Below are 54,675 nucleotides of genomic sequence, written 5' to 3'. Positions count from 1 at the left end.
CGCTCAGCGGGAGCCCGGCGCGTCCTTCCGGCGCAGCAGCACCAGCACCCCGCCGCCGATCACCACCAGGCCGATGGCCGTTCCCGCGATCAGCGGCGTCACGGTGGAGCCGCCGGTCGCCGCGAGGTTCGTGCCGCCCGCCGTGCCGCCGACCGACGCGGGGCCGGGCTCGCTGAGGGTCCGGACGGCGTTGCCCGTCTCGGCGGACCGGGTGCGGCAGTCCAGGACGCCGGTGAAGCGCTGCTGGAAGCCGTTCGGGCCGGTGATCGTGAAGTCGTAGGCCTGGTCCTCCTGGAGGGGGACCGTCACCGTGCGGGAGGCGGCCGCGGGGATGGCGTACGGGGTCTCCATCAGCTCGAAGGCGAACGGCTTGTCCCCGGTGTTGGCACCGGTGATCTCCAGGCTGCCCTTGGCGCAGTTCTCGGCGGCCGACAGTGCCGGTATCGCCCCCTTGCCCGCCCAGCCGGCGCTCGCGGTGGCGGAGACCGTCGACTCGCTGGAGCCGGCCAGTATCTGGGTCTGGCTGCGGCTGTCGGAGGTGAAGGCGCGGCCGACCGGGACGGTGGTCGACGCCTGGACGGTCAGTTCGGCCGACCCTCCCCCACCGATGAACGCGTGCTCGACGCCGCCGGCGGCCTTTTCGGGGACGTCGAAGAACAGACGGCTGCCGTCGGAGGCCGAGGTCACCGGCTTGCCGGTGCCGTCCACGATGCGGACGCCGGTGATCGCCGCGTCCGCCGGCGGTGTCACCGTGACGCTGCGTGCGTTGGTGTGCACGGTCACCGGTCCGAGCAGTCCGCCGGGGCGGCCGGAGACCGCGGGCGGGTCGAGGGTGAGGGAGGCCTCGGGTTCCACCTGCGAGCGGGCGCTCTTCTGCAGATAGTCGGCCAGCTTCTCGGCCTGCGGGTCGACGGCGTCGACGTCGGCGCCGTCGGAGTAGCGCCAGATGGCGACCTGCGTGCCGGCCGCGGCGTCCTGCTCGGTGAGACCGCGGACGCCGGCCCGGTGCGCGAGCGCCGCGAGGTCGTTGACCTGGGGGTAAGAGTTCTGCAGGATCCAGCGGATCCGGCCGGCGTCCTTGTTGGCGCCGAGCGAGGTCCCGCTCCAGGCGGTCTCCTGGTACTTGGCGTCCTTCTGCGTGGGGTTGTGCAGATCGACACAGTACGTCTGCAGCGCGCCGCCGCCCTCGACCGACATCTCGAACAGGCCCGCGGACACCCGCTGGTCTCCACCGCCCTCGTGGATCACGGCCTCGCCGTACGTCTTCAGGCCGCCTATGGTGGCCGTCGCCCCGGCCTGCTGCTGGGGTGTTCCCTCCGCGGCGGCCAGACCGGCCCCGGAGAGCAGCCCGGCGGCCACCAGGCCGGTGACCAGGGCCGCGGCGGCGACACGGGCGGGCCCGCGTCCGCGCGTGGACCGCGCGGACGCCGTGACGAACCCCGAGAGCCCGGAGAACCCAGAGAACACAGAAAGCACCAAATTCCCCTTCGAGCAGGACCCGTCGACGTGGGGGGCACGGTCCCACCAGCAGAATCAGCAGCCCCGAGAGCTACGCCCGGCATCTTATGGATCAAGCGCACCGCGCTCGGCGGTCATTTCGTCGGATCACCGATCCGACTCGGAATCGTTATCGCCGCTGTGGCTGACGTCACGTCACCGCCACTGGGTCCGGCGCTCGTTGAGCGGCCGTGTCGGCTGTGGCCGCGGCTGCGGCGTCTACGGGCGGGGTCTCCCAGCTGGGTTCCGGTCGTCGCGGGGGTGCCGCCTCCTGTTTGGGCGTGCGCAGGAACGCCGAGGTGCCGCGCGCCAAGTCGTGTCCGATCGCCACCGCGTCGATGTCCGCGGAGATCCATTTCTGCCCGTCGCGCGTCTCCTCGCGCACTTTCAACCTGCCGTGGACGACGACGGGATCGCCCAGGTTCAGCGAGGCCGTCGCGTTGCCGGCGAGCTGACGGTTGGCCCACACGGTGAAGTAGTTCGTGCTGCCGTCCGTCCAGGTGTTCCTCTCGCGGTCCCAGTAGCGTGGCGTCGCCGCCAGCCGGAACCGCGCCGACGGCCCCGAGGCCAGATCGCGGTACGCCGGCTTCGTCGCGACGTTGCCCACCACGCACACCATCGTCTCGTTCATCGTGGATGTCCCTCCCTCGCCCGGCGGCTCCCGCCGGACGGATACGCGTACGGGCCCGTCCCGTACGGCTGCGTCCGATGCCAGACTGCCGCCGTCGGGCCGGGCCCGCTGAGCGCTGTGGACCATCGGCCGGCTGTGGAGAACTCCGTCACCCGGACGAGTGGTTCACGTTTCTTCCATCGCGGTCAGAGCACTGTGGTCCCCGTCCTCGTGACCCGCCCGTACTGCTCCCGCACCTCCTGGTATCGCAGCAGCTCCGCGGCCACCGGATCGAGCACCCGGGCCCGGCCGCAGCCCGCGGCCGCCTCCCGCAACCGGCGTTCCGCCTCCAGCCCGTACCGCCGCGCCGGGCCGCGTGCCGCCATCCGGCAGCCCCACTCGACGATCGGCCCGCCGATGATGCCGCACACCATCAGCAGCACCGGCACGCCCAGGTTGGGCGCCATGACGCCGACGATCTGTCCCAGCAGCCACAGCCCGCCCACGATCTGCAGGACGGTCATGGCCGCCTGGACCATCACGGCCACCGGCCACCAGCCCGGCCGCGGTGGGCGCCCGGGCGGCAACCCGGCCCGCGCCGCCAGCTCGTCCAGTGCCTCCGGCAGCCCCTGCGAGCCGCGTACGGCCGCCTCGCGCACCGCCTGCGCCCAGGGCGCGGGCAGCCCCTCCGAGGCCCGGTCGGACACCGTACGCACCGCCTGCTCGACCCGCTGGCGTGCCGTGGCCTCCTCCTCTGCCTGCGGGGCCGCCTGGAGTCGTCCGGTCGTGGGTTCGCGCCGGCCCTGGCACCACCGCCACAGCCGCAGCCAGGGCGTGCCGCAGGCGCGGTTGGCATTGCGCAGCCAGGCGCGTTCGGCGGCCTCCCCGGCGGCGGTGGCACCCACGGCGTCCGCAAGCCGGGCGGCGAACTCCTCACGTGCCTCCTCGCTCAGTCCGACACGCCGCCCGGTGGCGTACACGGGCTGCAGCCGGGCCGCGGCGGCGTCCACGTCGGCCGCGACCCGGCGGGCCGCCGCCCCGCGCTCGGCCACGAACTCCCCGAGCGCCTCGCGCAGATCGCCGACGCCGTCCCCGGTGAGCGCGGACAGCGCGAGCACGACCGCGCCGGGTTCGCCGTACTCCCCGAGGGCGACACCGTCCTCGTCGAGCAGCCGCCGCAGGTCGTCCAGGACCTGGTCGGCGGCCTCGCCGGGTAGCCGGTCGACCTGGTTGAGGACGACGAACATGACCTCCGCGTGGCCCGCCAGGGGCCGCAGATAGCGCTCGTGCAGCACCGCGTCGGCGTACTTCTCGGGGTCGACGACCCAGATGACGGCGTCGACGAGCCGCAGGATGCGGTCCACCTGCTCGCGGTGCTCCACGGCCGCCGAGTCGTGGTCGGGCAGGTCGACCAGGACCAGTCCGCGCAGTTGGCCCTCGTTCTCCGGGCTGTTCACCGGGCGGCGGCGCAGCCGCCCGGGGATGCCCAGCCGGTCGATGAGGGTCGCGGCGCCGTCACTCCAGCTGCACGCGATGGGCGAGGCGGTGGTCGGCCGTCGTACACCGGTCTCCGAGATGGCCACCCCGGCCAGCGCGTTGAACAGTGTGGACTTGCCGCTGCCGGTGGCGCCGGCGATGGCGACGACGGTGTGCTGGCCGGAGAGCTTGCGGCGCGCCACCGCCTCGTCGAGGACCTGGCCCGCCTCCGCGAGCGTCCGGCTGTCGAGGCGGGTGCGGGAGAGGCCGACGAGTTCGCGCAGGGCATCCAGGCGTGAGCGCAGCGCGCCGTCATAGGCCAGGGGGGTCACCGGCTGCGCGGCGGGCTTCCGGGGCTCGAGACCGGAGGCCTGGCCGGGAGGAGCGCCGGCACCGGCCTCGGTCACCCGCCGGGCGATGAGGCCGTCGTCCCAGACGTCCGTGGCATCGGGGGCCGGTTCCGATGCGGAGGGGCCGTCGTCCCGCACGTGTGTCTGCTTCCCGTTTTTCACCCGCTCGGCCTCGCCCTGGCCGGACGGCGCACCGGTGACCTCGGCGGCGGCCGCGTCCGTGACTTCCTTGGCAGCATTGTCGGACGCCTGCTGTTGAGGGGGCGTGGGGGCAGGAGGTGTTGCTGTAGGTGCTTGAGTTGCCGATGGCGCTCGAGTTACTGACGGTGTCGATGGTGCTGAGGGGGCGACCGGAGGCGCAGGGTCCCGGGAGGCCGCTTCACCGGCGGCCCCGGTCTGCCGCTGCTGCTGGTCGATGTTGCTGAGCTGGCTCAACTGACCCAGCTGACCGAGTTGCCCGAGACGGTCGAGACGGTCGACGCGGTCGATCTCCGCGTCTTCGTCGCGGTGCTCGCGCTCGGGGCGGTGGTCGGCGCTGTCACCCGTCTCCCGCACGTCCCGCGTTTCCCGCTCCGAAGGGTGATCGATGTGGTCCATGTGGTCCATGTGACCTGTGGTCTCCATGTGGCCGGTGTGGTCCTGGTCAGTGACGGCGGTCACCGGTCATCTCTCCTTCTGCAGTACGGACAGCGCGGCGATGAGTTCTGCCTGCGGGTCGGGGTGGACCTCGAGCGCGTCGAGCGGGGCGAGGCGACGTTCACGTTCGCCGTGCATGATCCGGTCGACGTAGTCGGCGAGCAGCCGGCCGGCGCGGTCGCGCAGCCGCAGCGCGCCGTGGGCGCCGATCCGCTCGGCGAGTCCTTCACCGGCGGAGCGCGCTCGGCGGCCGCCGAGCAGCGCGGTGGCCACCAGGGCGGCGACGACCTCCGGGTCCGGGGCGACGCTGCGGTCCAGCTCGCGCAGTTCGTCCTCGGCGTACTCCTCCAACTCCCGCCGCCACCGCCGTACCGCGAGACCGATGCGGTGCTCGGTGCTCTCCAGGGACGGATCCCGGTCCGCGAGCTCCGGGGCGCCCGCCGCGGGCTCGCGCCGCCAGGCGTCGTCGGCGCGCTCGTCGGCGGCGGTGACGGCGCACAGCAGCAACGCGGCCAGGCTCTCCGCCAGGGTGTCGAGGAGTTCCCCGGCGGTGCAGTCCAGCGGGAAGGCACGCCAGCGCTTGAGGGCGTCCCCGGCGAGTACGGCCCCGGCCTGCAGCCGTCCCCGGACGCGTGCGTGCTCGCTGTCGTACGCCGCGTCGACGGCGGCAGTGAGCCGCAGCGCGGCCGCGTACTGGGCGGCGACGGCCCCGGCCAGCTCGGGCAGGCGAGACTTGAGCGAGTCGAGGAGGCCGTACACGGTGCGCGCCATGACCTGCTGCCGGTGGCCGCCGTCCTGCGCCTGCTGGACGAGCCAGGCCCGCAGCGCCGCCACGGCGGTGGCCGGCAGCAGACCCCCGCCCCAGGCCGACTCGGGCAGCTCGGGCACGGTGAACCGGGGTACGTCCCCGAGCCCGGCCTTGGCGAGCAGCGCCCCGTACTGCCGGGAGACCTCGGAGACCACCTGGTGGGGCACTCGGTCGAGGACGGTCACCAGGGTGACGTCGTACTCCTTGGCGGTCCGCAGCAGGTGCCAGGGCACCGCGTCGGCGTACCGGGCGGCCGTCGTCACCATCACCCAGATGTCGGCCGCGCAGATGAGTTCGGCGGCCAGGGTCCGGTTGTCGGCGACGAGGGAGTCGATGTCGGGCGCGTCGAGCAGGGCGATTCCGCGCGGAAGGCTGTCGGCGGTCTCGATCCGCAGCACGCGGGCGGGATCGTCGCGGAGGATGGCAAGGTCGTCCCCCGCGTCCTGCTTCGGCGTCCACGCGCGCGTGAGATCCGGCAGCACCCGCATACCGCTGAACCAGTGATGGTCCTCCGGGTTGCAGACCAGCACCGGGGTCCGGGTCGTCGGCCGCAGCACGCCCGCCTCGCTGACCCGACTCCCTACGAGGGAGTTGACCAGCGTCGACTTGCCCGCCCCGGTCGAACCGCCCACCACTGCCAGCAACGGCGCGTCGGGCTCCCGCAAGCGGGGCACCAAGTAGTCGTCGAGCTGCGCGAGTAGTTCGTCCCGGTTGGCACGCGCGCGTGGAGCCCCCGCCAGGGGCAGCGGGAAGCGTGCGGCGGCGACACGGTCGCGCAGGGCGGAGAGTGCGTCGAGTAGCTGAGGCCGTACGTCCAAGGTCACCACATGCGAAGAATGCCCAATTTCGGGGTAATTCTGAAGCATATAGATATGTCTGCGCGCCGAGGGGACAGAACGGACGCAAGGGATGACTGGGACGGAGGCACAGGCCAGGCATAACGAGTGCACAACACCAGGCGCCGTCGGACGCCAAAATCGGTGCACGATTCGTACCTGCCTGCGATTATCAGGACCGCTTCACCGAACCTCCACATCGAGCCACGGAGGCGAAGCAACCGGGACAAGGATCCGGGAGCCCTATCCTTGTCCCCGGCCCCCGTAGCTCAGTGGATAGAGCAGGCGCCTTCTAAGCGCTTGGCCGCAGGTTCGAGTCCTGCCGGGGGCGCCCCTGCACCGCCCTCCTTCGGGAGGGCGTTTTTGCTGGTCAGGACGGGTAGCACGGGCTACGACGAAACCCCGGACGCCCTCCTGATGATCAAGGGCAGACTCCGGGGCTGTACGGCTGTCACCGGGTTTTCGCGGGTGGCCGTGTCGAATACGTGTCGAAGTTCTCGACCGGTCGAAGATCAGCCAACGTCCGGCACGTCTGGCTCCGGGAGATCGCCCGCGGCCTCCAGTCGCCGTTTAAGGTCCGGAAGCTGCCCGTCGATACATCGGGCGTAGGTGGCCAGGAGGACGGCGACGCTGTTCCCGGCCCACTCGGCCACCTGGGCGGGCGGGATGCCGTCGTTGAGCCACTTCGTCAGGCGCGTGTTCCGGTTGTCGTACACGCGCCGCCCAGTGGGCGACTCGAAGACGTGCGGGGGCAGCACGGCCTTACGCGCGCTGCGCCACGCCCGGCGGATGACTGATCCGGCGAGGATGCCGCCGGTCTCCCCTTGGAAGAGCAGATCACCCGGCTGGAGCTGTTCGTCGGCGATGTGCTGCCGCAGGATGCGTGTCAGGGCCGGATGTCCCGGGACCGTGCGTGTCTCGCCTTCAGCACGGCCCTTCAGGTCGCGCTGCTCGTGGATCTCCCCCGTGTCGGTCCACTGCTTTCCGACCTCCGGGGTCGCCGTGTGGATCAGCAGCTCGCACCACTGGTCGTCGGCATCGGGCTCGGGCAGGGTCACGTCCTCCACGCGCATGGCTACGGATTCCTCGGGGCGTGGACCGCAGTAGTACAGCGTGGCGAAGAAGGCGTGGAGCCGCTTCCCGCCGCGCGGCCGGCGCCGGATCCAGTCGAGGATCACCGCCGCCTGCTCGGGGTTCAGCAAGGAGCGCTTGTCCACGGCGTTCGTGGTCTTCGTGGCGGCCGTCGACTCCTTGCCCTTAGGCAGGGGGTTGGTCCGCAGGATGCGCCGCCGGATCGCGTACTTCATGGCGACGTTGAGGATCCGACGGTTGCGCTTCCGGGACCAGGCCGCCGCTTGCTTGCCGTCGAGGCGGGTGTCGATTGCTTGGAGGATCTGGTCGACCTTCTCCGGGTCCTCCCAGGCCGAGACGGGCAGGGAGTTCCGCTCGACCCACTTGAGGATGGCCACCACGTCCCGAGGCGCGTCCGGTCGCCGGTTGGTGTTGAACGCCCACTCACGCAGAGCGGTACGTACGGACGCAGGTGCGAACTGGGTGGGCTTGGCCCGCAACAGCGCGATGGTGGTCGCGGTCAGGGTCTTGGCGATGTTCTTGCGGCTGTTGCCGCCGAGCTGAGGCCAACGGGCATCCACGTACTCGACGGCGAACTTGTACCAGCTCATGGCAGCCGACTTGGAACGGTGGGACACCGGAAGACCGGTGGCGACGACAAAGGCCTCGCCCTTGCCTGTAGCTCGGATGAGTTCGGAGCGGAAGCCTTCGGCGAGCGCCACCGTGTTGAAGGGCTCACGCCAGCGCTTGCCCGCGACCACCCAACGCACGGTGTAAGTGGTCTTACGGGCGCCCTTGTAGGCGAGGATCTTGTAGATCTTCACGTCATACGTCGTCTCCATCAGGCGGCGTCCTCGCGGTCGTCGAGCCAGTGATCGAGGTCGCTCCGCCGGATCCGGAGGTCGCCGTTCGGGAGCTTGATGCAGCGCGGCGCACGGCGCTTGGCCCGCCAGTCGTAGAAGGTCGAGCGCGAGATGGCCAGTTCCTCGCAGACCTCCGCGAGGGTGAGCATGGTGCGTCGTGAGCCGATGGCCGTGGTCATTCCGTGCTCCCTTCGTTCCGGAGGGCGTCACGGGCGGTCTCGCGGTTGGTCTGGAGGTCGCGGGCGATGGTCGCGGCGAGGGCGGCTTCACCCGGTGTGTGGCCGTGGCCGGCGTACTGCCAGTCCGCCAGGACGAGGACGGTGTCCGGCTCGCGGTCGTCGAGGCCGAGGGCGGAGGCTTCCTGGGATGCGCGGTAGTCGGCGCGTTCCTTGCGGAGGGCGCCGAGGGTCGTGGAGTAGGTGCGCGACTTGGACGAGAAGTGTCCGCGGAAGCCGAGCATGTGTGCCCAGGCCCAGAGGCGCCGGTCCGGGTAAAGGCTGTCCAGGTCGCGGCACGCGGTGATGAGTCGGCGGGTGTGGTCGGGGACCTGGTGGCGGTCGAGTTCGGCGAGTTCGCCGATGCGGCGGTCCAGGGTGCCGGTGTTCTCGGCGGCCTTGGTGGCGTATTTGGCCACGTACGAGGCGACGGCCTGTTCGGTGATGTCGGAGCCGTCACCGAAGGCCTTCACAGGCCGGACGTCGAGTTGGGTGCCCCAGCGGAAGGTACGGGCGGGTTGGCCCTCGGCGGCCGGCACCGACACCGAGGTGTAGGAGTGCGCAGCGGCGGCGTCTATCGCGTCCGTGAGGAGGTCGACCGTGGCCCAGGCGGGCGGGGGCGTCCCGGGTCCCTCCGGGCCGTCGAGGCGTACGACGGCGTGGAAGTGCAGTGCGCCGCGCTTCTGGAATTCGGCGACCTTGCCGTACGAGACGCGAAGGTGGTCGGCGAGTTCCCGGCGGGGCAGGCCGGCGCGGGCGGCGAGTTCGCGGCGGAGTCGGGTGGTGAAGCGTTGCCAGAGTTGTCCGGCGTGGTTGTTGAACAGCACGGCGCCCGCGTAGTCGTAGGTGTTCGGGTCGAGGGCGGTGCCCAGCTCCGGGGCGTCGGGCGCGTGCGGGGTGCCGCAGCGGCAGGAGCCATGGTCGGGGCGGTTGTGGACCGGGCCGAAGGAGGGCGCGGTGAGGGTGGCGAAGACACGGGGGTGCTCGCGGACGGTGGCGGGGATGTCGCGGCGATGGTCACCGGCCAGGCCCGCGCGGATGAGGTGGTAGGTGTCGCCCGCGTACGTCCAGGCGCAGGACGGGCAGCGGGAGGCGCGGCGGTTGCCGCAGGCGAGGCGGAGGCGCCCGCCCGGCTCGTTCTCGGTGGAGTAGTGGTGCAGGGTCTCGCCGCTGGTCTTGTCCTTGTGGAGGACCCAGCCGGTGAGGTGGATCGGGTCGGAGCAGCCACCGGTGCGGCGGATCTGGTCCTCCCAGCGGGCGTAGTCGGAGGCCGAAGCCACCCGGAGCACGTCCCCGAGGGTGATCGGGTCAAGCAATGTGTCGGGCATGGGCGCACTCGGTGTTGCGGGTGAGGCGCGGTGGGCCATGCTGGGTGTTCCTTCCGGTTGCGAGATCGGACAGGGACGGCGCCCGGGCGGCGGATGCTTGGCGGTATCGAGGCCGCCCGGGGGCCGGTCAGCGGCGCTTGGCGTCGGAGGTGAGCAGAGAGCGCAGGACGACCGCGCAGACGGCGACCGAGACGCCGGTGATGGCGACCGCCAGGAGCAGCGAGACCAGCACGGCGCCGAGGACCAGGACGACGGCCGTGCCGCCCCCGACGAGGGCGAGCGTGGTGCCGGGGGTGAGCTGGACCGTGGGCCGGGACGGCGTCGGAGTCGTCGGGGCGGCCGACGGGGTCTCCACGTGTGGGATGACGGTGGTCGGCTCGACGACGGCGGACGGAGCACTGAGGCCCGTCGGCGTGGGCATGGTGGGGATCTTCGGGCGGAACATCGTTGGTCTCCTCTCGCGGGCGGGCTACTTGACGAGGGCGTTGATGGCCGGCGCAAGGACGCTGTCGGCGAGGAGAAAGCCGCCGAGCAGCAGTACGGCGATGAGCCAGGCGGGCGGGCGGATGAGCTTGACTCCGAGGTATCCGACGAGGAGCAGCGCCAGCCAGAGCGGCACCTGCATGGGGGTGGCCTCCTAACGGATGCGGCAGCGATGAGTACGGGCAGCGAGCTGGGCGGCGGACTGACTGGAGTAGTCGGAGGACCAACCGCAGCCCTCAGAGGTGCACACGGCGGCGTGCTTGGTCTGGCCGTTACGGTCGCGGTGCGTGCCGATCTGCACAGGGCCGATCCGGAGGACGGAGTGGAAGTTGTCGCGAGCGGGCATCGCGGGTGTCTCCTTCCTGATCAGGTGAGGTGGGCGGCGATGGCGTCGGCGAGGTGGGGCGGGACGCCGAGGCGGGAGCGCAAGGTGTCGGTGTCGATCGGGGCACCGGTGCGGGTGCGGTACTCGTCGGCGACCTTGCGGGCGTGGTCGACCAGTACGGCGGGGACCGGAGGGGCAGGTTCCTGGGCGGGAGCCTGGTCCGGAGAGGCGGGGGGCTCGCCAGGCTCGGTCACGGCTTCCGTGACTGAAGCGCGTTCGGCGACCGGGACCCGTTGCTCGGCCGGAGGCACGGCCTCCTCCGCGTCCGCGACAGGTGCCGACGGGACTGGCCCCGGCTCCGTAGCCGACGAGTGCGCGAGGAGCGTGCCGCCGAGGAAGGCGAGTGCCGGCCAGCCAGCGATGCCGAGGCGGAGGAGAGCGGGCGGGTCGGCCAGGTCGAGGAACCCTGCAGTGGCGACGTTGGCGCCGAGCGAGGCGAACAGCGCGACGACGAACCAGCACCAGGCCAGCCGTGACGGACCCTCACTCCGCAAGCGCCGCCAGGCGGCGACCAGGAGCAGGTCGACACTGACCGGGTAGGCCCACGCCTTCCAGCCGTCCTGTCCGGCAGCAGCGGCCAAGTCGTGCAGGTGAGCGAAGGACAGGGCCCCGGCGATGACGGCCTGAACCAGCACCGCGTCGACACGGAGGCCGTGACGGGAACCCATCAGGAGTCACCGGGGTAGGCCGGGCCGCCGTCGGGGTCGTAGCCTTCCGGGAACATGCCGGACGGCGGCTCGGGCAGCGAGACGGCAAGGGACGGGCTGACGGCTTCCACGAAGTCGAGGTCAGCGCCGGCCATGTCGGCGTACAGGGCGAGTTGACCGAGCAGGAGCACGGTCCGGGCGAAGTCCTCGCAGTTCGGGCACATGACGGGTTCTCCCTTCTTTGGGCATGGCAGGGGTAGGGACTTGACGCGAGGACGGTCGCGCCGACCGGGGGATGCAAGAGATCAGGCGGTGGCTGGGGAAGGCTGGGCCGACGGCAAGGCGGCATCGGCGGGACCAGAGAGGGCGGGCCGGAACGGAGCCAGCTCGGGCAGGTCCGGCGTCCGGTCAGCGTGCCGGTTGCAGATGTTCACGGCCTGTCGCAGCGAAGTGTGCGGAGCGCGGATGCGGTGCCACCCTCCGGAGGAGTCGCCCGCGATGGCGAGCCCCCGCATCTCGGCCGGGATCTGGATGGCGGCGAGGACGGCGTCCGGGGCGATGTCGCCGAACGCCATGTTGGCGGATGTCTCGTCGTTGACGCGGTGGGCGGTACGGCCGGTGAGCTGGGCACGGAGCATGGTGATGCCCTTGCCGAGTTCGGAGCCGAAGCGCTGCCCGCAGATTTCGAGGTAGATGCCGGCCGCACGGCCGAGCTGGGCGAGGCGGACCAGGGCGGTGATGATGCGGTCCCGGCGTTTCTCCTCCTCCTTGTTGGCGTACAGGGCGAGTTCGGCGACCTCGTCGACCAGGACCACGACCGGAGTCGGGCGCAGATCGGCCGGGAGGTCCCAGATGTCGGCGGCGATCTCCGCGTCCGGCACGTCGGCGGCGATCCGCTGCTGAGCCCGGATGAGCTGATAGTTGCGCTCCATCCGGACCACGAGTGCATCGAGCACTTCGGCGGCGGTGTCGGGATCGTCGGCCAGCGCGGAGAACCGGCGGGCCATCGGGAAGAGTTCAACTCCCTGCTTGCAGTCGATGCCGACGAGGGCGACGTCCATCGGCGCGAGCCCAGCGAACAGGTTGCGCTGGTAGACGGACTTGCCGGACTCCGTGGCCCCGAGGGTGAGGGCGTGGGGTATCGCCCGGTAGTCGCGGTAGTGCACCGAGCCGTCCTGCCGCAGGGCGACCGGCACCCGCATCGGCCGGGTGTCGGTCTCGGCCGGCATCTGCACGCGCTTGAGCACGTCGTAGCCGGTCATGCGCACCTCTACGACACCGGAGCGCAGCTCCCGCGAGGTCACGCCGTACATCGAGAACGAGTGCCGCAGCCGGTCCGAGGCGGCGGCGATGTCGAAGGCGTCCTGTCCGGGGCGGAGCTTGAGCCGCAGGACCAGGCCAGTACGGGTCGGCCGCAGCCGCAGGATGCGCGGGGGACGGGACTCCGGTATCGGCCGGTTGGTGGCACGGGCGAGGGCGAGCCGCCACCGCGCCGGCGGAACGGTCAGGCCGCACGCGTCCATGACCGAGCCGTACCGGACCAGGACCCGCACCACGGCCAGCGTGACCCCGAAGGTCAACCAGTACCAGGCGGGGCGCCGCCACCGCAGGAGACTAACGGCGACGGCGACCAGCACCAGGGCGACCGCAAAGCCGGTCATGCTCAGGCCGCCTTGGGCCCTGCGGCGGTGTCGGCGAGCGAGGTGACCGCGACCGCGCGGAACGCGATGCCGTGCCGCTTCTGGCCGTTGAAGTCGTTCTCCCACGGCCGGGCGATCAGACCGGTGAGCGCGACCGGCGTGCCCATGGACAGGTCGCCGGTAATCCCGGGCTCCGGGACGGTGATGGACAGAATCTCCACCTCCTCGTTCGCCGCGAACATCACGTCGACCGTCATCAGCTTCACCCCGGTCTCGGCGTCGGTGGCGATCTCGCCAGTACGGCGGTCACGAACCTTGACCTGCGGGGACTTGGCGACCATCACGACCGCACCGGAGGTGTCAACGGGGATCTGACGCACAGAGATCACTCCTCTATAGATGCTGAACTCCGCCACTCATGTACATGAGTGACAGCAAGAAGAGTGCCTCACTCCTATACATGAGTCAACCCGCCACGAAGAAGAACTCGCGACGGGCTGCGGGAAGTTGAGCGGGCGTCAGTCGGCGGCAGGGATCCGGTACTCGAAAACGAACTGGTCAGCGGCCATGAGCGTGTCGCACACCTCGACCACGAGACCCGCGGTCGTACGAGCTTCCCGGACCAGGTGAACCACCGGCGCACCCGGGGTCAGCGCCAGCTCCGAAGCTTCCGCCTTCGAGGCCGGCCGCGCCTGCAACGTCTCGACGAACTCCGCGAACTCATGCCCGTGGTCCTCGAGTCGGGCGTAGATACCCCCGCCGCCGGGGTTCTCGGAGAACAGCTCCGGGATCTCCTTCACGACGTCCCAGGGCAGGTACGAGGTCGCGGTCTCGACCGGGGTGCCGTTACGGAAGTAGAGGCGCCGGCGAGCCAGCACCTGCGAGCCGACCGGGACACCCAGTCGCCGGGCGGCATCCTCGGGCGCCTCCATGGGCCCGATGTAGAGAACGCTGACCTTGGCAGTCGCACCGGACTGCGCGGACTCCGCAAGGTAGGCCGCCTGCCCGCCCTGCCGGAGCGAGCGCCGGAAGCGATCGGAGGAACGGTGCCGCACGGGAGGCCGGTTCTTCACGATCGAGCCCTTGCCGTGCCGGGTCTCGACCAGCCCACTCGCCCGCACCTCGACCATGGCCTTGCGGATCGTCCCGCCGGACACGCCATAGCGCTCCACCAGCTCAGACTCACTCGGCACCATGTCGCCAGGCTTGAGAACCCCCGCCCGGATCTGCTGCACGATCTCGTCCGCGATCTGCACGTACCGAGGCCCGGACCCGCCCCCTCCTGCCGCAGTTCCCATAGTCCTTCTCTGCCTCCTATGCTCCTCTACATGAGTCAACCACAGGAAGCGACCCCGTCTCCCCTGCACTCCGTGTCCGTGGCCGGAGTGGTGGTGCGCGAGGATGGCCGCCTCCTGGCGATCCGCCGAGCCGACAACGGCACCTGGGAACTCCCCGGCGGCATCCTCGAACTCACCGAGACCCCCGAGGCCGGCGTAGCCCGCGAGGTCCTGGAGGAGACAGGCATCCACGTCGAGGTAGACGAACTCACCGGCGTCTACAAGAACCTGACCCGCGGCATCGTCGCCCTGGTCTTCCGCTGCAAGCCCTCCGGCGGCACCGAACGCACCTCCAGCGAGTCCACGGCCGTCTCCTGGCTCACGCCCGACGAGGTCACCGAGCGCATGTCCGAGGTCTTCGCAGTCCGACTCTTGGACGCCTTGGACGGCAACGGTCCCCACGTACGCAGCCACGACGGCAAGCGCCTCATCCCAGCGGGATAAAACCTTCTCTCCTTCATCAAGTGCGGCTCGCTCCGCTCCCCGCGCGCGGCCCGGCCCCCGGCCGGGCCTGCGCTCCTGTCTCCGCCCCGCTCCAGCCCGGCCGCCGCCCGTGCCGCGCTGAGGCAATCAGTCGCCTGATGCCAGAGAAGGGGTACGTCGTGGCTGGGGACGGTCGGCTCCACGGCTTTAGCCACCGCCCTGGACGACGACGGCCCGAAGATCTCACCAACCAATCGGCGATAACCACCTCCCGCATGATGTAGCTCGTCTAGGATGAACGTCACCTTTCTGCTAAGTCGAGCGAGAGCGGGCCGATGACGGTTACACGGCAACTGACAGGCGTCCAGGTACGCGGCCTACTCGGACGCTTCGACCACGAAATCATTTTTCCAGAATCGGATGAATTCATTATCTTGCATGGCCCGAACGGGGTAGGAAAGACCATGCTTCTAGAGCTCATCCAGTCCCTGTCTGGAAATCTTCGAATTCCCAGTATTCACCGAACACCTTTCAGTGACGTTCGGTTGACATATTCGGACGGAACGCAGTTCGAAGTCTCAAAGGCGCTTCAAGAAACCCTACCTCTGGGGGAAGAGCTTGAGAAGCAGATACAACGATTGATTTTCCGCTTGCGGCTCCCAGATGGACAAGAGGTCACGTCTACAGCTGGATTCGATAGCGAAGAACTAGCTTCTCCACGATTCCGTGACTGGGCCTCTCGGGTTTTGGATTTGGAACCCGTCGGTCCTGATACATGGCTCACCTCGGCCGGCTACACCATTTCTTCGCTTGAGCTGGTTCACAAGTACTCCGAACGACTTCCTACAAGAGCACTGCGCACAGGCGGAGGGAAAGTAGACTCTCGAATTCTCGGATTCCTCAGCGAGAATGAAGTCCATCTCATTGAGACACAGCGGCTTTTGACTCTGAATGACCCCGATCCCAGCGAATACCGACGAGGCACTACACGAACGCCTTCGGTAAGTAAAGTGGAAGCCTTTGCACTAGATTTGACTAGACGGCTAGCCGAAGCCTTGGCCGAGAATTCGCGCACATCCCAAGAACTCGACAGGACATATCCTCGGCGAGTACTGCAAGCACACACTGAATATCCGAGCGAGGAGGAGATTCGAGAGCGCTACTCAGAACAGAACGAACTTCGCAAATCACTATCCGCCATCTCACTACTCGATGAAAATGTCGGTCGGATTGAAATTCCCAAAAAGATGGAGCCTTGGCAGAGGAATGTTCTATGGACCTATCTAGAAGATACGGAGAAAAAGCTTTCTACCTTCAGTGAAATTCTCGCAAAGGTCAGCCTTCTGCAAGAGATTGTGAATACACGGTTTCTCTACAAACGGCTTGAAATCGACCGCCGTCGAGGGCTGCGTCTAGTGAGCGAGGAAGGAACTGAACTTGGACTGTCCATGCTCTCGTCTGGCGAGCAGCACGAGCTGGTTCTCCTCTACGATCTCCTCTTTAATGTACAACCGGGCGCCCTCGTACTAATTGACGAGCCCGAGATCTCTCTCCATGTTTCCTGGCAGAAGAGATTCATCGAGGACTTGCAGCGAATCGCGCGTCTCGTCAAGTTTAGGTCTGTCGTCGCAACTCACTCTCCCCAGATTGCAGGAAAGTGGATCAGCCGTATGGTTTCGCTAGGGCCTGAGGCTGCGGACTAGGGAGTTCACTTTGTTTTCTGAGCTCACTGGCGCAGAGCTTTATGCAGAAATGATCATGCAGCGGACCAACGACGCACGAAATTTCCTCGTAGTTGAAGGGGACGGCGATATCGCCGTGATCGATAGGCATCTCGCCCAAGATCGATTCACAGTGATTCCTGCCAACGGGAAGAAGACCGCACATGAAGCCCTTGCATTGGTATTTGCCGATGGCTTTTCGGGAGTCTACTCCATTCTGGACCGGGACTGGCTTGGGATGATTCCCGGAGAACTTGAGGACCCCCGTATCGTACATACGGATAAGTATGATTTAGATTCGAGTATATTCTTCCTGCCGGACATCTACGTTTCGGTGGCGAGCAGCTATTGCGTAAAGGGCGGTTATCGTGTTGGCCAACCCACATGTTCGGAAGATGACATTCGCGAGACCTGTGTAAGATTGGCATTTCCCATTGGGGTCCTACGCTTCATTTCAGAGAGAGACAGACTTGAGCTAAGGATGCGGGATTTCCCGCTGCATGAGGTTGTCGACAGACCCACCCTGACGGTCGACATTGACCTCCTTATTTCAACAGCAATAGGTCGTTCAAAGAGGGCTTCAGCAGACCCGCAAGATGTTAAAAGTGCTCTTCAAGCCGAGATAAGCCGTATCAGCGACCAGGCTGAATATTGCTCGGGGCACGACATCGCGCGAGCATTTTCTGTCCTGATCAAAGAACGTTGGTCAACAACAATGTCGGCCGACACCGTTGAGCGAAGCGCAAGGGCAGCAGTAGGCCAGGAAAAGTTCAAATTGCTGTCCATTTATTCAGATGCTGCGCAATGGTTTTCGGGTGACCCTCGAATGATTTGGGTTTGCTGAAACGCGCTCATTTCTCGGCGCAGGGCGCGCAGCTTCAAGTGCGCACTCTTCTCTAAGTTGACGTCAGACCAGCGTAGTCAAGGAGCCCTGATCATGACGAGCCGGGTACTCGCGCGGCGGTCGCGAGGAACCGCTATGTATCTTCACTGTCCTCAGATGTGTGCTCTGTGATGATGCCAAGATCAGATGCCTGGTCTTTTATCTGCTGAGGTATGGATGAATCCAGCGTGAACGCAGCTTCATGCATTTCAGCTTTCAGTTCCCGCGCCCTTGGATTCGGGCGCCTGGATGAACTCGCACGCCACCAGTGATCAATCGCAGTGCCGGTCGGTTCCAAAATCCAGTACGCTGCAAATCGGCCGCCGTGTGATTTGCTGCCGGCAGGAGTGAGTTTAGCGTCGCCAGGCTGTATTACCCACCCTGGCGGCAGGACACAGACGAGCACAACCACGCCCCCGCGCGGCATCTCTTGCCATCTTATGATATGGTCGCCATTTTTAAGGTCACCGGTTTGAATTACCCTGCAAGCGTAGTTACCGGGGATCGACGCGCAAACGGCACCGCCGGCCATCTTCTCTTGCCTGCGTGCACAGACTTCAGCCATCCAGTCAATCCGGAGAGACTCGGTAGCGTTGGCTTTTGGGTGCCAGTCGTGAACAACAGCTTTCCACTTCTTTGCATTTATGCTTATGTCTAGCACGACCAGATTCAGGAGAGCCGGTGATGAAATTGCTGGAGCGGACACAGCTGGGCTCCTTCCATTAATTCCGTTGGCTCCGCTAGAAGATGTTACGACCCGAACGATATGAGAGGAGGTCGCCAGTTAGCGACTTTCGCAGCGCTTGGATTTTCTCATCCATTTTCTTGGTCGCGGCTCCTGACTTGGCATCTTTGCCGTCACCCTTCCCCCCTGCTTGGCCATCAAGCGATTCATCTATCGCTTCAATGAGTGCCTGAAGCGAACGTTGGCTTCCGCGCGACAGGTACAGTCCGCCGCCGTTGCTGTAGTACCAATCCGCTACATCGCGCCTGAGTTGCCTAATGCTAGGGTCGGTTGGGTCATCATCTCTGTGTGAAAAGTCCATAATGGTTGGCCACAGAGCCTTGTACGCGTTATCGCGTCGATCCCGCAGGTCTTCATCTATCTTGCGGCGAGAGTCTAGGTAATTCTTCCACCCGGCGCCGAGGAGAGCAGTAACCGCCCCCACAGCGGCCGATATAGCAGTCGATGCAAGACTCAGATCAGCCATGTGAGACCTGGCCCCTCACGAAAGAGCAAGCAGCTACCTAAGTGCCCTAACTCATTCCATTGTCCCTCGACGGTCGCCCACCTGCATCTCGGCTTCCGCACTGACCGGACGGACTGAGGGGCTCGGGGAGGCCATGGGAGTTTCGAATCTGGCGCGTAAGCACCACCAGGCCCGTACCGCTGATGTTCCTCAAGTCCGAGCCATGGCGGTGGTCCAACGGGCTGGCTCCTGGGCATCCTTTGCCCGCAGCTTCCCAAGCTGAGGGCTCAGGCACCATCAGCACGTTCCGACCGTCGTAGCTTGCTCTGGTCGACGGTATTGACAGCGTGGTGGAGGCCGATGGTGGTACAGCGAGGCATACGCGCGCCTTGTCTGTGGGAGCCCCCGCCGTCGTGGCTGACTGTCGTCGGCTGAGGTCCGTGCCACAACCGTGCCAGAAGCAGGGGTCAGCTACGGTCAACACCGGTGCCCCGCGGTCGAGTAGCCGCTCGCTTCCTCGGCCGCCGAAGTCGCAGCTCAGCCCGCAGATCACCCAGCCGCTCTCCTAAAGCGGTGCTTTCCGCCTCAAAGCGAGGCTGTGAAGCCGGCGGACTGGTCGAGGTGAAACGCGGAGCCCGGAGCCGTCGGAGTCCAACCCTCACCCAGGGCAACCCACACAGCCGCGGCAACACCCGACGGCAGTAGAGGCTCTGCCTTGCGACCGATCCAGTTACTCGGATGCGGCTGGTCGGTGGTGACCACGAGCGTCGTCCCTGGAGTGTCCGCATGCTCGACCGCGAACGTGCACGGCGACCAGGCTAGGCCCTGGATGTACGTCGGCCTGCCTCGCAGCCGCCAGCGGTAGGCCGTGCCGTCTACAACGATCTGTCGTGATCCCTTGCGGACCAGTGCCATGCCTCTCCCTTCAACAGCGAAGACGCTAGCGAGCTCGGCCCCGCCGTCCGTCTCAGTTTCCGTCTCATTCGGCGCCGTTCACGGCCGTTCAGATGGGACCGGAGGCCATAGCCGCCCGGACGACCGGCCGCCCATGAACGCAGGTGAACGGCCCCGTCCAAAGCTCCCGTGACCACCAACACAGTTGGAAAGCGTGCGTCTGCGCGCTGCTCGGTGCGCGGCCGGCGCTGGCAGGTCTCTCCTTGGCCATCGACGAAGCCCGATCGTTGGTTAGGTCCCGGGTCGTGCCCGGGCCACCCCCAACAGAGCCGGGGATGCAGCTGCTCTACAGAGTTGGACACCTCGGAAGCCGACCGCGCGTCTGAGACCCTAGCCATGGGCACTGACAATGCGCCTCGCGAGCAGAGCCATACACGCCATGCGCCCGCACCACAAGCGCACCAGATCGGGCGGGGAACAGCGGGGAACCACGGTGAAAGCAGTCTGGCCCGGCAAAGCCTCACCGTGAACGTTCGCGCAGGTCAGCGCCCGAACCGGCCGCAAATGCCCGCAGCTTCCCAAGCTGAGGGTTCAGGCACTGTTGTCATGGGGCCGACCATCGTGGTTTGTATGGTCAGTTGACTGCGTCGATTCATTGACCTGCACGACACTGAGCGTGGTGAGCCGCAGCCGCAGCCGGGGGGGCGTCAATGAGTGTTTTGAACACTTCGATCACGGCAGTAGTCGCACTGCTTGGCGTGGTTCTGGGGGGGCTGGTTATCGATTCGGAATCAAGATCGCTTGTGGCGACGTGATCACGCGCGTCAGTGGCGAGACATTCGCCTTGCAGCCTACAAAGAATTCACGGCCGCCTACCGGCAGTATGTGGCGTTCGTACTGGACCCCTCTGCCAACATCGCTGCCGTCCCGAACCCGCGGTTCCCTGGCGAGCTGATGCCTATCTTTGACCAAATCGGGCGGCCTTACAAGGAACGACTTGAGGCAGCCTCCACGGCTGTTCGCCTTGTATGTGAATCATCCGATACATTGCGCGCAACGAACAATATCGTTTGGAGTGTTCGACAGATCGCCACCACGCGTGCAACGCGATCCGAAGACGCCCTGCCCTCCGAGACGTTCACAGCATTGTGGTCGGTTCAGCAAGCATTCTTGCTCGCAGCCCGACGAGAATTAGGCCTTGCTGAAATACAGTTGCCCGGTGAGGAGATCGGATGGCCATCCCTCCGTCAGAGCTAGTAGCGCAGACAGGGTCGAAGACTTCGGCAGCGTGGCCGAGGTCAGTGGGGGTGAACGCAACAGTGGAGAGAAGCCCAATTCCTAGTCAGGACTTCTCTCCCTGTGAGTGCTGGCGGGAGGGCTACCCCCGGCACTGCCGTCCGTCCCCATTCAGGGGCGGTGACGTTCGCTCGCCGCCAAGAGGTGACCGCGGCTGATCGCTACGCGGAGTACGTCCCGGAGAGATCCGGTCAGCTTGGCCGCCAGGAGGTGCACGCCCTCGGGAGCAGAGTCTTCGCTGAGGGTTTCGGAAACCTGGTCCAGCAGTTCGGCTGCCATTCCCAGTTGCACCGCCTCCATGTTGTCTGCCAGGCGGGACATGTAGCCGCCCTTGTCGTCGGTGTTCAGGTAGCAGGGCTTGCCGTCTGGCCCCGACCACGGGAGGAGCCGCAGTTCGTTCGGTGCAGTCATCCTTGCGTCTGCCTCTCATCGGTCACGTGGTGGGTGGCGAAGACCGCGTCGATGCGATCTCCCGGGAATGCCAGAAGCGCGGCCTCGACGACTCGCCCGGTGGTGTCGGTAGCGACGCGGGTGATCGCGAGGACTGGCGCAGCAGAGCCCAGCCGGAGGGCCGATGCCTCATCCGGTGTCGGTGCGCGGGCACATACCGTCTCCCAGACAGCTGCTGGCGGCGAGCTCAGGACAGCGAATCGCGTGGCCGTCTCCTGCCATGAGGAGTCGTCGCTCAGCACTCCGGCCGGTGCCAGGTCGCGCGGGATGTAGATGCGGGCCAGACCGTGCGGTGACTCTCCCTCGTGGCTGATCACGAAGAACTCGGCGAGAGGGCTGCCTGTCGGCACCTTCAGCAAGGTCGTCAGATGCCGGTCAGCCTGCACCGTGGTGGTGCGGACAGTGACGCGCAGGCCCGCTTCAGCGGCGGTCCGTGGATCCAGCGTCCCCCACCCACCGATGTACACGATCTTGCGGAGTGGACGGCGGACGAAGTTGCCTTTGCCTTGGATCTTCTCGACGAGACCTTCGCCCTGGAGGACTGCGAGGGCTCTTCTCAGGGTCACCGTACTGACCTCGTATCGGTCGGCGAGGACGGCCTCAGACGGCAGGCGTTCGCCGGGTTTGATGCGGCCGGTCGTGATCTGCTGCCGCAGATCCTCGGTGATGTCGTGATGTCGTGACGGCATGAACCGGATCACCGCCTTCTCATCATCCGAACGGCGGCGAGCCGGGTACGCGCGTGTATGGTCAGCAGCTCGCCCGACTCGAAGAGGAGCTGCTTGGCCCCCTGCGGGAGTTGGAAGAGGTCGCTCACCCGGCATGCCTTGCCGCCGAGTTGGATGACGTCGCCACGCTGCACGGTGGCCGCGGTGATCTCGACGTTGGACGCCAGCGCGCCGCCGAGTGCCCAGGCGCTCACTGCTCCACCTCCGCGGGCGTGAAGTGGTGGGGCGTCGAGTGACATGGGCAGGCGCACGTCTCGTACACGACCGGCAGGTCGATCGGTGCGGAGACCGGCGAGGACTCCGTGCAGGCAAGGTGCGTGCCGATACGGCAGACAGTCGACCGGTAGGGGACGGGCGAGACATCGGCGATGTGGGGCTGTTGGCGAGGAGGCATCAGCGGACCCCCGCGAGGCACGACCAGGTTTCAGTGGACAGGTGGGAAGCGACCACCACCGCGCGCGGTCGTGCTCGTTCCTCCCAAGCCAGCACGTATGGGCGGACGAGTGCGTTGTCCTCCCCTGCGAGCGGATGTCGGTGGTTCGCGGTGACGGAAGCCCAGTCCAGGACGACCGTTTGCGCGTCAGCGCACTTGCGGAACGCAGAGACGGCCGGCGGCCTGGAAGGCCTTAAGGGGCGGCGGTGCCTGCCCTTGGCGGTATACCGCGCTCTGGTGAGTGAGACTGCACGGCGGATACGGTTGAGCACGCTGGTCAGCTCCTATCGCTGATAGCTCGGTCCCCCGACATCGCCCGTCGTGGGGACCGCTTTGCGTACGACCGCCCAGAGGGTGCGGCCGTTCAGGCTGGTGGCGAGGAGCCCGAACCGATCGGCTTCCGCCACCACTTCCAGGACCTCCCGCCATGACTCGGCGGAGAGGGAGTCAGGCACCTCTGCTTCGACCGACGTGCACCGGTCGTGCTCCTCCACGCGCGCGGGCAGCCCGACGGCTGATAACCGGGCAGCGATGGCCGCCGCGCTAACTCCCGAAGCGGGCACAGGGCAGCCTCCGTCACTGGCGATCACTTTCAGTGAAGCTAGTTAACTAGATTAGAGCTAGTGGACTAGATTTTCCATATGCCTGAGCAGCCGCCCTACCTCCGCGTCGCCGACGAACTCCGGCGGCGGATCACGGAGCACGTATGGGAGCCGGGAGACCGCCTGCCGTCCCGCTCTCAGATCGGCCAGGAGTACGGCGTGGGCGAGAACGTGGTCCGCCGGGCTCAGGAGCTGCTGATCTCCCAGGGTGTGCTGGAGGGGCGCGCCGGGTCGGGCACCTACGTGGCCGAGCCCCGGCAGCGGGTGCGCGTCGTACGTTCATCCGCGCGCGAGCGGCCCGACGGGTCGCCGTTCCGGGCGGACATGAAGGCGTTGGGCAGGCAAGGCGATTGGGAGAGCCGGACCGAGGCGAAGGTGCCGGCTCCCGCGGACATCGCGGCGCGGCTCGGCATCGCCGAGGGCGACCTGTGCGTCCGGACAGGGTACGAATTCCTGGCGGACGGAAGGCCCGTGCAGCTGTCCACGAGCTGGGAGCCGTACGACCTCACCGCTGGCACTCTCGTCGTCCTCCCCGAGGGAGGGCCGCACGCAGGGGCGGGCGTCGTGAACCGCATGGCCGCGATCGGCGTCACCGTCAGCCACGCCGTGGAGCAGCCCGAGCCGAGGCAGGCGACCGCCGAGGAGGCGTCGCTACTGGGCGTCCAAAAGGCAGCGCTCGTCACGCACATCCGGCGGACGTACTACAGCGACCAGGGGCGGCCCGTGGAGACGGCGGACATCGTGGTGCCCGCCGCTCACTGCGAGATCGTCTACGAGATCCCGGTCAACCGCTAGCAGACCTATCTGCGTCCAGCGGCAGATCCGGCAGGTTGTGCCACGCGTGACTGCACCCTTCGGCACAGTACAGCGTCCGCCTGCGGGTATCGGCGATGCTGAAGAGGGCAACGAGAAGGCGAAATGACTTCGTGAGTTCACAACCCGGAAGCTGGGCCATCCCGAAGCGCCACTTCGTAAGCATCACGGCCGGCGTGTGAGTGGGGCGAATGCCGGAACGTGCGATGCTCTCCGGCACGTCGTCCTCGCGAGCGCGGGCCTGTCCGCAGAACAGGACTAGCGTGTGCAAGACCTTGCGCCTGTCATCCTCCGAGAGGCCCTCGAACCACTCAACGCCCTCGGCCGTCGGCCTGAGCCCCTGCGCGAGTTCGTTCAAGATCACTTCGTGTGCGTACAGCACAGGCTTCCACCCCCATGGTTCGGGCTGACGGTACGCTCACGACCGCTCGGGAGCAGCTCAGTTCTACGTCTCCTGATGGCGCGACCAGCTGACGAGGCGGTAAGGGGCTTGGCGTCGGGCGGTAGCGGGACCTGTCGAATGCGTGTCGAAGCCGCCGTACGTACAAACTCAGCGTCCGAGAACGGCCAGGTCAGGCCCGCCCATCCGGTGGTCAGCTCAAGCGCCTTCTAAGCGCTTGGCCGCAGGTTCGAGTCCTGCCGGGGGCGCCCCTGCACCGCCCTCCTTCGGGAGGGCGTTTTTGCTGGTCAGGCTGAGTGCAGCCACGAGCAGAAGAGCGCCGGACCGTTCCCCGGTGCTCGCGGGAAGGTCCGGCGCTGTCCGGCTGCCACCGGGTGGTCTGCGGGGGGCTGCGGTGAATACGCGGAGAAGTTCTCCGGGGGCCGTCAGCCGGTCTCGGGCAGGTCGGGGAGGTCTCCGCGAGCCAAAATCAGCTGTTTGAGGTCACCGAGCCGCCCCGAGATGCATCGGGCGTAGATCGCCGTAGTACGGGGACGCTGTTGCCCGCCCACTCGGCTACCTGCGCCGGCGGGATGCCGTCGTTGAGTGAGTTGGCCAGGCAGGTGTGCCGGAGGTCGTACACCCGCCTGCCGAGCGGCGAGGCGAATCCCTGCGGAGATGGCACTTCGGCGCGAGCGGTCCGCCGCGCTCGGGCGGATGACGGATCCGGCGGGGATGCCGCCCGACTCCCCCTGGAAGTGGAGATCGCCCGGCTGGAGCCGGTCGGTTCAGCGTGCGTCTGCCGCTACGGCGGCTTCCCAGGTGAATCCGTCCGGGTCGGTGAGGTCTCCGGTGGTGCTGCCGCCGATGACGAGGCGGTGCGATCCGGTGCCGGCGGGGGCGACGCCCAGCTCCTTGGCGAGGGCGTGGCGCCGGTACAGGGCCAGTTTGACGGGGCCCGGCCCGGAAGCGAACTCGGCGTACATGCGACCGAAGCTCTTCGTCACGGTCAGGCCGTGGTCGACGTAGAACCGCTTGCTCTCGGCCATGTCGGCGACTCCGAGCAGCAGTACGAGCTCGTCGATCCGGCCGGTGGCCGGGCCGGTGTTCTTCTTCGCCGAGGTCGCGATCTTCCAGATCGTCCCGTCCGGCGCCTGGACGACGCCGCCGTAGCCCCACAGGGACTTCGCCGGACGCTTGAGCGGCGTGGCGCCGGCATCGAGGGCGGCGTCAGCCAGGCGGTCGACGTCGGCGGGCTGGGACACCGTGAGCGCCAGTGTGTAGCCGCGGAAGCCGGTGGTGGGTGCCTCGGAGGCCCGCAGGTGGAACCGGCCGTGCAGACCGAAGGCCGTGTAGAAGCGTTCGGCGGCCTCGACGTCGGCCACCTCGAGGGTCAGGGATGCGATGGATGCCATGCCCTCACGCTAGGGACGGTGCGGCGGTCGGCGCTTCTCGAATCCTGACCGGTCACGTGCCGGTTTTTCCGTAGGCGGCCATGAACATGTCCAGCAAGCCGTCGATCGCGGTCTCGTCGATGGGGCGGATCGACAGCAGACCGCGGTAGTACAAGGTGCCGCACAGCACCTCGGCGGCGAATTCCAGGTTCGCGTCCGCGACCAGCTCACCGGTCCGCTGGGCACGGGTGATCCGGTCGAGGGTGCTCCGCTCGACGGTGGCGAGGAAGCGCTCGTGCAGCCTCGCCCGCAGCGCGGAATCGGCTTGGGCCTCGGCGATGACGGCGCGATAGATGGGGCCGATCGGCGGTTGGGAGAGGGCCGAGCTGGAACGGATGAACTGTTCGCGCAGATCCCCGCGGATGTCCCCGGTGTCGCGGTAGTCCAGGTCGCTGGTCCACACATGGTTGAGCGCGTCGAGCAGCAGCGCCGCCTTGGACGGCCAGCGCCGGTAGATCGTGTGTTTTCCGACCCCTGCCCGTCGGCTGACCGCCTCGATGCTCAGGCCCGCATAGCCGGACTCCGCGGCCAGATCGAGGGTCGCCCGCAGCAGCTCCTCGGTGCGGGCGGCGCCTCGGCGCCGCGGCGCGGCGGGAGTGTTGGACATGCTCCCAGCATATCGGCACGCCGCGTGCCGTTGACATGGCCGAGGGTTTCGCGCAGGATTCCGTCTCGATCGGCACGATCCGTGCCGATAAGCAGGAGGGGGTAACCATGGGCAACACCGAAAGCGGCAGGCACGAGGGCTTCTCGGCCGAGGAGCGGGCCGCGATGAAGGACCACGCGCAGGAGCTCAAGAAGGCCGCGCGGCGCGCCACGGCTGCGGAGAAAGCGGCGGAGGCGGAGCGGGACGTGCTTGCGAAGATCGCCGAAATGCAGGACTCGGACCGTGTCATGGCCGAACGCGTCCATGCCGTCGTCACGGCCAACGCGCCGGCCCTCGCACCGAAGCTCTGGTACGGGATGCCCTCCTACGCGTTGAACGGCAAGGTGGTCTGCTTCTTCCAGAGCGCGGAGAAGTTCAAGGCGCGGTACGCGACGCTCGGGTTCAGCGACCAGGCGAAGCTGGACGACGGCACGATGTGGGCGGCCGGCTTCGCGCTGACCGAGGTGACACCTGAGGCGGAGGAGCGGATCGCCGCACTCGTGAAGCAGGCGGTGAGCTGAGCCGCAGGGACGTGCGGTACGCGTGCTCTCGGGTCGGCGACACGCAAACGACGGAAGCCTCAGGTCTCGATCTGAGGCTTCGTCCGAAGAGCGGATGACGGGAATCGAACCTGCGCCATGAGCTTGGGAAGCTGGGGTGTCGCAGGTTCGAATCCCGCCGGGGGCACCAGGGACCAAGGTCACCCCCGGCACCGGCTCCCGAACCGCCGCCTGGCCATGGTCTGCAAGCTTGTCGAGTCCGCCCAGCAGCGGTGGCGGGCGGTGAACGCACCCCACTTCGTCGCCCTCGTCCGTGCCGGAGCCCGCTCGAACGCGGCTGGCTCGTCGAGCGCCCGGCCGCTCTGGCAGCATGACCGGCTTCAGCCAAGCGCCCAGGGGAGGCATCCGCCATGTCCGACCTCGACAGCCAGGTTCCTTACTGGGATGCCGCCGCGGCCACCAAGACGTTCACGCACCCGCTCCATCTGCCCTGGCTCGACGGGATCAGCAGGCACGCCGCGATCCTCGACTACGGATGCGGCTACGGCCGCATCATGAAGGAACTCGAACTGCACGGCTTCGGCGACCTCACGGGCGTCGACGCCTCACCTGCGATGATCAGTCGGGCGCGCCGCCTGCACCCCTCCATGCGCTTTGCCACCCTGGACGCACCGCTGTCCTCGTCCTGTCCAGACTCGGATGCGCTACCAAGATCCAGCAGGACGACGCGTGCATCGATGAGCGCGTCGTGCGCGGCCTGGACTGACCTGAGGGCCTAGGAACGGATGTGCGTGCGGGCTTGCTCGATCCATCCCAACACGGCCTTGGCACCGCAGATCTCGGCAACCGACTGCGCCTCGTCGAGGTGGTGGAACGCCGCCGCCGGGTCGCCGGTTTCGGCCGCGAGGTACGCCAGTGCCACCAGGCCAGCTGCTTCCCCGGGCCTGAAGCCGATCTGACGGCGCAGCGTCACCGATTCGGTCAACCGCTCGCGGGCCTGATCGAAGCGGCCTGCGTCTTTGTCGGCGAATCCGATATGCCGAATCGCATAGGACATCGTCATCCGGTCGTCGACGGATTTCGCCAGCGCGTACGACCGCTCGAAGTACGGCCTGCCGGCGACACCGTCGCCCTTGACCACCTGGTGCCAGCAGCCGACCCAGAACAACGCGTCCGCCTCACCCGAGGCATCCCCCAGGCGCTCGTACAACTCGGCCGCGCGCTCAAACAGCACCAGTTCCTGGGTGTTCTCTTCGCGGTCGTTCAGGAAACGGACGTGCAGCACCTTGCCCCGCGCCATGGCAAGCGGCGCCTCGACCGAGTCCAGCACCTCATCCGAGCGGTCCAGCGCGGCCGTGTCTTCGCCGAACATCGCCGCTTCGAACAGCTCTCCCGCACGTTCGATCCAGTCCTGACCGTGCATACCCCTACCCCCACCCCTGCCCTCCGGGCGATGACAGCGCCGAGGCTATCGCCATACTCCCGGCGGAACGCGGGAATTGTTGGGCGGCGGCGGCTCGTGGGCCCGCCGCAGCTCGTAGCGGCGGGCAACGAGGCGTTTCACGGCCTGCGCGCGATACGCGACGCTTACGCCCGGGGGGCGGCAGTCGGCTCCGCCGAGGAAGCGTCCCTTGTGAGAAGGCGTCGCACGGCCATGGCTGAGATGCGGCGTCTCATGCGTGAGGACCTGGGTTTTGGGCCCCTGGGGATCGAGTGATCGTCACCAGGCCCCGGGAATGGACCTGTCCGGGCAGCTCCGACGGCCGGATCGTCTCAACCCGGCGCTCGGCCTCCGAGGTCGCCGTGCGGATCAGTGGCTCGCACCACCGGTCGTCGGCGTTCGGTGCGCGGCGTAGGCGCGGCGTGCGCGGCCCGGCTCTCGGCCGGGCCTGCGCTTTCGTCTACGCCCCGCTCCAGCCCGGACGGCGCCCGCGTCGCGCGATCGAATGCCCGCGGCCGGCCGCGTTCACCGACTGGCGGCCAGCACTGCCGCGAGGCCGTCTTGCAGATCTTTGACGAAGTACTCGGGAACCTCCAGCGACGGGAAGTGCCCTCCTTTTCCGGGTGACCTCCATCGGACGATCCGCCGGTATCGTTCCTGCGCCCAGGGGCGCGGACACTTCTCGATGTCGCGGGGGTACACGGTGACGGCTGACGGGACGTCGACCCGGAGTTCGGGGTCCAGCGAGTTGTGGCTTTCGAAGTAGATGCGGGCCGCCGATGCGCCGGTCCGCGTCAGCCAGTACAGGGTGACGTCGTCAAGAACGCGGTCTCGGGACATCGTCTCGAACGGGCTGTCTTCGGTGTCCGACCACTCGGCGAACTTGTCGAGGATCCAGGCCAGAAGCCCGACCGGTGAGTCGACGAGCGAGTAGCCGATGGTCTGCGGTCGGGTCGCCTGCTGCTTCGCGTACGCCGCGCGGTGGCGCCAGAAGTCGCGGGTTTCCTCGGTCCATGAGCGCTCGGTCGCCGTCAGGCCGTCCGTCGGCAATCCGGGCGGTGCCTGCGCGGTCGTCGTGTGGATGCCGAGAACGTGCTCCGGGAACCTGCCGCCGAGGACCGTGGTGATCACACCTCCCCAGTCGCCGCCGTGGGCCACGAACTTGCTGTAGCCGAGCCTTCCCATCAGTTCCACCCAGGCGGCCGCGATCTTTTCGGTTCCCCACCCGGTGGTGGCCGGCTTGTCGCTGTAACCGAAGCCCGGTAGCGACGGGATCACGACGTGGAACGCCGGCGCGTCTGCGTCGTTCGGATCCGTCAGTCCGTCCACCACGTGGACGAACTCGGCGATGCTGCCCGGCCAGCCGTGCGTCAGGAGCAGAGGAGTGGCATCCGCGCGCCCGGATCGGCGGTGCAGGAAGTGGATTCCCAGACCGTCAATGGTCGTGCGGAACTGGCCGATGCGGTTGATGCGCTCTTCGAACGACCGCCAGTTGTAGCCCGTGCGCCAGTAGTCCACGACCTCGACGAGGTCGGCGAGAGGAACGCCCTGGTCCCATCGGCGGGGGTCCGGCGCGGCGCGATGGACCGTCTCGGCCTCAGGCAGCCGCGCCGCGGCCAGTCGCGCGCGCAGATCGTCGAGGTCGGCGTCAGTCGCGTGGGCTTCGAATGCCTGCACGTCGCAGGTCGGACGGGGCATGAGACCTCCTGGCCATCGCGGAACCGGCTAAGACGGTTCTAGCAGGCTCCCGAGCCGCGCCGCAACCGGCTAAGGTGGTTCCATGCGTTCTGCGTACCCTGACTTCCGCCTCGGCAAGGTGCTGGCGACCAGCTTCACGGGGACCCTGTCGGAGCGTCACGGCGACGCCGTGGAGCGCATTCCCACGCCGCACCGACTCGTCGACTGGCTGGCGGTGAACGGCCTCGCCGTGGACTCCTGCACGCCTGCCCAGCTCGACCGCGCCCGGGAACTGAGAGAGTCGATCCACGCCGCCGCGACAGCGGCCGCGCTCCAGGACGCCCTCCCTGCGTCCGCCGTCCAAGTCATCAATGACTGCAGCGCTCAGGGGCGGGCCGCGGCCGTCCTGACGCCCGAGGGTGAGCGGCGGTGGCAGCTCGGCTCGGCTTCCTGCGTGGAAGATGCCCTCGGCGTGATCGCAGCCGACGCGATCGGCATCATCGCGGGCGAGCGAGACGGAAGACTGGCCTTGTGCGCATCACCGACCTGCCGAGCCGCCTTCTTCGACACCAGTCAAAGCCGCACCCGCAAATGGTGCGACATGAACACATGCGGAAATCGCCAGAAGAAGGCGCGTTTCCATGCCAGCCAGCGCAGGAACTCCGGATCGGCGGAATGATCGTCGTTGACCGCAGACCGCCGACCGCCGACCGATGGTGGAGTGCCGGTGCCCACGGCGATGGGACCACCGCTGCGGGCGCGGAGAGCAGAACCAGGCTCAGCAGGTCGTGGCCGCCCGCTCGGCTGAAGGAAATCACATGGAGCCAGAGGTGCGGATCCCTCAGGTGTGAGTGGTTCGCGTACAGGAGGTCCATGACCGACCGGCTCGATCCCGCCGAGCCGGTACGGACCGCAGCACGCAGCGGGACCTGCTACCACAGACCCGAGTCCGGGAGGAGCTGCGCGGGCGCTCAGGTGTTGGCGGCCCCGTAGTGGAGGGTGCCATCCACGGGAAGCAGGTATCCGATGGCTCGCTCCTGCGGCATCCGGCCTGCCAGGGTTGCAGCGTCCGAGCAGCCCGAGACCTCGAACCCGACGCCCCCGAAGCTGAAGTCCGCTCTGGTGAACGTCTCCTTGCCGATGGCAGCCAGCCAGTCGTCCATCACGTCGGATCTGAAGAAGGGCCGACCGTCCCAGTAGGTCAGACCGGCGTTGTCCAGCGCACCGCCGGGGACGTAGAAGTCCAGCCAGTCGCTGCTTTCATCACCGCCCCGGATCGCCACACAGCCGCAGACGACCAGTTGGCCTGTCGGCAGCCGGACCTGACCGTGGAGATGCCCGAACTCGGTCAGTGATCCGACTGTGCAGGGCACGGGATCCTGCTCCTCAGGTTCACGATCTCTCCGTCCGAAGCACCCGTGCACGTCCGCGGCGGACCACAGAGCACTCAGTACGGCTTGAATTCGGGCATCGTCACTCGAACCGACCTCTATGGCCAGCTCGTAGTAGCCACCGGACCAGTTGGTCTGGTCCCGGAAGGAGGCCGGACTCGTCATGGCATGATCATGCGGCACAGCCCTCCCTCAAGACCACCTGCATTCAGGCGCGCCACCGGACCAATGGAGAGGGCTTCTCAGGCTCGGGTCAGGTCGGAGCGTGGGGGTTCGCATGGGCATCGACGGCTGGTTCGAAACCGAGATCCCGCTGCGCACGGCAGCCTCGTCGCCCCACGGTCTGGCACCACCCATTTTTCCGGCAACGCACCTGCCCACAGGGGGAGATGAGCAGCAGACTCCCCCCTGCTATGGTGCGCCGATGTCGTCGATCAAGAAGTTTCAGGTCACCTTCGACTGCGCGGAACCCGAGCGCGTCGCCCGCTTCTGGTGCGAGGTGCTGGGGTACGTCGTGCCGCCACCGCCGGAAGGGTTCGCCACGTGGGGCGAGTTCGATCGCTCTCTGCCGCCTGAGCGGCAGGGTGCGGCGTTCGCCTGCGGTGATCCCTCGGGGGTGGGTCCGCGGCTGTACTTCCAGCGCGTCCCCGAGGGCAAGGTCGTCAAGAATCGGGTGCATCTTGATGTGCGGGTCGGCACCGGGCTCGTGGGTGAGGAACGCCTCGCCGCGCTCGAGGCCGAGTGCGCGCGACTGGTTGCGCTCGGTGCGACACAGGTGCAAGTGCTGCTTGCCGACGAGCACAACGAGTCGTGCATCGTGATGCAGGACGTCGAGGGCAACGAGTTCTGTCTCGACTGAGCGTCCTCCGGGACGGCGAGGCGGGAGCCGTCGCCTTGGGCTCTTCTTGCGGGCGGTCCCGTGTGAGGCGGGTGTTCGCAGTCCTGCGGGCCCGCTCCCAGGGGTCGGGCCCGTACGTCGCCGGGCTCCGGCAGCGAAGGCGGGTCGTCCGGGAGCCGGTCAGGACGACGTGAGGTAGCTGATGTCGAGCGCGATCCACTCGCCGGTCGACGGGTCGCTCGTGGACGGCTGCACCAGGACCCAGCGGTCGTCGCTGGTGTGGACGCAGAGTCCGGTGCCGTCTCGCAGGGCGGCGAGGGGGACGTAAGGGCTCGTCGGTGTGCGGGCGGCGCAGTTCGGGATGTCGTCGGGCCGTATCAGGCCGTACTCGACCTGGGCGGTGCCCGGACCACCCTGTGCGTCGGCGAACTGGAAGGACTCCCCGGCCACGGTCACGTAGAACTCGCTGTCGGCGGTGTCTCCGGAATCCGCCACCGCGCTCCGCCGGTCCAGGTCGACGAAGGTGCTCGGAGCGACGAACATCTGGTAACGCCCGTCCACGGACATCGCGCCGGCCCGATTCCGCTCCGTCCCGTCATGTCCGGGGGCGGCTGACTGCGGGCTCCGTTTTACTCCGCCGTCGCCGCCACCGCCGTCGCCAGTGCCGTCAGCGCTGCCGTCGACGTCTGCGTTCTTGTTGCCGCAGTTCCGGGTTCTGACGCAGTGGTTGTCGTTCTGTACGCATCCGCTGCCCGTCAGGAGAGTCAGGAGTACAGCTCCGCTCAGCGCCGCGCAATGGGCCGCTCTCACCGTCGGCACCTTTCCCGGGCGTCACACGCATCCGATCCCTTTCCCGGGTGCGGGTCGGGTTTTTCCGGGCTTGCCGGTCATGGGATCGGGGATGTACGTGACCGTGTGGGCGTCGGCCTTGCCCATCGACTTGAACGGGCCGATGACCTTGCTGTACGACCTGCCGTCGTAGGAGTAGTCGATGACCAGGGACCAGGAGTAGTTGCCTCGGCAGGCCTGGGTGTCGATGCGCACGACGGCCGGATCCTCGGAGTTGACCTTGAAAGCAGGGCCGAGCGGGTTGGCGGGGGCCGTGGGATCGCCCGACTGGGGCATGCCCTGCACGCCCTTGTCGGTCAGTTTGGGCCGGTCGAGGTCGAGCTCGAAGGACCGTCCGTAGACGTCACCGCAGCCTCCCTGGGTCAGCGCGACCCAGGCCGGCGGCTTGATGCGTTCGGGGACGCGGGACTGCAGCCGGATGTCGTCCACGACGACCGTCTTGCCCTGTTCGGCACTGATGTCCAGGTAGAGGTGCCCGGCACCCCAGACGCCGCCCCCGTGCGGCGTCACTTCCGTCCGGAAGTCCTGCTGCTTCAGGGCGAACGAGTCCAGAGCCCGTCCGCCGACGGGCATGGCCACGGAGGTGGCACCGTCGCAGTCCCGTAAGGCCGGCCAGTGCGTACTGAGTCGCAGGGGGCCTTCAGTCGCCGGTTTCGCGTCGGCGTCGACCACGGACTTCGGCGAGGCAGCCGCCGCGGAGTGCTCCGTGGCCGCGTTCTGGTTGCCGCAGTTGGTGGTGTTGTTGCAGGTGTTGTGCTGCTCGGCGCAGCCGCCGGTTCCCAGGAGCAGCGTTCCCGTCAGGATCAGGCCCCCGACGGCGCGCACGCCCGTTCCGTTCGCACTCATGGATCCGCTCAACCATTCGTTATGTTCATCGAGCGGAGCCGCCGGCAGCCGCTGATTCCGTTGACGATGTGTTGATGTTGATGCGATTGCTCTTGCCGCAATTCTGCGTGGCCCCCTGATCGCTCTTGCAGGAATTGGTTTCTTCGGAACCACTGTTTCCGATCAGGGCGATGAGACCCGCGACAAGGAGGCCCACCGCCCCGATGACCGCCGCGATGATCATTGCTCTCGCCTGCGTCATTCCGGCCATCACCACTCCCCCGACAACCACTGATACTGGCTGGATTCTGGCACGGCTCGACGAGACCGGTGTGGCTTATCACGTGCGCAGTCATAAGGCGTGAGGAAGGCGGCAGAAAGTGAAGTTATTCGTTCAACAGGTTGCGGGAAATGACACGCGCTACTGTCATGACGAGCGCGGCGGGGGTGACGATGCGTCCGCTGCCGGCCAGGCCCCGAACGGTGAACTCCGCCCGAGCCCGCCGTGCGGGGCCACGCCCGGGTCTGACACGACCAGCAGAAGGAGCAACCGGGTTCCCGGCACCCGGCCGCGGTGGCACGTCACCCATCGGGCCCACTGGCACGGGCCCGGTAGGGGCGTACAGCCACGTGTGTTCTTCCCGTGGCACGCTGATCGGCCGGGTCCGGTGAAGCCCTGACACGTGGCACCACTATGGGCCGGAACGCGCCGGGTGGCCTGTGGGCCTACTCCCTTCGGACCGGGTGAAACCGCCGGAACGGCGATTACGGGACGTCAATGACCTGAGCTTCCGCTCTTTCGGCGGACTCGCGGCCGGGTCCGTGCGAGCTGTCGGCGGAATTCGATGCGCTTTGCGGTTGCGGCATCAACCGGGCGGAGGCTTGCTAGAGATCTGTTCCGAGAGAAGACCGGCGTCCGTCGAGCGTGCGCCGCGACATCCGCCAGAGGGAGCCCCCTGATGCAGTCCTCCATGTCTGAAGCAGTCATCGCAGAGGCCGGCGCCGCGGACCTGGAGTCCCTCCCCGTGCCGGAGTACTTTCCCGCCGCCACGGTACGGGCCGAGGACATCGACACCTTCCAGTCCGTGGAGGACAAGGACGTCCGGAAATCCCTCGCGGTCACCCAGGTCCCCATGCCGGAACTGGCACCCGACGAGGCCCTGGTCGCCGTCATGGCGAGCTCGGTGAACTACAACACCGTATGGACGGCGATGTTCGAGCCGGTGCCCACGTTCCAGTTCCTCAAGCAGATGGGGAAAGCGGGGGGATGGGAGGCCCGGCACGATCTCCCGTACCACATCGTGGGGTCCGACGCGGCGGGCGTCATCGTCCGCACCGGCTCCTCCGTGCGCAGATGGAACGTGGGTGATCACGTGGTGATTTCACCCGCCTACGTCGACGAGCAGGATCCGGACACCCATCGGGACGGGATGCTCGGCGAAGGCCAGAAGGCCTGGGGTTTCGAGACGAACTTCGGCGGCCTGGCGCACTACGCGATCGTGCGGGCCAGCCAGTTGATGCCGAAGCCCGCCGCCCTGAGCTGGGAGGAGGCCGCGGCCAACCCGCTGTGCGCGAGCACCGCCTACCGCATGCTGGTCAGTGAGCGCGGAGCCCGGATGAAGCAGGGCGACGTCGTCCTCGTCTGGGGTGCCACCGGTGGGCTGGGCGCCTACGCCGTCCAACTCGTCCTCAACGGGGGCGGCATCCCCGTCGGCGTCGTCAATTCCGCCGAGAAGGCGGAACTTCTCAGATCTCTGGGGTGCGAGGCCGTCATCAACCGCTCGGACATCGAGGAGGGGGACCCCACCCTCCTGCAGCAGCCGGAGGGCTGGAAGAGAATGGGTCGCGCCATTCGGGACGTAGTCGGCGAGGACCCGCACATCGTGTTCGAGCACGTCGGCAAGAAGACGTTCGCGGCATCGGTGTTCCTCGCCAGACGGGGTGGCACCGTGATCACCTGCGGCTCCAGCACGGGTTACGAGCACCTCTACGACAACAGGTACCTCTGGATGCGGCTGAAGAAGATCATCGGAAGCCACGGTGCCAACCTCCACGAGCAGTGGGAGGTCAACCGGCTGATCGCGCTCGGACACCTGGTTCCCGCGCTGTCCAGGACCTACACCCTGGACGAGGTCGGTGCGGCGGTGCGCACCGTCCAGACCAACCAGCACATCGGCAAAGTCGGGGTCCTGTGCCTCGCCCCGCGGCCCGGGATGGGAATCACCGATCCGGAGGCGAGGTCACGCATCGGCGAGGAGCGCCTCCAGACGTTCCGCCGGTGACGGTCGGGGGCGGTCAGGACCGCCAGGACGGCCGGGACGGCCAAGACGGCCAGGACGGTCGTTCATCGACGGACCGGCTCGCACGACGAGCCGGTCCGTCAAGCTCTGCCGTAGCGCACGCTCCCCCGTTCGAGTGACATCCCTGGAGGGGCCTTGTCGGCGCGCCCACATGCCAAGTATCACTGAAATACCGGCGGGCAGCCCATCCGCGCCGGACAGCGCGACATCTCGAGTGTCCGCCGGTCTGCGGAGCTGCCCAGCTCTTACGGCGTCGTGGTGCCCACATTGACGCGGCAAGCAGGCCACACGGTGGTCCGCTCCCAGGGCCACTCTCACTCAGCGAGCCGTTCCGATGCGTGTCTCTCCGTTCTTTCCGTGAGCAGACCCACCTCTGGCAAAGCCGACGGCGTCACAGGGCTTGTCCGTCGCTCGCGATCAGGGGTCGACGCGGCCTGTTTCCGTGTGAACGCACACCGCGCCATCGGGCGGATCAGCCACCGACAACTCCTCCAGGAGACCTTCATGTCAGCGAATCTGCTGCCCGGCCTGCCCGCCGTCCTCACCCAGCCGACCCTGTTCGCCGCCGTACCGGGCTTCGGGCCCACCACCGGCGGGAACCAGGTGCTGCTCATCGGGGCCAACCTCACCGGAGCCACCTCCGTCACCTTCGGCGGTACGCCCGCGACCATCGTGTCCCAGGACCCGTTCGGTTTCCTGCTCGTCGTCACCGCGCCCGCGCACGCCGCGGGCAACGTCCCGGTCGTCGTCACGACGCCCGCCGGCACCAGCTCGCCCGCGAACTACACCTACATCGCCCCGACGGTTCCGCCGCCGCCCACCGTCATCGGTATCACCCCGCCGACCGGACCGACGACCGGTGGTACGCCGTTCACCATCGTGGGCACCAACCTCACGGGTGCGTCGGTCACCTTCAACGGGGTGCCCGCCACCAACGTCAACGTCATCGGCGGAGTGGTGCTGACCGGCCTGACGCCTGCCGGGACCGCGGGCAACGCCACGGTCCAGGTGACCACCCCGGCGGGCAGCGTGACCGTCCCCGGAGGCTTCACGTACGTCGCCCCCACGCCGCCGACCGCCACGACCATCCTGCCGGCGACCGGACCGGCCGCGGGCGGTACGCCGTTCGTGATCACCGGGTCGAACCTGACCGGAGCCACGGTCACCATCGGGAACGCACCCGCGACCAACATCGTCGTCGACCCCACCGGAACCTTCGTCGCCGGCCTGACGCCTGCCGGAGCGGCCGGTAACGCCCCGGTCGTCGTGACCACCCCCGCCGGAAGCACGAGCGTGACGGGCGGCTTCACCTACACCCCTTAGCCGACAGCACCACCGGTGGCCCGGCCGACGGCCGGGCCACCGGCATGCCCGTCAACAGCCGGTCAACGGACGGCACCGTCAACGGATACCGCCCAAACGCATCCCTCTGTGGAGCGCGCACAGGGGCATTCGGACCATCCGACTAACCACTCCGAGCTCCCTGCGCCCACAATCACATCCCGAATTCCCCCGTCCCTCACCTTCTCCCTGGGTAGCGTCTAACTGCCCGTCATGGATAACCGCACCAGGGGGTCAATGGTGGAAGAAGTCGACCAGCCGACCTGTCTTTCCTCCGGCGCAACATGCCGATACCTGGATTTCCTGCACCGCATTCCGGGAACATGCGCGCAGCTGAATACGTCCTTAGCCGATCAGGGCGCCGAGGCGATACTTCTCAGGTTGCCGTGCACAGCCAGGTCGGTGTCCGTCACACGGCGGCAGGTACACGAGGCCCTGGCGTCCTGGCAGGTCGGTTCCGCGGCGACGGACAGACTGCTCCTCGTGGTGTCCGAGCTGGTCACGAACGCCGTGCAGCATTCCGGCTCCCACGAACCGGCTTCCCGGAACGGTGTGGGGGCCTACTTCGAGCTGGCCGTGCGTCTGCTCATGGACCACATCCGGGTCGAAGTGCTCGACACCAACCGCGGTCTGCCGGTGCACCTCACCGCCCACGAGTACGCCGAGAGCGGAAGAGGAATGGAAATCATTCAGTACTGCACCCGAAGATGGGGAGCCGACAGACTGTGCACGGGCGGAAAAGTGGTCTGGTGCGATGTGGATATGGACGAATATCCTTCTGATCGCGGCGACCTGCTTCAGGCACCTGCTTGGCGGCTGCGCTGATCGGACGCACGGTTCCACAGACCGCGGGCCGACGCAAACCCATCATGCGCCCCGCGGTACGCCCCTCCAAAAGGGTGACAATACCTCACGTCTCTTGCGGGCATTTCCAGTTCCTGCACTCATACCAGTAGTGGCAAGACTGCGCCCCCATCGAAACCGGGACACGCCCATGACAGCAATTCAGGCGACAGCAGACGAGAACTTCGACGAAGGGTGCCGCACCAGCCGGACGGCGCGCCCCGTCACCGTCGCCGACGCCGCGTCAGCACTGGCACCGCTGGACCTCGCCGTTCTGCGGAAGCTGCCGGAGGACGAACTCGAGCAGCAGCTGGAGGCCCGCTGGGCTCTGTACCGCCACCTGGACGCCGCGTCCGGCGGGCGGCACGGCCCGAGGCGCCGGGACCAGACCGGGGAGATCGAGGCGGCGCTGCTCGACCTGATCGGCTCCCTGGTCATCAATGTGCACGAGGCAGAGGCGGGTCTGGCAGTCCGGCGCCGTGAGGCGCCACCCGCGCCGCTCCGCACGACGCGCCGGCAGGCGGCAAGGTCGGCCGACCGTTCCTGACCGCCCGTTCCACGACGTCCGCGGCCGCCCGCGCACCACCGGCGGTCCGGACTTCCTGCCGCATCCTCCGCACCCGCGCCGCGATCCGGTCGTCGGAGACCACATCCAGGAACGCTTCACGAAGCGCCCCCGGGGTCAGGCCCTGCGGTGGGAGGCAGCGGCCGAGGCCGAGTCGCTCGACCTGGCGGGCGTTGACCATCTGCTCCGCCATCCGCGGGACCACCACCAGCGGAACCCCGTGGTACATCGCCTCCATGACGCTGCCCATCCCGCCGTGCCCGATGAAGGCCCCGGCCCGGGAGAGGACGCTCAGTTGGGGGATGCGCCGCATGAGGTGGAAGTTCTCCGGTACCGCGGATCCGTCCCGCGGACCGATCCGGTCCCCCACCGCCATGACCACGTCCCAGCCGACCGGCTCGAACGCTTCCACGCAGGCCTCGACGAACGAAGGGGAGACGTCCGGGGAGGAGCCCATGGCGATCGCCAGCAGGGGCCGGTCCGTGCGGGGCCGGTGCCAGTCCCCCTGGAAGCTCCGCGGTCCGAGCGCCGGCCCGACGAACGTGTGCGCCTCGCCGACCGTCTCGGGCCGCCGCTGGAAGGACTTCACCGTGAACACCACGCCGGACGACGGTTCGGTGAGGAAGGACTCGACGCCGGCGCCGACACCGTTGCTGCTCAGCAGTGAGCGGAAGGCGTCGTGGAACGCGGCCTGCCGGAGCGAGGAGACACCGCACATCTCGGTTTCCCAGCCGGCGTACGGCGCGTGACTGCAGTTGAGCTGCACGGCCGGGACACCCATACGGTACGCCGCCACCTGCCCGCCCCAGGCCAGCAGGTCATGGAGGACCACGTCCGGTGTGTCCCGGGTGAAGGCCTCGAGCAACCGCGGTACCAGTTCGCCCGCCTGGCGGGCCAGCAGCAGCACCCCGGCCTCCAGGTCGCCGTCCGGGATGGCACCCACCGGCGGGCGGCCCACCAGGGGCAGGAAGACATCCGCGCCGGCCTCACGGACCGGCCCGGCGAACTCCTCGCTCGCCACGTACGTCACGCGGTGGCCGCGCCGCACCAGTTCGCTCACGACCGCGAGCGTGGGCAGGACATGGCCCGGCTGCGGAATGGTGACCACGGCGATGTGCGCGCCACGCGCCTGCCCGGGCGTGCGGGACGGCTGAGCCTGCCATGTCACGGTGGCCCCTTTCGGCCGCGGGTCGGCGCGAGTACCCCCAGGTGCAATGCCAGCACAGGGGGCGGGCGACGGCACCTCGAGGAGCTCCGGGCGGGTTCCGCCGGCCGGGTGCGGCCCACGGGTCAGCTGTCGGGCGTGCGGACACCGAGCGCGGAGAGCACCGAAGGCCACATGCGGTGCAACTCCCGCTGCCAGTAGGGCCAGGCATGGGTGCCGGGCTTGAACAGGTCGGTGGTCACCTTGACGTCGCCGGCACGGAGTGCGCGGGCGAACGCGTAGGTCGAGCGGCCCAGTGGTTGCTCCAGCAGGGAGGCGGCGAGGTCGAACCCCTGCTCGAGTCCGCCCGGTACCCCCGTCCCGGCGTAGAGATAGACCCAGGTGTTCCTGAACCCGCGCACCATCCGGGAGGGGTTGTGGGCGTCCCAGATCCGTCTCTGCGCGTCCGGGCGTCCCCACAGGCGTACCGGGTCGACGTGCTCACGCCTGCATGTGACGTCGATCCCGAACCGCATGACGGGGTCGGAGGTGTCGACGATTCCACTGAGGGAGCCGGCGAAGCGGTAGCTGTCCGGGTGACGTGCGGCGTAGTTCAGCGCACCCAGCCCGCCCTCGGACAGTCCGATGACGGCCCGTTGGCGGCCCGCCCGGAACGCGCGCTCCATCAGCTGCCTCAGTTCCCCGGTGTGGAACGTCTCCCAGCGCGGGGCCGTGCTCCTGCCGTGGTCCCACCAGTCGGTGTAGAAGCCGGCGCGGCCCCCTTCCGGCATGACGACGAGGACGTCCGTGCCGGCGGAGAGTTCCTCGATGTCGGTTTCACGGGTCCACGAGGTGTAGTCGTCGCTCGCGCCCTGCAGGAGGTAGACGACCGGGAAGGTCCTGTGCGGCTCCTGCCGCCAGTGCGCGGGCAGGAGGACGCGTACCGGCATGCCGGCTCTCATGGCCGGTGATTGCACCGTGAGGTCGAGCACCCGCTCGGCAAGCCGTTCGACGTGACTGATGTAGGCGCCGTCGTCGGCACGGGCCCGCACGGAGCCGGCCCCGCCCGCCGCGGTGTGCCCGCCCGCCGCGGTGTGCCCGCCCGCCGCGGTGTGCCCGGCCGCCGCCGCGTGCCCGGCCGGGGCCAGGGAGGACAGCAGCAGCACACCGCCCAGCAGGTACGTCCGGATGCGCGGCCGGCGCGCCCTGCGGCTCATCCGGTCACCGCCAGGGACCGGACGAGGTGGTGGGCGATCGCCGTCACGTGCGGCGGGTCGATCAGGGACAGGTGGTCGCCCTCGACAGGCACCACATCGAGACGGGGGCACAGCGGCGCCCAGCCCAGATCGGTCTCCGACCTGAGGTAGCGCGGGTCGAGGGCCGTCGTGAGGCGCTGTGCCTGCTGCGCGCGGTAGAGCACCACGGGGCCGCCGTACGGGCGGGGGACGTAGCGCTCGCCGACCCGGGCGTCGATGTAGGAGGTGCGCTGGTGTTCCATGACTCCCGGGCTCATGTCGAGCCCTGCCTGCGCCGCCACGCGCATGACGACGTGGATCTGCTGGTCGTCGGGCGTGGCCGCGAGTTCGTCGTAGGGCAGGTCCAGGCGCTGTCCGTAGGTCTTCTCGATGTACTCGGCGAACCGGCGGAAGCGTTCGAGCAGCAGCTCCTCGGAGTCCAGGTCCGGCAGCGCGGCGGGCAGGATCGTGTCGATCATTCCGAGGTAGGCGACGCCCTCGCCCGCGTCCGTCAGCTGCTGTGCCGTCTCGTAGGCGAGGCAGCCGCCGAAGGACCAGCCGAGGAGCCGGTAGGGCCCCTGCGGTTGGATCGTCCTGATGAGGGACAGGTAGTGCGCGGCCTTCTCCTCCATCGTGTCCACGGAATCCAGCCGCTCCATCCCGTACACCGGCTGCTCGCGGGGGAGGAGCCGGGTCAGCGGCTGGTAGACGGACGTCGGGCCGCCGGCGGGGTGGAAGGTGAACAAGGGCGGTCTGGAGCCCGGTCGGGACGGCCGCAGGGTGGTCAGGACGCTTTCGCCGGTGGCGTTGACGGCCGGCCGGACGAGTTCCGCGACGGCGGCCACCGTCCCTTGTTCGAGCACGGTCTCGGGGGTCAGCGTGAGCTCGGTGTCCTCGCCCAGGCGACGGCGGATCGCCTCGATCAGTTCCTCCGCGACCCGCCGGTCCGCGCCGACCGGGAGGTGGCAGCGGACGTCCGTCGGGGGCTCCGGCAGTACTTCCGCCCAGGCACCGGCCACCAGACGCTCGGCGGCGTCGCGCGGCTGGATGGAGGAGGGCAGCGTCGCGGCGGGCAGGACCGCGGCGGGACTGCGGGTGCCGGGGGCCGGGGCCGCGGCGGTGTCCTGTTCCGGTGGGTCCTGTTCCGGCCCTTCGTGTGCCTCCCCTCGCAGTCCGAGCTCCGCCAGGACGGTACCGCCGACCTCGGTGAGGGTCGCCCCGCGCAGCATGAGGTCCGGGGACAGCTCGACGGCGAAGTCCTGCAGGACGGCGTTGCGGATACGGACGGCCATCAGGGAGTCCAGCCCGAGCGCCGGCAGCGGAACCGCGTCGTCGAGGTCCGGGACGCGGAAGCCCATGATCGCGGCGGTCCGTTCGGCCAGCCGCTCGCGGATCTCGTCGGCGGCGTTCTCGCCGAGGGTTTCCAGTGCGCCGGGCCCGGGCCAGTCGTCCGCGGTGGTGTCGTGGGCGCGGAGGCTGTCGCTGAAGAAGGGGATGTCGGCCAGGGAGGGGAAGGCCTCGAGGACGCGCCGGCCGTCGAGGTGCAGGACGCCGGTGTGCGTGTGGTGGTGGACGACGAGGGTCTGCAGGGCGTCCAGTCCCTCGGTCACGGTGAGGGACTCCAGCGCCAGGGCCGGGTTGGCGGGCGCGGCGCCGGCGTCCCGCCAGGGGCCCCAGGCGATGGACGTGGCAGGTCTGCCTTCCGCTCTGCGGCGTTGGGCGATCGCGTCCAGCCAGGCGTTGGCGGCCGCGTAGGCGGACTGGCCGGGCGAGCCGAGGAGGGCGGCCGCGGAGCTGTAGAACACCCACCAGTCGAGGTCGTGGGAGTCGACGGCCGCCTCCAGCCGCAGTGCCCCGGTGACCTTGGGCCGCAGAACGGTGTGGATGTCGTCGGAGTCCAGGTCGGTGATCATCCGGTCGTGCAGGACGCCGGCGCAGTGGGCGACCCCGCGCAGCGGGTGCCCCTCCCCGACCGCGGCCCGCACCAGGCGGGGGGCCACGTCGGGGTCGGCGATGTCCCCCCGCACCACGGCGACGGACGTCCCGAGCTCGCGCAGGCCGGTGATGACCTCCTCCGCCTCGGGTGTGGCCGGCCGTCTGCCGCACAGGACCAGCCGCCCGGCTCCTTGTTCGGCCAGGCGGCGGGCCGTCGCGAGTCCCAGGCCGGTGAGGCCGCCGGTGACGATGTAGGAACCGCTCCGGCGCACGAACGGTGCCTCGTACTGCTGCTCCGCGCAGTCGGCGGGCGCGAGCCGGGCGACCTTGCGGGTGCCCGCCCGCCAGACGACTTCGTCCTCGGGGCTGTTGCCGAGGAGCTCCTGCACGAGGTCGTCCACGTGGTCGAACTGGTCGTCGATGTCGACGAGGGTCGCGCGCAGGGCGGGTTCCTCGAGGGCGAGCGTGCGCACGAGACCGCGCAGACAGGCCAGCTCGGGCTTGCCGGGCTCGCCCGGTGCGGCGGACCGGGCCCGTACGGTGACCAGCCAGAGCCGGGGCCGGTGCTCGGCGTGCCGGTCGGCGGCGAGCTGCCGCGCGACCCGTGTGGCGCCGCACAGGGCGTCGGCCGGGGACCCGGGGGTGGCGTCGAGGAGCAGGACGACGGCGCGGGGAGCCGCCGGAGTCGTTCCCCGCGGCCAGTCGTCGAGCAACCGGTCGGCGGGTGCGGTGAGCGGCCGGGTCGTGGTCCGTACGTGCTTCGCAGCCAGCGCCTCCGCGAGATCGGTGGCCAGGGCGTTTTCGCCGTCTTCGGGGTCGCCGGCGAGGATCAGGGCGCTGTCGAGCGGTGCCGGGAGCGGGACGGCCGACTTCTGCCACTGGATGTCGTGGGCGAGTGCCTCGAGGTGCCGCGGGACCTCGCCCTGCTCGGCGGGGCGCAGCCGCAGCCCCGTCGCGGTGATGCGCGCGTCGGCCGCGCTCGCCACGACGTCCCAGCTCCCGTCGGGCTCGTTCTCGTAGGCGTGGAGGGTGTACGGCGTGTTCGTGGCGCCGGGGTTCTGGATGTGCAGGCACCGCAGACCCGCCGGAGTGGCCTCGGCGTCGGCCGGCGCGTACAGCATCGCGGCGAGGAGTTCCTCGTACGACTCCCCGGCGTGGTCGCCGGTGCCGGCGCGGCCCCAGTGGCTGACGACGGCCGGGGGGACGGGCGGGACGCCGGGAGCGGGTGCGGGCCCGGCGGGGATCCGCGCCGATGCGTGACAGGTCCAGGTGCCGCTGGTGGTGCGGGCGTTGACGGTGACGGTGACGTGGGCGTCGGAGGGGTCCCAGACGACGGTCACCGGTGTTCTGCCGGCCAGCGGCAGCCACCGATGGACGACCACGTCCTCCAGGCGCAGTTCGGGAAGCCCGTCCCGTTCGTGGACCTCCCGGGCCGCCGCGATCATGAGTGAGGCGGCCGCGGGCAGGGTGAGGACGGTGCGGCCGTGGAGCTGTCGTACGGCCGTCCGGTCGTCGTCCGCGCTCAGCTCGGTCTGCCAGAGCACCGCCCCCGTACGCGGGTCGTCGGTGCGGCGGCCCAGCGGGGAGTGGCCGGTGCGGGGGTCGCCGGCTGCCGGGCCCCGGCGGGCGAACCAGTGGCGTTCGTGACGCCAGGGCGGGCTGGGCAGCGGGATCCGTGTCCCCGTGGGCCAGAGCCGGTCCTCGTCCACCCCGGCTCCGGCGAGGTGCAGCCGGAAGAGCGCGCCGCGCAGGGCGACCGCTTCGTCGACCCGCTTGTGCAGGGCGGGCACCACGACCGCCTGGGGGGCGCCGGCGGCCTCCAGGGTTTCGGTCAGGGGGATCAGGGCGACGGGGTGGGGCGAGATCTCCAGGAAGAGATCGTGCCCGTCGGCGGCGGCCGCGGCGACGGCCTGTCGCAGCCGGACGGGGCGGCGGACGTTGGCGCACCAGTAGGCGGCGTCGGCCCGGACGGGGGCCCGCGGGTCGTCGAGGACGGTGTTGTACCAGGCGAGGTGCGCGCTGCCGGGCCGGAGTGTGCCCAGTGCCTCGCGCAGCCCGGGCACGATCGGGTCGATCGCCGCGGAGTGCCCCGCTCCGCCGACGTCGAGGAGCCGTGCCATACGGCCCCGGCCGGTGAGTTCGCCGACCAGGTCGCGGACGGCCCGGGCCGGTCCGGCGACCGTGGATCTGAGCGGGGAGAAGTGCACGGCGATCTCGACGCCGGGGAAGCGCGACAGGACCTCGTCGCTCTCCTCGTCGGCCAGTTCGACCGCGGCCATGGCGCCGGCGCCTTCGCTGTCGAGGCCGGCGAGCCGGGCCGACCGCTCGAGGACGACCCGCAGGCCGTCGGCGACGTCCAGGGCACCGGCGACGACCGAGGCGCCGACCTCTCCCACCGAGTGGCCGATGACGGCGGCGGGTTCCACCCCGTAGGCGTCGAGGGTGCGCGCCAGGGCGATCTGCATGCCGAACAGCAGCGGCTGGAGGTGCTCGACGCCCGGTCCCGCCCCGGTCCGTCCGAGCATGTCCCGCAGCGACCGGCCCGTTCGGGCGAGGTACAACGGGTCCAGCTCGCGGACCGCCGCCTCGAACACGGGATCGTCCCTCAGCAGGCCCAGCCCCATGCCCTGCCACTGGGAGCCGTGACCGGAGAAGACGAGGACGGGACGGCGGGTGCCGACTGGCCGCGCCGCTCGGTCGTCGGTGCCGGGAGGCACACAGCCCGGGGCCTCCTCGCCGCGGGCCAGGGCGCCGAGCAGTCCGGCCGCCTCCTCGTGGGTGCGCGCGACGACGGCCGCGCACACGGGCCCTCTTCGGTTGCGGGCCAGGGTGTGGGAGGCGTCCCCGAGCGCTGGTGCGTCCTCGGCCGACAGCCGCCGGGCGAGGCCGGTCGCGACGTCGCCGACCCTGTCGCGCGAGCGGGCGGACACGACGAGCACATGTGCGGGCGGGGCATGGCCGTCCCGGCCCCCGGTGTGCGGTTCGGCGGCCGCCGCCCGCTCCAGGACGACGTGCGCGTTGGTGCCTCCGAAACCGAAGGCGGACACGCCCGCCCGGGCCGGGCGGGCGCCCCGGTCCGGCCAGACGACGGGCTCGGTGACGACACGCAGACCGAGGGAGTCGAAGTCGATGTGCGGGTTGGGCCGGTGGAAGTGCAGGGTGCCCGGGATACGGCGGTGGTGCAGCGCCAGTACCGTCTTGATCAGGCCGACGATCCCCGCGGCGCCTTCCAGATGGCCCAGGTTGCTCTTCACGGAGCCGATGAGCAGGGGCTGGTGCGCCGGTCTGCCGCGGCCGAGGACGGCACCCAGCGCGCCGGCCTCGATGGGGTCTCCCAGCAGGGTGCCGGTGCCATGCGCCTCGACGTAGTCGATCCCGGCGGCGTCGATCCGGGCGTCGCCGAGCGCGCTGCGCAGCAGACGTTCCTGCGCCGCGGGGTTGGGGGCCATCAGGCCCGCCGACCGGCCGTCGCTGTTGACCGCCGTCCCCCTGATGACGGCCAGGACCCGGTCGCCGTCGCGCAGGGCGTCGGCCAGCCGTCTGAGGACGACCACGCCGCAGCCCTCGCCGCGGGTGATGCCGTCGGCGGCGGCGTCGAACGGTTTGCAGCGGCCGTCCGCCGCGAGTGCGCCGGCCTGCTGGAAGGAGGCGGTGACCGTGGGCGAGAGCACGACGTTGACGCCGGCCGCGAGCGCCGTGTCGCACTCACCGGAGCGCAGGCTGCGGCATGCCTGGTGCACCGCCACCAGGGACGAGGAACAGGCCGTGTCGACGGTGATGCTCGGTCCGTGCAGGTCGAAAAGGTAGGACAGCCGGCCCGCGGCGATGCTCCCGGCGGCTCCCGTGCTGGTCCACGGGGTGAGCCGGGCGGGGTCCGAGGTGGTCAGGTGTCCGTACTCCAGTGCGCTGAGACCGACGAACACCCCGGTGTCGCTGCCCTGGAGGCTGTACGCGGGACGCCCGGCGTGGTCCAGGGCCTCGCAGCCGACCTCCAGCAGCAGGCGCTGCTGGGGGTCCATCACCTCCGCCTCGCGCGGCGTGATGCCGAAGCAGTCGGCGTCGAACGCCTCGACGTCGTCGAGGAAGGCTCCCCGGCGGGTGGTCCGTGCCATCAGTGCCGCGGCGCCGGGCAGGGACGCGAAGTCCCGCCAGCGCCGGTCGGGAACGGTGCCGACGAGGTCGCTGCCCGCGATCAGGTGCTTCCAGAAGGCCTCGGGGCCGCCCACGTTGCCGGGAAGACGGCAGCCGACGCCGATCACCGCGACGGGGCCGGGCTCTGCCGCCGGTTCGTCGCTGCCGCTACCGGTGTCTTCCTCCGGCCCGGTCCCCCCGCTCCCGGTCAGCCGCTCCACGAGCGATCCGATGGTGGGGTTCTCCCACAGCAGCGTGGCCGGCAGAGGCGCGTCGAGGAATCGTTCGAGGCGTCCGGTGACCCCGACGGCGGCACGGGACGTCAGGCCGTAGTCCACCAGCGGCCGGGTGTCGTCCAGGCCGGCCTCGGGGATGCCGCAGGTCTCGGAGAGGAGCCGGCGCAGGAATGCTCGTAGCTCCGCGGCGGAGGCCGGTTCCGGGCCGGGCTGGGCGGCCGACTGCATTGCTCGCATCTGTCCCTCTCCCTGCGGCCCGCACACTGCCGGTCATCGGTTCCGGGTGCCTGTACCGTCGGCCCACGCACCCGCCAGGTACTGGTCGCGGCAGGCGTTGCGGGCGACCTTGCCGCTGGTGGTGCGTGGAACGCTGCCGGGCGGTGCCAGCACGAAGTCGTGGACGGCGACGCCGTGCTTGGCGGCGACCGCGGACCGCACCGCCCGGCTCACCTCCTGCTCGAGTCCCCGGGACCCGGTCACGTCCCGGGCGTGCTCGGCCACGACGGCCAGTCGCTCGCCGTCGCTCCCGGCCAGGGAGAACGCGGCGATGTGGTGCGGGCGGATCGCCGGATGGGCCGACTGGACGGTCTCCTCGATGTCGTGCGGGTAGTGGTTGGTCCCGTCGATGATCACCAGGTCCTTGAGGCGGCCCGCGACATAGAGCTGCTTGTCGTACCACACGCCCAGGTCGCCGGTGCGCAGCCAGGGTTCGGTGGGGTCGTCACCGTCGAGGACCGCGTGGAAGACGGCTTCGCTCTGCTCGTGGTGGTTCCAGTAGCCGCGGCCGATGTTGGGGCCGCGCAGCCAGATCTCACCGACGACTCCGTCTTCCCGGCGTCGTCCCGTCACGGGATCGACGATCGCCATCTCCTGCCCGTTCGGCCGGCCGCAGCCGACGAGCTCGACCACCGCACGGTCGTCGTGGCTGTCCAGCGTGCGGGCGATCCCCTCCCCGAGGGCCTGCCGGTCGAAGGAGGTGACGGCGGGCTCCTCCCCCGCCGGTGACGCGCACACGAACACGGTCGCCTCGGCCAGCCCGTAGGAGGGGCGCATCGTCGTGCGTCTCATCCCGACGGGCGCGAAGGCCGTCTGGAAGCGCTCGAGGGTGCGGGGCGCGATGGGTTCGCTGCCGTTCACCATGGCGGCGACGGAGTCCAGCGAAAGTTCGGCGCGTTCCCCGTCGTCCACCCGCTGCACGCAGTAGTCGTAGGCGAAGTTGGGCGCGGCGGTGAAGGCCCCGTGGTGCCGGGTCAGCAGGCGCAGCCAGCGCACCGGCTGCTGGACGAACGCCAGCGGGTCCATGAGGACCGACGGCAGGTGACCGATGATCGGCATGGCGATCACCGACACCAGTCCCATGTCGTGGTACAGCGGCAGCCATCCCACGGTGCAGTTGCGGCCCCGGCGGATGTCGTAGGCGTCGAGGGCCTGCCGGGCGTTGTCGCACACGTTGGCGTGCGTGATCGCCACCCCGGACGGAATGCGGGTGGATCCCGAGGTGTATTGCAGGTACGCCACGTCGTTCGGCACCGGCTCGTCGGGATCCCCGCGCAGTCCCGCGGAATTCTGGGCCAGTTCCTGTTCGGTGACGACGCGGAAGTCGGCGGACATGCCGTGTGCCGCGCAGAAATCCGTGAGCGGCTCGCGCTGTTCCTCCACGGTCAGCAGGAACTTGGGCGACGCGTCCCGCAGCACCGCGACGAGCTTCTCCCCGTGCCCCGGCAACGAGGGCGGGAAAAGCGGAACCGCGATGGCGCCGGCACAGGCAGCGGCGAGAAATCCGACGACGTATTCAAGGCTTTGCGGAGCGACCACCGCCACTCTTTCCCCGGCGGTGTCGGCATGGTGCAGGGCGCGGGCGGTCCGTCGTACTCGCCGGTCCAGCTCCTGCCAGGTGAGCGAGGAGGCCACGCCCCTGGTGTCGGCGCTGTGGTCGACGAACGTGAAGGCCGTTTCGTCGGGTGTGAGAGCAGCGGCTTGGGCTAGATGGTGGCTGATGGTTTCTGTCACCAGGAATGGCACTGGCTCACCGAACCTTCACGCGCGACGGGTTCCGGACGAAAGCGGCGGAACAACAGCGAAGAACGACAGCCAAACACGGAGCTGCGGCCCTTCTCCAGTGACACGCCGATACAATCCGCCGATACGCTCAACCCACGAGTCACCAGCGCCTATATTTCGCACGTGAGGCTTCGCACCCTGAGCGTCATTACGGCGGTCGTTCTCGCCACGTTCCTGACGGCTCTCGACAACACCGTGGTGAATGTCGCCCTGCCCGAGATGCGCAGGGAACTCGGTATGAGCGACACGGGCCTGAAGTGGGTGGCGACCGCATATCCGTTGTCGCTCGCCGGTTTCCTGCTGTTCGCGGGCCAGCTGACCGACGCCCGGGGACGGCGCTGGTCGCTGCTCACCGGACTCGCCCTGTTCACCGGCTCCTCGGTGTGCTGTGCGCTGTCGGGCACGGAGGGGATGCTCGTCGGCTTCCGCGCCGCGCAGGGCGCCGGCGCGGCGTTCATCCTGCCGGCCTCGTTGGCGGTGATGTCGCACGACCTGCCACGCGGTGTGCGCACGGCCGGATTCGGCGCCACCACCGCTGCGTTGGGCTCCGCGCTGGCCTTCGGGCCGGTCGTCTCCGGTGTCGTGACGCAGCACCTGGGCTGGGAGTGGCTGTTCGCTCTGAACGTCCCCCTGGGAATCGTCGGCTTCCTGGTCGGCGCCCTCGCCCTGTCCGGCACCGACCGCGGCGCACCCCCCTCGCCGGGCGGTTTCGCGGCGGTGCCGCACCGGGTGCTCGCACTGACCTGTCTTTCCCTCGCCTCCCTGGTCTACTGCCTGATCCAGGGGCCCGTGTACGGATTCGGTGAGCCGGTGGTCGTCGTCTCGGGTGCCGCCGCCGTCGCCGGGGTGGTGACGCTGTGCTGCTGGCAGGAACCCCGTCGCAGTGCCGCGCTCGGCCAACTGCTGCGCCGTCGGCCCTTCCTGGGCGGACTCGTCGCCCAGCTGCTGTGGGGGCTGGGGGTGACCGGTGTCTACTTCTACACGTCGCAGTTCCTGCAGAGCGGCCTGCGGCTGAGTCCCACACAGGCGGGCCTGGCGTTCACTCCGGTGGTCCTGGCGCTGTGTGTCACGGCTCCGTTCATCGCGGCCCTGGCCAGGCGATGGGGGGACGGCCGTATCGCCGCGTCGGGCCTGCTGCTGGTGGCCTGCGGTCTGCTCCTGGTCGCGTGGGGCAGTTCCTACGGCGAGCTCGTCGACCTGCTGCCGGGGCTGGCGGCGGTGGGTGCGGGTTCCGCTCTGGCGCTGCCGGTGACGACGCGGGCCCTCGAGTCCTCACCCCGCCGGCTGTCCGGCTTCGCGGCCGGGTTGTTCAGCGCCACCCGTGAGCTCTCCGGCGTGTTCGGCATCGTGTTCGTGGGCGCCGTCGTGACCTTCGCGCAGCGCTCGGCGCGGTCCGGGGGCGCCGCGCCCCCCGAAGCCCTGCGGACGGGGTATCAGGCCGGGCTCTGGGTGGCGGCGGCACTGGTGGGAGCGGGCGCACCGGTAGCCGTCTGGGCGCTGCGCCACCCCTGGGAACCCGACCCGGAACGTGGCTGCCGGGCCGTCGAGTCGTCAGCCGGGAGCAAGCCGTGATCCCCTCTCGGCGCTGTGCACGGCTGCCAGGAGCAGCGAGAACAGGCGTACGAAGCCCTCACCGGTCTCCGCGAAGGCGTCGACCCGGGGGGCGTCCAGGATGAGGACGCCCACGGGCCGGTCCACCACGTACACGGGAGCGACGATGGACGACCGGTAGCCGTCCCCCAGGTTGATCGTCGGGTAGCCGCTGGTCGAGAACGTGTCGTCGATCCTGACGGCGGTCTTGCGGCCGAGGGCCCACAGCAGGTCCCTGCCGTCCGCCTCGTCGGCGGTGTACTCGTCGGGCGCCTGGCTCACGTCGCCGTACTGCCCCCGTCGCCTGAGGCGGCGGCCGTCCGCCTCGAGGGCGTAGTAGGCGCACCTGGTGCCGGGCCCCGCCTTCGTGGCGACCAGGGTGACGATCCAGTCGACGGTCTGGATCCTGAGCTCATTGGTGCCGTTCGGCTCATGGGCGAGCCGTACCAGGTTCTCGACTATGGCGCAGAGACTCTCGCTGAACGCCGCGATCTCCGCGTCGGCGAGTTTGGCCTTCGCGCGCAACGCGACATAGGCGGCCAGGCTGGAGCAGGCGGTTCCGGCCGCGATGAACGTGACCTGCACGACGCCGGCGACGTAGTTGACGACCGAGCCGACGGCGAACGCGGCGCCGGGGAACAGGGCGGCGGCCGCGGTGATCACCATGCGCCTGGTCTTTCTCGATCGTCCACCCATGGCTGCCCCTTGCCGGAAAGCTCGCTGCGATTCTCTCGGCGCAGTGGATGGGCAGGGCACTGGCGTCTACACCCAGTGACCCCGACGGCGGCGGCAACACACAATAAATATGGCGAAAAATCATCCGAACGGATTAAGAGCTCGCCCGGAAGTCACCCACCGGACAGAAATGGCCGGGCCCCGTCATCGGGACCCGGCCATTCTGCGCCGCGCGGAGCGGTGGACGTCAGGAGTTCTTGCCGGGGACGGCGGCGCTGCTGACGCAGGTGATCTGGCCGTGCGCGGCAGGGCAGTCCTGCGTCGAGTCGTTGACGATGGTGATGTTCCCGCGCTTGTCGCTGGTGATCTGGTACTGACTCACCTGCACGCAGCGCACGTGACCCTTGCCGTCGTCCGCGCACTTGCCGTAGCCGTCACCGGCGAAGGCCTGGACGGCACCGGCACCGATCAGAGCGAAGCTCCCCAGGACGCCCGCTGCCGCTGCGACTTTCTTCGAATTGAGCATCTGCCTTTTCCTTTTACAGTCGGCCCCCGTGACCGGACGGCGAAGCCGTCGTCACTTGACGGGGATGGCCTGCGTGCAGTTCACCGACTTGTGCTTGCTCAGGTCGTTCATCTGAAGCCCGAGGACGTTGACCACGACATTGACGTTCTTGACGTTGATCAGCCCGCCGGACCAGTCCGACTCGTTGGCCGAGCACGTCTGGTCGGCCTTGGCCTGCGGGGTCCCGTCCGCGGCGTTGCCGACGCCGGCGCCCAGGATGCTCACACTGCCGAGCATGGCCGCGGCCACTGCCGCCTTGTGGTACTTGCGCATTGCTTCTCCTTCTCGGGTTGTCACAGGCCGTAGCGAGCCAGCCACCGACAGTCGCCAACTGTAGGGGACGCTTGCGTTGTTCAAGCGGTTGAACACGCGAACGCGCAACGTCACCAAAAATGGCATAATTCGATACTTATCCGGGGAAACGACAGGCCCCGGACTCCGCGCACTCGGCGCGGAAACCGGGGCCCGCTCAGATCAGCTGATCGGTGTCACTTACCGATCGTGAAGAGCTGGGTGCAGGTCACCGACGTGTGCTCGCTCTTGTCGTTGTACTGAAGACCGGCGCCGTTGATCGGGGCGAAGGTGTTGCTGGCCGTCTCCGAGCCCGTCAGGTACGTGCCGTCAGCCGAGCACTTCTGGCTCTGCTTGTTGTCCAGCTTGACCGTCGCGTCGTCATCGCCGTGAGCCTGGCTGATGCCCGCGCCGAGGAAGCCGACGCTACCGAGCATGGCCGCGACGACGGCGACCCTCTGGTACTTGCGCATTACCACTCCGTTTCTCTGTCGACACAGACCGTGATGGACTGGTCACTGACAGTTGACAACTGTAGGTGACGTTTGCGGCTTTTGACGGGAGAAACGCGCTGGCGCGTGAGTTTCTTGGGTGGCCGCCCGGCAGCTCAGGGCTCCCCCGAATGCAAACAGCGGGCCCCGGGATTCGAACGGAAATGGTTCGAATCCCGGGGCCCACCCGGATCAGTGATCAGTGATCAGCGATCAGTGCCCGACGGTGAAGAGCTGGGTGCAGGTCACGGAGCGCGACTTGCTCGCGTCACTCTTCTGGGCGCCGTCGACGTTGGCCGGAAGGAAGGTGCCGCTGCCCGTCTCGGAGCCCGTCACGTACGTTCCGTCCGCCGAGCACTCCTGGCTCTGCTTGTTGTTCAGCTTGATCGTCGCGTCGTCGTCGCCAGCCTGGCTGACACCCGCACCGAGGAAGCCGACGCTACCGAGCATGGCCGCGACCACCGCGACCCTCTGGAACTTGCGCATTACCTCTCCGTTTCTCATGTCGACACAGCCCGTTATGGCCTGGTCACCGACAAGTAATGACTTTAAGGATCATTTGCGGCTTTTGTTGGCAGAAACGCTCTGAATCGCAGCTTTTTGATCAGTCAGCCTATTAATCACTTAAATACAAATGACAGGCCCCGGGGGTGGACGGACTCGTCCACCCCCGGGGCCCACCCGCGATCACTTCATCGACGATCAGTGACCGATGGCGAAGAGCTGGGTGCAGGTCACCGACGTGTGCTCGCTCTTGTCGTTCATCTGCGTGCCGGCGGCGTTGGTCGGCAGGAAGGTGTCACTGGCCGTCTCGGACCCGATGTAGCTGACCTCGTTGGCCGAGCACTGCTGACCCTGCTTGTTGTCCACCTTGAACTTGCCGTCCTCGTCCCCATGGGCCTGGCTGACACCCGCGCCGAGGAAGCCGACACTGCCGAGCATGGCCGCGACCACCGCGACCCTCTGGAACTTGCGCATTACCACTCCGTTTCTCTGTCGACACAGACCGTGATGGACTGGTCACCGACAGTCGACAACTTAGAGGATCTTTCGAAAAACCGACGTTCTGACACCGACGCCCGTACACCGGGTGGCCGAATCCGACACTTTCCTCAAAGGGTGATCTGGGGACAAACGCCGTAACTAGCCCCGCCGCGTCGCGTTGAGCGGGAAGTGCGGTCGCGCAAGATGCCGCCGCGCTTACCAAGTCACTAAGGAGAACGTGATGTCTCTCATCGCGAAGGCGGGGGTCGCCGCTATCGGCACGGGCGCCGTGGTCCTCAGCGGGGCCGGGATCGCCGCGGCGGGCGCGGGCGCCGAGGGCGCGGCGATCAACTCGGGCGGCGTGACCTCCGGCAATGTCATCCAGGTGCCGATCCACGCGCCGATCAACATCTGCCACAACACCGCCCACGTGGGCGGCCTGCTCGACCCGTCCTTCGGTGGCGCCTGCGTGAACGGGCACCACAAGAAGCACCACTACGGCAACTGACGTCAGCCGTCCTGTGACGAGAGCCCCGGCGCGACCGAGGATGCTGTTGGTTAATCCGGGGCCTGCTCACTTCGCCCCGTCGATCGTTTGATCGGCGGGGCGAAGTGCTGCGAAGTGGCTGGTGCGGGTGCGGGCCCGGGGTTGGCCGGTGAGGTGGGCGTCGAT

The 54,675-nt window shown here is 68.6% G+C and carries 55 protein-coding genes, 2 tRNA genes and 1 pseudogene; 17 read left to right on the top strand and 41 right to left on the bottom strand.

What is annotated here, in order from left to right; all coding sequences use genetic code 11:
* Positions 1-3 precede the first annotated feature (3 nt).
* The 4 genes from ACWC21_RS00290 to ACWC21_RS00275 all read right to left on the bottom strand — a co-directional run bounded on the left by ACWC21_RS00290 (position 4) and on the right by ACWC21_RS00275 (position 6,204).
* On the bottom strand, positions 4-1,467 hold the full coding sequence (locus tag ACWC21_RS00290) for a Cys-Gln thioester bond-forming surface protein (protein ID WP_450877003.1): 1,464 nt from the start codon (positions 1,465-1,467) through the stop codon (positions 4-6).
* 181 nt (positions 1,468-1,648) lie between these two features.
* Positions 1,649-2,128, bottom strand: coding sequence for a single-stranded DNA-binding protein (locus ACWC21_RS00285; protein WP_450876480.1), 480 nt, complete (start codon positions 2,126-2,128; stop codon positions 1,649-1,651).
* 185 nt (positions 2,129-2,313) lie between these two features.
* Positions 2,314-4,593: a GTPase gene (locus ACWC21_RS00280; RefSeq protein WP_450876478.1), complete on the bottom strand. Its 2,280-nt coding sequence runs from the start codon at positions 4,591-4,593 to the stop codon at positions 2,314-2,316.
* A 3-nt stretch (positions 4,594-4,596) separates the two neighbouring features.
* Entirely contained in the window at positions 4,597-6,204 is a 1,608-nt protein-coding gene (locus ACWC21_RS00275; RefSeq protein ID WP_450876476.1) for a dynamin family protein, read from the bottom strand.
* 267 nt (positions 6,205-6,471) lie between these two features.
* Between ACWC21_RS00275 and ACWC21_RS00270 the strand changes: the two genes are divergently transcribed.
* Positions 6,472-6,544 (top strand) — tRNA-Arg (locus ACWC21_RS00270).
* 181 nt (positions 6,545-6,725) lie between these two features.
* Here the strand turns inward: ACWC21_RS00270 and ACWC21_RS00265 are convergent.
* From ACWC21_RS00265 to ACWC21_RS00215, 11 genes are all read right to left on the bottom strand, one after another.
* Positions 6,726-8,126 (bottom strand): tyrosine-type recombinase/integrase, encoded by a 1,401-nt coding sequence (locus ACWC21_RS00265; RefSeq protein WP_450876474.1) that lies wholly within the window; start codon positions 8,124-8,126, stop codon positions 6,726-6,728.
* The gene (locus ACWC21_RS00260; protein ID WP_450876472.1) at positions 8,126-8,326 is read right to left on the bottom strand and encodes a helix-turn-helix transcriptional regulator; all 201 of its coding nucleotides are present in this window, start codon (positions 8,324-8,326) and stop codon (positions 8,126-8,128) included. Before ACWC21_RS00260 ends, ACWC21_RS00265 begins: the two co-directional genes overlap by 1 nt.
* Positions 8,323-9,690, bottom strand: a complete 1,368-nt coding sequence (gene repSA / locus ACWC21_RS00255) for a replication initiator protein RepSA (RefSeq protein ID WP_450876470.1) — start codon at positions 9,688-9,690, stop codon at positions 8,323-8,325. Before repSA ends, ACWC21_RS00260 begins: the two co-directional genes overlap by 4 nt.
* A gap of 127 nt (positions 9,691-9,817) precedes the next feature.
* Positions 9,818-10,135, bottom strand: coding sequence for a SpdD-like protein (locus tag ACWC21_RS00250; RefSeq protein WP_450876468.1), 318 nt, complete (start codon positions 10,133-10,135; stop codon positions 9,818-9,820).
* A gap of 24 nt (positions 10,136-10,159) precedes the next feature.
* Positions 10,160-10,315, bottom strand: coding sequence for a hypothetical protein (locus tag ACWC21_RS00245; RefSeq protein ID WP_450876466.1), 156 nt, complete (start codon positions 10,313-10,315; stop codon positions 10,160-10,162).
* A 12-nt stretch (positions 10,316-10,327) separates the two neighbouring features.
* The gene (locus ACWC21_RS00240) at positions 10,328-10,519 is read right to left on the bottom strand and encodes a mobile element transfer protein (protein WP_397658911.1); all 192 of its coding nucleotides are present in this window, start codon (positions 10,517-10,519) and stop codon (positions 10,328-10,330) included.
* 20 nt (positions 10,520-10,539) lie between these two features.
* A complete protein-coding gene (locus ACWC21_RS00235; RefSeq protein WP_450876464.1) occupies positions 10,540-11,226 on the bottom strand; it encodes a DUF2637 domain-containing protein in 687 nt (228 codons plus the stop codon).
* On the bottom strand, positions 11,226-11,429 hold the full coding sequence (locus ACWC21_RS00230) for a hypothetical protein (RefSeq protein WP_450876462.1): 204 nt from the start codon (positions 11,427-11,429) through the stop codon (positions 11,226-11,228). The genes ACWC21_RS00235 and ACWC21_RS00230 overlap by 1 nt, the downstream gene beginning before the upstream one ends.
* Positions 11,430-11,510: 81 nt before the next feature.
* Positions 11,511-12,866: an FtsK/SpoIIIE domain-containing protein gene (locus ACWC21_RS00225; protein WP_450876460.1), complete on the bottom strand. Its 1,356-nt coding sequence runs from the start codon at positions 12,864-12,866 to the stop codon at positions 11,511-11,513.
* A gap of 2 nt (positions 12,867-12,868) precedes the next feature.
* The gene (locus ACWC21_RS00220) at positions 12,869-13,225 is read right to left on the bottom strand and encodes an SCO3933 family regulatory protein (protein ID WP_450876458.1); all 357 of its coding nucleotides are present in this window, start codon (positions 13,223-13,225) and stop codon (positions 12,869-12,871) included.
* Positions 13,226-13,363: 138 nt separating this feature from the next.
* Positions 13,364-14,143: a GntR family transcriptional regulator gene (locus ACWC21_RS00215; RefSeq protein ID WP_450876456.1), complete on the bottom strand. Its 780-nt coding sequence runs from the start codon at positions 14,141-14,143 to the stop codon at positions 13,364-13,366.
* 18 nt (positions 14,144-14,161) lie between these two features.
* Here ACWC21_RS00215 and ACWC21_RS00210 point away from each other — a divergent pair, with 18 nt between their 5' ends.
* The 3 genes from ACWC21_RS00210 to ACWC21_RS00200 all read left to right on the top strand — a co-directional run bounded on the left by ACWC21_RS00210 (position 14,162) and on the right by ACWC21_RS00200 (position 17,170).
* The gene (locus ACWC21_RS00210; protein WP_450876454.1) at positions 14,162-14,626 is read left to right on the top strand and encodes an NUDIX hydrolase; all 465 of its coding nucleotides are present in this window, start codon (positions 14,162-14,164) and stop codon (positions 14,624-14,626) included.
* 314 nt (positions 14,627-14,940) lie between these two features.
* Complete coding sequence (locus ACWC21_RS00205; protein ID WP_450876452.1) at positions 14,941-16,308, top strand: AAA family ATPase; 1,368 nt, start codon at positions 14,941-14,943, stop codon at positions 16,306-16,308.
* Positions 16,309-16,318: 10 nt separating this feature from the next.
* Entirely contained in the window at positions 16,319-17,170 is an 852-nt protein-coding gene (locus tag ACWC21_RS00200) for a hypothetical protein (protein WP_450876450.1), read from the top strand.
* A 133-nt stretch (positions 17,171-17,303) separates the two neighbouring features.
* Here ACWC21_RS00200 and ACWC21_RS00195 read toward each other — a convergent pair whose 3' ends face one another.
* From ACWC21_RS00195 to ACWC21_RS00165, 7 genes are all read right to left on the bottom strand, one after another.
* A complete protein-coding gene (locus ACWC21_RS00195; protein ID WP_450876448.1) occupies positions 17,304-17,915 on the bottom strand; it encodes a hypothetical protein in 612 nt (203 codons plus the stop codon).
* A gap of 34 nt (positions 17,916-17,949) precedes the next feature.
* Positions 17,950-18,420 (bottom strand): hypothetical protein, encoded by a 471-nt coding sequence (locus tag ACWC21_RS00190; protein WP_450876446.1) that lies wholly within the window; start codon positions 18,418-18,420, stop codon positions 17,950-17,952.
* A 564-nt stretch (positions 18,421-18,984) separates the two neighbouring features.
* Positions 18,985-19,314: a hypothetical protein gene (locus ACWC21_RS00185; RefSeq protein WP_450876444.1), complete on the bottom strand. Its 330-nt coding sequence runs from the start codon at positions 19,312-19,314 to the stop codon at positions 18,985-18,987.
* Between the two features lie 1,386 nt (positions 19,315-20,700).
* Positions 20,701-21,000: a hypothetical protein gene (locus ACWC21_RS00180; protein ID WP_450876442.1), complete on the bottom strand. Its 300-nt coding sequence runs from the start codon at positions 20,998-21,000 to the stop codon at positions 20,701-20,703.
* On the bottom strand, positions 20,997-21,728 hold the full coding sequence (locus ACWC21_RS00175; RefSeq protein ID WP_450877001.1) for a GntR family transcriptional regulator: 732 nt from the start codon (positions 21,726-21,728) through the stop codon (positions 20,997-20,999). The genes ACWC21_RS00180 and ACWC21_RS00175 overlap by 4 nt, the downstream gene beginning before the upstream one ends.
* A gap of 8 nt (positions 21,729-21,736) precedes the next feature.
* Positions 21,737-21,961 (bottom strand): hypothetical protein, encoded by a 225-nt coding sequence (locus ACWC21_RS00170; RefSeq protein ID WP_397658898.1) that lies wholly within the window; start codon positions 21,959-21,961, stop codon positions 21,737-21,739.
* A gap of 523 nt (positions 21,962-22,484) precedes the next feature.
* Complete coding sequence (locus tag ACWC21_RS00165; RefSeq protein ID WP_450876999.1) at positions 22,485-22,763, bottom strand: hypothetical protein; 279 nt, start codon at positions 22,761-22,763, stop codon at positions 22,485-22,487.
* Positions 22,764-22,841: 78 nt separating this feature from the next.
* On the opposite strand from ACWC21_RS00165, the gene ACWC21_RS00160 reads away from it, so the two are divergent.
* A complete protein-coding gene (locus ACWC21_RS00160; RefSeq protein WP_450876440.1) occupies positions 22,842-23,597 on the top strand; it encodes a GntR family transcriptional regulator in 756 nt (251 codons plus the stop codon).
* Here the strand turns inward: ACWC21_RS00160 and ACWC21_RS00155 are convergent.
* Complete coding sequence (locus ACWC21_RS00155; RefSeq protein WP_450876438.1) at positions 23,587-23,979, bottom strand: DUF5958 family protein; 393 nt, start codon at positions 23,977-23,979, stop codon at positions 23,587-23,589. The two genes, ACWC21_RS00160 and ACWC21_RS00155, sit on opposite strands and share 11 nt — an antisense overlap.
* Positions 23,980-24,191: 212 nt before the next feature.
* Here ACWC21_RS00155 and ACWC21_RS00150 point away from each other — a divergent pair.
* Positions 24,192-24,263 (top strand) — tRNA-Arg (locus ACWC21_RS00150).
* 519 nt (positions 24,264-24,782) lie between these two features.
* Here ACWC21_RS00150 and ACWC21_RS00145 read toward each other — a convergent pair.
* Both ACWC21_RS00145 and ACWC21_RS00140 read right to left on the bottom strand, forming a co-directional pair.
* Positions 24,783-25,409 carry a glyoxalase gene (locus ACWC21_RS00145; protein WP_450876436.1) on the bottom strand — a complete coding sequence of 209 codons (627 nt, stop codon included), beginning with the start codon at positions 25,407-25,409 and terminating at the stop codon, positions 24,783-24,785.
* A gap of 52 nt (positions 25,410-25,461) precedes the next feature.
* Positions 25,462-26,055 (bottom strand): TetR/AcrR family transcriptional regulator, encoded by a 594-nt coding sequence (locus ACWC21_RS00140; RefSeq protein WP_450876434.1) that lies wholly within the window; start codon positions 26,053-26,055, stop codon positions 25,462-25,464.
* A gap of 107 nt (positions 26,056-26,162) precedes the next feature.
* On the opposite strand from ACWC21_RS00140, the gene ACWC21_RS00135 reads away from it, so the two are divergent.
* From ACWC21_RS00135 to ACWC21_RS00125, 3 genes and pseudogenes are all read left to right on the top strand, one after another.
* A complete protein-coding gene (locus ACWC21_RS00135; RefSeq protein WP_450876432.1) occupies positions 26,163-26,615 on the top strand; it encodes an iron chaperone in 453 nt (150 codons plus the stop codon).
* Between the two features lie 172 nt (positions 26,616-26,787).
* A pseudogene (locus tag ACWC21_RS00130) lies at positions 26,788-26,968 on the top strand (IS256 family transposase); the annotation flags it as partial.
* Between the two features lie 36 nt (positions 26,969-27,004).
* A complete protein-coding gene (locus ACWC21_RS00125) occupies positions 27,005-27,373 on the top strand; it encodes a class I SAM-dependent methyltransferase (RefSeq protein ID WP_450876430.1) in 369 nt (122 codons plus the stop codon).
* Here the strand turns inward: ACWC21_RS00125 and ACWC21_RS00120 are convergent.
* Both ACWC21_RS00120 and ACWC21_RS00115 read right to left on the bottom strand, forming a co-directional pair.
* On the bottom strand, positions 27,370-28,017 hold the full coding sequence (locus tag ACWC21_RS00120; protein ID WP_450876428.1) for a tetratricopeptide repeat protein: 648 nt from the start codon (positions 28,015-28,017) through the stop codon (positions 27,370-27,372). The genes ACWC21_RS00125 and ACWC21_RS00120 overlap by 4 nt on opposite strands.
* A gap of 543 nt (positions 28,018-28,560) precedes the next feature.
* Complete coding sequence (locus ACWC21_RS00115; RefSeq protein WP_450876427.1) at positions 28,561-29,733, bottom strand: epoxide hydrolase family protein; 1,173 nt, start codon at positions 29,731-29,733, stop codon at positions 28,561-28,563.
* An 82-nt stretch (positions 29,734-29,815) separates the two neighbouring features.
* Here ACWC21_RS00115 and ACWC21_RS00110 point away from each other — a divergent pair, with 82 nt between their 5' ends.
* Positions 29,816-30,391, top strand: a complete 576-nt coding sequence (locus tag ACWC21_RS00110) for a CGNR zinc finger domain-containing protein (RefSeq protein WP_450876425.1) — start codon at positions 29,816-29,818, stop codon at positions 30,389-30,391.
* Between the two features lie 292 nt (positions 30,392-30,683).
* On the opposite strand, the gene ACWC21_RS00105 is transcribed toward ACWC21_RS00110, so the two are convergent.
* Positions 30,684-31,268 carry a hypothetical protein gene (locus ACWC21_RS00105; RefSeq protein WP_450876423.1) on the bottom strand — a complete coding sequence of 195 codons (585 nt, stop codon included), beginning with the start codon at positions 31,266-31,268 and terminating at the stop codon, positions 30,684-30,686.
* A gap of 259 nt (positions 31,269-31,527) precedes the next feature.
* Between ACWC21_RS00105 and ACWC21_RS00100 the strand changes: the two genes are divergently transcribed.
* Complete coding sequence (locus ACWC21_RS00100; RefSeq protein ID WP_450876997.1) at positions 31,528-31,962, top strand: VOC family protein; 435 nt, start codon at positions 31,528-31,530, stop codon at positions 31,960-31,962.
* A 159-nt stretch (positions 31,963-32,121) separates the two neighbouring features.
* On the opposite strand, the gene ACWC21_RS00095 is transcribed toward ACWC21_RS00100, so the two are convergent.
* From ACWC21_RS00095 to ACWC21_RS00085, 3 genes are all read right to left on the bottom strand, one after another.
* Positions 32,122-32,508, bottom strand: coding sequence for a hypothetical protein (locus ACWC21_RS00095; protein ID WP_450876422.1), 387 nt, complete (start codon positions 32,506-32,508; stop codon positions 32,122-32,124).
* A gap of 264 nt (positions 32,509-32,772) precedes the next feature.
* Complete coding sequence (locus ACWC21_RS00090) at positions 32,773-33,636, bottom strand: hypothetical protein (RefSeq protein ID WP_450876420.1); 864 nt, start codon at positions 33,634-33,636, stop codon at positions 32,773-32,775.
* Between the two features lie 25 nt (positions 33,637-33,661).
* Positions 33,662-33,886 (bottom strand): hypothetical protein, encoded by a 225-nt coding sequence (locus ACWC21_RS00085; RefSeq protein ID WP_450876418.1) that lies wholly within the window; start codon positions 33,884-33,886, stop codon positions 33,662-33,664.
* Between the two features lie 700 nt (positions 33,887-34,586).
* Between ACWC21_RS00085 and ccrA the strand changes: the two genes are divergently transcribed.
* The 4 genes from ccrA (at position 34,587) to ACWC21_RS00065 (ending at position 38,646) form a co-directional block, all read left to right on the top strand.
* Positions 34,587-35,897, top strand: a complete 1,311-nt coding sequence (gene ccrA, locus ACWC21_RS00080; RefSeq protein ID WP_450876416.1) for a crotonyl-CoA carboxylase/reductase — start codon at positions 34,587-34,589, stop codon at positions 35,895-35,897.
* Between the two features lie 522 nt (positions 35,898-36,419).
* Complete coding sequence (locus ACWC21_RS00075) at positions 36,420-37,238, top strand: IPT/TIG domain-containing protein (RefSeq protein WP_450876414.1); 819 nt, start codon at positions 36,420-36,422, stop codon at positions 37,236-37,238.
* Between the two features lie 231 nt (positions 37,239-37,469).
* Positions 37,470-38,081 (top strand): ATP-binding protein, encoded by a 612-nt coding sequence (locus ACWC21_RS00070; protein WP_450876412.1) that lies wholly within the window; start codon positions 37,470-37,472, stop codon positions 38,079-38,081.
* A 169-nt stretch (positions 38,082-38,250) separates the two neighbouring features.
* Positions 38,251-38,646: a hypothetical protein gene (locus ACWC21_RS00065; RefSeq protein ID WP_450876410.1), complete on the top strand. Its 396-nt coding sequence runs from the start codon at positions 38,251-38,253 to the stop codon at positions 38,644-38,646.
* Here the strand turns inward: ACWC21_RS00065 and ACWC21_RS00060 are convergent.
* The 4 genes from ACWC21_RS00060 to ACWC21_RS00045 all read right to left on the bottom strand — a co-directional run bounded on the left by ACWC21_RS00060 (position 38,537) and on the right by ACWC21_RS00045 (position 49,355).
* On the bottom strand, positions 38,537-39,832 hold the full coding sequence (locus tag ACWC21_RS00060; RefSeq protein WP_450876408.1) for a macrolide family glycosyltransferase: 1,296 nt from the start codon (positions 39,830-39,832) through the stop codon (positions 38,537-38,539). The two genes, ACWC21_RS00065 and ACWC21_RS00060, sit on opposite strands and share 110 nt — an antisense overlap.
* Positions 39,833-39,954: 122 nt before the next feature.
* Positions 39,955-41,025 (bottom strand): alpha/beta hydrolase, encoded by a 1,071-nt coding sequence (locus tag ACWC21_RS00055; protein ID WP_450876406.1) that lies wholly within the window; start codon positions 41,023-41,025, stop codon positions 39,955-39,957.
* Positions 41,022-47,582, bottom strand: a complete 6,561-nt coding sequence (locus tag ACWC21_RS00050) for an SDR family NAD(P)-dependent oxidoreductase (protein WP_450876404.1) — start codon at positions 47,580-47,582, stop codon at positions 41,022-41,024. The genes ACWC21_RS00055 and ACWC21_RS00050 overlap by 4 nt, the downstream gene beginning before the upstream one ends.
* Positions 47,583-47,615: 33 nt before the next feature.
* Positions 47,616-49,355: a fatty acyl-AMP ligase gene (locus ACWC21_RS00045; RefSeq protein WP_450876402.1), complete on the bottom strand. Its 1,740-nt coding sequence runs from the start codon at positions 49,353-49,355 to the stop codon at positions 47,616-47,618.
* 174 nt (positions 49,356-49,529) lie between these two features.
* On the opposite strand from ACWC21_RS00045, the gene ACWC21_RS00040 reads away from it, so the two are divergent.
* Entirely contained in the window at positions 49,530-50,978 is a 1,449-nt protein-coding gene (locus ACWC21_RS00040; protein ID WP_450876400.1) for an MFS transporter, read from the top strand.
* Here the strand turns inward: ACWC21_RS00040 and ACWC21_RS00035 are convergent.
* The 6 genes from ACWC21_RS00035 to ACWC21_RS00010 all read right to left on the bottom strand — a co-directional run bounded on the left by ACWC21_RS00035 (position 50,958) and on the right by ACWC21_RS00010 (position 53,996).
* Positions 50,958-51,662 carry a GAF domain-containing protein gene (locus ACWC21_RS00035; RefSeq protein ID WP_450876398.1) on the bottom strand — a complete coding sequence of 235 codons (705 nt, stop codon included), beginning with the start codon at positions 51,660-51,662 and terminating at the stop codon, positions 50,958-50,960. The genes ACWC21_RS00040 and ACWC21_RS00035 overlap by 21 nt on opposite strands.
* A 256-nt stretch (positions 51,663-51,918) precedes the next feature.
* Positions 51,919-52,197: a hypothetical protein gene (locus tag ACWC21_RS00030; protein WP_450876396.1), complete on the bottom strand. Its 279-nt coding sequence runs from the start codon at positions 52,195-52,197 to the stop codon at positions 51,919-51,921.
* A gap of 51 nt (positions 52,198-52,248) precedes the next feature.
* Positions 52,249-52,509, bottom strand: a complete 261-nt coding sequence (locus ACWC21_RS00025; RefSeq protein ID WP_450876394.1) for a hypothetical protein — start codon at positions 52,507-52,509, stop codon at positions 52,249-52,251.
* A 215-nt stretch (positions 52,510-52,724) separates the two neighbouring features.
* Complete coding sequence (locus ACWC21_RS00020) at positions 52,725-53,000, bottom strand: hypothetical protein (RefSeq protein WP_450876392.1); 276 nt, start codon at positions 52,998-53,000, stop codon at positions 52,725-52,727.
* A gap of 231 nt (positions 53,001-53,231) precedes the next feature.
* Positions 53,232-53,504, bottom strand: a complete 273-nt coding sequence (locus ACWC21_RS00015; protein ID WP_450876390.1) for a hypothetical protein — start codon at positions 53,502-53,504, stop codon at positions 53,232-53,234.
* A gap of 216 nt (positions 53,505-53,720) precedes the next feature.
* Positions 53,721-53,996, bottom strand: coding sequence for a hypothetical protein (locus tag ACWC21_RS00010; protein WP_450876388.1), 276 nt, complete (start codon positions 53,994-53,996; stop codon positions 53,721-53,723).
* 247 nt (positions 53,997-54,243) lie between these two features.
* Between ACWC21_RS00010 and ACWC21_RS00005 the strand changes: the two genes are divergently transcribed.
* On the top strand, positions 54,244-54,510 hold the full coding sequence (locus ACWC21_RS00005) for a chaplin (protein WP_450876386.1): 267 nt from the start codon (positions 54,244-54,246) through the stop codon (positions 54,508-54,510).
* Positions 54,511-54,675 lie beyond the last annotated feature (165 nt).

This window comes from Streptomyces sp. NPDC001348, from assembly GCF_053597535.1.
This window is presented reverse-complemented; position numbering and strand designations above follow the sequence as displayed.

What these genes read in the sequence shown, in the direction of transcription:
- ACWC21_RS00285 (WP_450876480.1), bottom strand. Translation starts at nt 2,128, where the DNA reads ATGAACGAGACGATGGTGTGCGTGGTGGGCAACGTCGCGACGAAGCCG.
- ACWC21_RS00265 (WP_450876474.1), bottom strand. Translation starts at nt 8,126, where the DNA reads ATGGAGACGACGTATGACGTGAAGATCTACAAGATCCTCGCCTACAAG.
- ACWC21_RS00260 (WP_450876472.1), bottom strand. Translation starts at nt 8,326, where the DNA reads ATGACCACGGCCATCGGCTCACGACGCACCATGCTCACCCTCGCGGAG.
- repSA (WP_450876470.1), bottom strand. Translation starts at nt 9,690, where the DNA reads ATGCCCGACACATTGCTTGACCCGATCACCCTCGGGGACGTGCTCCGG.
- ACWC21_RS00250 (WP_450876468.1), bottom strand. Translation starts at nt 10,135, where the DNA reads ATGTTCCGCCCGAAGATCCCCACCATGCCCACGCCGACGGGCCTCAGT.
- ACWC21_RS00245 (WP_450876466.1), bottom strand. Translation starts at nt 10,315, where the DNA reads ATGCAGGTGCCGCTCTGGCTGGCGCTGCTCCTCGTCGGATACCTCGGA.
- ACWC21_RS00240 (WP_397658911.1), bottom strand. Translation starts at nt 10,519, where the DNA reads ATGCCCGCTCGCGACAACTTCCACTCCGTCCTCCGGATCGGCCCTGTG.
- ACWC21_RS00235 (WP_450876464.1), bottom strand. Translation starts at nt 11,226, where the DNA reads ATGGGTTCCCGTCACGGCCTCCGTGTCGACGCGGTGCTGGTTCAGGCC.
- ACWC21_RS00230 (WP_450876462.1), bottom strand. Translation starts at nt 11,429, where the DNA reads ATGTGCCCGAACTGCGAGGACTTCGCCCGGACCGTGCTCCTGCTCGGT.
- ACWC21_RS00225 (WP_450876460.1), bottom strand. Translation starts at nt 12,866, where the DNA reads ATGACCGGCTTTGCGGTCGCCCTGGTGCTGGTCGCCGTCGCCGTTAGT.
- ACWC21_RS00215 (WP_450876456.1), bottom strand. Translation starts at nt 14,143, where the DNA reads ATGGGAACTGCGGCAGGAGGGGGCGGGTCCGGGCCTCGGTACGTGCAG.
- ACWC21_RS00210 (WP_450876454.1), top strand. Translation starts at nt 14,162, where the DNA reads ATGCTCCTCTACATGAGTCAACCACAGGAAGCGACCCCGTCTCCCCTG.
- ACWC21_RS00205 (WP_450876452.1), top strand. Translation starts at nt 14,941, where the DNA reads ATGACGGTTACACGGCAACTGACAGGCGTCCAGGTACGCGGCCTACTC.
- ACWC21_RS00190 (WP_450876446.1), bottom strand. Translation starts at nt 18,420, where the DNA reads ATGGCTGATCTGAGTCTTGCATCGACTGCTATATCGGCCGCTGTGGGG.
- ACWC21_RS00185 (WP_450876444.1), bottom strand. Translation starts at nt 19,314, where the DNA reads ATGGCACTGGTCCGCAAGGGATCACGACAGATCGTTGTAGACGGCACG.
- ACWC21_RS00180 (WP_450876442.1), bottom strand. Translation starts at nt 21,000, where the DNA reads ATGACTGCACCGAACGAACTGCGGCTCCTCCCGTGGTCGGGGCCAGAC.
- ACWC21_RS00175 (WP_450877001.1), bottom strand. Translation starts at nt 21,728, where the DNA reads ATGCCGTCACGACATCACGACATCACCGAGGATCTGCGGCAGCAGATC.
- ACWC21_RS00160 (WP_450876440.1), top strand. Translation starts at nt 22,842, where the DNA reads ATGCCTGAGCAGCCGCCCTACCTCCGCGTCGCCGACGAACTCCGGCGG.
- ACWC21_RS00145 (WP_450876436.1), bottom strand. Translation starts at nt 25,409, where the DNA reads ATGGCATCCATCGCATCCCTGACCCTCGAGGTGGCCGACGTCGAGGCC.
- ACWC21_RS00140 (WP_450876434.1), bottom strand. Translation starts at nt 26,055, where the DNA reads ATGTCCAACACTCCCGCCGCGCCGCGGCGCCGAGGCGCCGCCCGCACC.
- ACWC21_RS00135 (WP_450876432.1), top strand. Translation starts at nt 26,163, where the DNA reads ATGGGCAACACCGAAAGCGGCAGGCACGAGGGCTTCTCGGCCGAGGAG.
- ACWC21_RS00125 (WP_450876430.1), top strand. Translation starts at nt 27,005, where the DNA reads ATGTCCGACCTCGACAGCCAGGTTCCTTACTGGGATGCCGCCGCGGCC.
- ACWC21_RS00120 (WP_450876428.1), bottom strand. Translation starts at nt 28,017, where the DNA reads ATGCACGGTCAGGACTGGATCGAACGTGCGGGAGAGCTGTTCGAAGCG.
- ACWC21_RS00115 (WP_450876427.1), bottom strand. Translation starts at nt 29,733, where the DNA reads ATGCCCCGTCCGACCTGCGACGTGCAGGCATTCGAAGCCCACGCGACT.
- ACWC21_RS00110 (WP_450876425.1), top strand. Translation starts at nt 29,816, where the DNA reads ATGCGTTCTGCGTACCCTGACTTCCGCCTCGGCAAGGTGCTGGCGACC.
- ACWC21_RS00105 (WP_450876423.1), bottom strand. Translation starts at nt 31,268, where the DNA reads ATGACGAGTCCGGCCTCCTTCCGGGACCAGACCAACTGGTCCGGTGGC.
- ACWC21_RS00100 (WP_450876997.1), top strand. Translation starts at nt 31,528, where the DNA reads ATGTCGTCGATCAAGAAGTTTCAGGTCACCTTCGACTGCGCGGAACCC.
- ACWC21_RS00095 (WP_450876422.1), bottom strand. Translation starts at nt 32,508, where the DNA reads ATGTCCGTGGACGGGCGTTACCAGATGTTCGTCGCTCCGAGCACCTTC.
- ACWC21_RS00090 (WP_450876420.1), bottom strand. Translation starts at nt 33,636, where the DNA reads ATGAGTGCGAACGGAACGGGCGTGCGCGCCGTCGGGGGCCTGATCCTG.
- ACWC21_RS00085 (WP_450876418.1), bottom strand. Translation starts at nt 33,886, where the DNA reads ATGGCCGGAATGACGCAGGCGAGAGCAATGATCATCGCGGCGGTCATC.
- ccrA (WP_450876416.1), top strand. Translation starts at nt 34,587, where the DNA reads ATGTCTGAAGCAGTCATCGCAGAGGCCGGCGCCGCGGACCTGGAGTCC.
- ACWC21_RS00075 (WP_450876414.1), top strand. Translation starts at nt 36,420, where the DNA reads ATGTCAGCGAATCTGCTGCCCGGCCTGCCCGCCGTCCTCACCCAGCCG.
- ACWC21_RS00070 (WP_450876412.1), top strand. Translation starts at nt 37,470, where the DNA reads ATGGATAACCGCACCAGGGGGTCAATGGTGGAAGAAGTCGACCAGCCG.
- ACWC21_RS00065 (WP_450876410.1), top strand. Translation starts at nt 38,251, where the DNA reads ATGACAGCAATTCAGGCGACAGCAGACGAGAACTTCGACGAAGGGTGC.
- ACWC21_RS00055 (WP_450876406.1), bottom strand. Translation starts at nt 41,025, where the DNA reads ATGAGCCGCAGGGCGCGCCGGCCGCGCATCCGGACGTACCTGCTGGGC.
- ACWC21_RS00050 (WP_450876404.1), bottom strand. Translation starts at nt 47,582, where the DNA reads ATGCGAGCAATGCAGTCGGCCGCCCAGCCCGGCCCGGAACCGGCCTCC.
- ACWC21_RS00035 (WP_450876398.1), bottom strand. Translation starts at nt 51,662, where the DNA reads ATGGTGATCACCGCGGCCGCCGCCCTGTTCCCCGGCGCCGCGTTCGCC.
- ACWC21_RS00030 (WP_450876396.1), bottom strand. Translation starts at nt 52,197, where the DNA reads ATGCTCAATTCGAAGAAAGTCGCAGCGGCAGCGGGCGTCCTGGGGAGC.
- ACWC21_RS00025 (WP_450876394.1), bottom strand. Translation starts at nt 52,509, where the DNA reads ATGCGCAAGTACCACAAGGCGGCAGTGGCCGCGGCCATGCTCGGCAGT.
- ACWC21_RS00020 (WP_450876392.1), bottom strand. Translation starts at nt 53,000, where the DNA reads ATGCGCAAGTACCAGAGGGTCGCCGTCGTCGCGGCCATGCTCGGTAGC.
- ACWC21_RS00015 (WP_450876390.1), bottom strand. Translation starts at nt 53,504, where the DNA reads ATGCGCAAGTTCCAGAGGGTCGCGGTGGTCGCGGCCATGCTCGGTAGC.
- ACWC21_RS00010 (WP_450876388.1), bottom strand. Translation starts at nt 53,996, where the DNA reads ATGCGCAAGTTCCAGAGGGTCGCGGTGGTCGCGGCCATGCTCGGCAGT.
- ACWC21_RS00005 (WP_450876386.1), top strand. Translation starts at nt 54,244, where the DNA reads ATGTCTCTCATCGCGAAGGCGGGGGTCGCCGCTATCGGCACGGGCGCC.